The organism is Mesorhizobium sp. ANAO-SY3R2 (assembly GCF_042466635.1).
GTDB lineage: Bacteria > Pseudomonadota > Alphaproteobacteria > Rhizobiales > Rhizobiaceae > Aminobacter.
This window is the reverse complement of the sequence record NZ_CP159955.1, coordinates 1,131,095-1,186,754: the sequence shown is the minus strand read 5'-3', so window position 1 is coordinate 1,186,754 and position 55,660 is coordinate 1,131,095. Positions and strand designations below refer to the sequence as shown.

At 63.6% G+C, this 55,660-nt stretch carries 57 protein-coding genes, 1 other RNA gene and 1 pseudogene (1 of these 59 only partly in view); 18 read left to right on the top strand and 41 right to left on the bottom strand.

From position 1 onward, the window contains the following. The 3 genes and pseudogenes from thyA to ABSY17_RS10440 form a co-directional block, all read right to left on the bottom strand. On the bottom strand, window positions 1–733 hold the 5' portion of the coding sequence (gene thyA, locus ABSY17_RS10450; RefSeq protein ID WP_378950023.1) for a thymidylate synthase. 188 nt of this gene lie to the left of the window's left edge; only the first 733 of its 921 coding nucleotides appear in the window; it begins with the start codon at window positions 731–733; the stop codon falls past the left edge of the window. A gap of 183 nt (window positions 734–916) precedes the next feature. Further along, a pseudogene (locus ABSY17_RS10445) lies at window positions 917–1,444 on the bottom strand (thymidylate synthase); the annotation flags it as partial. 179 nt (window positions 1,445–1,623) lie between these two features. Beyond that, window positions 1,624–1,935, bottom strand: a complete 312-nt coding sequence (locus tag ABSY17_RS10440) for a DUF2853 family protein (protein WP_378950021.1) — start codon at window positions 1,933–1,935, stop codon at window positions 1,624–1,626. 181 nt (window positions 1,936–2,116) lie between these two features. Between ABSY17_RS10440 and ssrA the strand changes: the two genes are divergently transcribed. After that, window positions 2,117–2,478, top strand: a transfer-messenger RNA (tmRNA) gene (ssrA, locus tag ABSY17_RS10435). A gap of 116 nt (window positions 2,479–2,594) precedes the next feature. Then, window positions 2,595–3,140 (top strand): AAA family ATPase, encoded by a 546-nt coding sequence (locus ABSY17_RS10430; protein ID WP_378950019.1) that lies wholly within the window; start codon window positions 2,595–2,597, stop codon window positions 3,138–3,140. A gap of 22 nt (window positions 3,141–3,162) precedes the next feature. Here ABSY17_RS10430 and ABSY17_RS10425 read toward each other — a convergent pair whose 3' ends face one another. Together ABSY17_RS10425 and ABSY17_RS10420 are read right to left on the bottom strand one after the other, a co-directional pair. After that, window positions 3,163–4,176 carry a GGDEF domain-containing protein gene (locus tag ABSY17_RS10425; protein WP_378950017.1) on the bottom strand — a complete coding sequence of 338 codons (1,014 nt, stop codon included), beginning with the start codon at window positions 4,174–4,176 and terminating at the stop codon, window positions 3,163–3,165. Window positions 4,177–4,503: 327 nt separating this feature from the next. Next, a complete protein-coding gene (locus ABSY17_RS10420) occupies window positions 4,504–5,709 on the bottom strand; it encodes a multidrug effflux MFS transporter (RefSeq protein WP_378950015.1) in 1,206 nt (401 codons plus the stop codon). 163 nt (window positions 5,710–5,872) lie between these two features. Between ABSY17_RS10420 and ABSY17_RS10415 the strand changes: the two genes are divergently transcribed. From ABSY17_RS10415 to ABSY17_RS10390, 6 genes are all read left to right on the top strand, one after another. After that, entirely contained in the window at window positions 5,873–6,532 is a 660-nt protein-coding gene (locus ABSY17_RS10415; RefSeq protein ID WP_378950013.1) for a TetR/AcrR family transcriptional regulator, read from the top strand. Between the two features lie 91 nt (window positions 6,533–6,623). Next, window positions 6,624–7,151, top strand: a complete 528-nt coding sequence (locus tag ABSY17_RS10410; RefSeq protein ID WP_378950011.1) for an SspB family protein — start codon at window positions 6,624–6,626, stop codon at window positions 7,149–7,151. Between the two features lie 17 nt (window positions 7,152–7,168). Beyond that, window positions 7,169–7,366 carry a DUF4169 family protein gene (locus ABSY17_RS10405; protein ID WP_378950009.1) on the top strand — a complete coding sequence of 66 codons (198 nt, stop codon included), beginning with the start codon at window positions 7,169–7,171 and terminating at the stop codon, window positions 7,364–7,366. Beyond that, complete coding sequence (locus tag ABSY17_RS10400) at window positions 7,363–7,599, top strand: ribbon-helix-helix domain-containing protein (protein WP_378950007.1); 237 nt, start codon at window positions 7,363–7,365, stop codon at window positions 7,597–7,599. Before ABSY17_RS10405 ends, ABSY17_RS10400 begins: the two co-directional genes overlap by 4 nt. A 103-nt stretch (window positions 7,600–7,702) precedes the next feature. Next, window positions 7,703–7,966 carry a BrnT family toxin gene (locus tag ABSY17_RS10395; RefSeq protein ID WP_378950005.1) on the top strand — a complete coding sequence of 88 codons (264 nt, stop codon included), beginning with the start codon at window positions 7,703–7,705 and terminating at the stop codon, window positions 7,964–7,966. Further along, window positions 7,963–8,277, top strand: a complete 315-nt coding sequence (locus ABSY17_RS10390; protein WP_378950004.1) for a BrnA antitoxin family protein — start codon at window positions 7,963–7,965, stop codon at window positions 8,275–8,277. Before ABSY17_RS10395 ends, ABSY17_RS10390 begins: the two co-directional genes overlap by 4 nt. A gap of 33 nt (window positions 8,278–8,310) precedes the next feature. On the opposite strand, the gene ABSY17_RS10385 is transcribed toward ABSY17_RS10390, so the two are convergent. From ABSY17_RS10385 to ABSY17_RS10370, 4 genes are all read right to left on the bottom strand, one after another. Next, window positions 8,311–12,183, bottom strand: a complete 3,873-nt coding sequence (locus ABSY17_RS10385) for an AsmA family protein (RefSeq protein WP_378950002.1) — start codon at window positions 12,181–12,183, stop codon at window positions 8,311–8,313. 180 nt (window positions 12,184–12,363) lie between these two features. Next, window positions 12,364–12,894 (bottom strand): hypothetical protein, encoded by a 531-nt coding sequence (locus ABSY17_RS10380; protein WP_378950000.1) that lies wholly within the window; start codon window positions 12,892–12,894, stop codon window positions 12,364–12,366. Between the two features lie 90 nt (window positions 12,895–12,984). Further along, window positions 12,985–13,440 (bottom strand): GNAT family N-acetyltransferase, encoded by a 456-nt coding sequence (locus ABSY17_RS10375; RefSeq protein ID WP_378949999.1) that lies wholly within the window; start codon window positions 13,438–13,440, stop codon window positions 12,985–12,987. Between the two features lie 174 nt (window positions 13,441–13,614). Next, entirely contained in the window at window positions 13,615–15,030 is a 1,416-nt protein-coding gene (locus ABSY17_RS10370; protein ID WP_378949997.1) for an FAD-binding oxidoreductase, read from the bottom strand. A 111-nt stretch (window positions 15,031–15,141) separates the two neighbouring features. Between ABSY17_RS10370 and ABSY17_RS10365 the strand changes: the two genes are divergently transcribed. Both ABSY17_RS10365 and ABSY17_RS10360 read left to right on the top strand, forming a co-directional pair. Continuing rightward, complete coding sequence (locus ABSY17_RS10365; RefSeq protein WP_378949996.1) at window positions 15,142–15,621, top strand: thioesterase family protein; 480 nt, start codon at window positions 15,142–15,144, stop codon at window positions 15,619–15,621. 147 nt (window positions 15,622–15,768) lie between these two features. Further along, a complete protein-coding gene (locus tag ABSY17_RS10360; RefSeq protein WP_378949994.1) occupies window positions 15,769–15,966 on the top strand; it encodes a hypothetical protein in 198 nt (65 codons plus the stop codon). Between the two features lie 48 nt (window positions 15,967–16,014). On the opposite strand, the gene ABSY17_RS10355 is transcribed toward ABSY17_RS10360, so the two are convergent. Further along, window positions 16,015–16,896 (bottom strand): dienelactone hydrolase family protein, encoded by an 882-nt coding sequence (locus ABSY17_RS10355; RefSeq protein ID WP_378949992.1) that lies wholly within the window; start codon window positions 16,894–16,896, stop codon window positions 16,015–16,017. 325 nt (window positions 16,897–17,221) lie between these two features. Between ABSY17_RS10355 and ABSY17_RS10350 the strand changes: the two genes are divergently transcribed. The 3 genes from ABSY17_RS10350 to ABSY17_RS10340 all read left to right on the top strand — a co-directional run bounded on the left by ABSY17_RS10350 (window position 17,222) and on the right by ABSY17_RS10340 (window position 20,956). Next, window positions 17,222–17,890, top strand: a complete 669-nt coding sequence (locus ABSY17_RS10350) for a hypothetical protein (RefSeq protein ID WP_378949990.1) — start codon at window positions 17,222–17,224, stop codon at window positions 17,888–17,890. Window positions 17,891–17,901: 11 nt separating this feature from the next. Further along, window positions 17,902–18,330, top strand: a complete 429-nt coding sequence (locus tag ABSY17_RS10345; protein WP_378949988.1) for a hypothetical protein — start codon at window positions 17,902–17,904, stop codon at window positions 18,328–18,330. Between the two features lie 127 nt (window positions 18,331–18,457). Then, the gene (locus ABSY17_RS10340; protein WP_378949986.1) at window positions 18,458–20,956 is read left to right on the top strand and encodes an ATP-dependent helicase; all 2,499 of its coding nucleotides are present in this window, start codon (window positions 18,458–18,460) and stop codon (window positions 20,954–20,956) included. Between the two features lie 7 nt (window positions 20,957–20,963). Here the strand turns inward: ABSY17_RS10340 and ABSY17_RS10335 are convergent, their stop codons facing one another. Further along, window positions 20,964–21,230 carry a CopG family antitoxin gene (locus tag ABSY17_RS10335; protein WP_378949984.1) on the bottom strand — a complete coding sequence of 89 codons (267 nt, stop codon included), beginning with the start codon at window positions 21,228–21,230 and terminating at the stop codon, window positions 20,964–20,966. Window positions 21,231–21,413: 183 nt separating this feature from the next. Here ABSY17_RS10335 and ABSY17_RS10330 point away from each other — a divergent pair, with 183 nt between their 5' ends. Further along, window positions 21,414–21,611, top strand: coding sequence for a DUF1059 domain-containing protein (locus tag ABSY17_RS10330; protein WP_378949982.1), 198 nt, complete (start codon window positions 21,414–21,416; stop codon window positions 21,609–21,611). 51 nt (window positions 21,612–21,662) lie between these two features. On the opposite strand, the gene ABSY17_RS10325 is transcribed toward ABSY17_RS10330, so the two are convergent. The 5 genes from ABSY17_RS10325 to ABSY17_RS10305 form a co-directional block, all read right to left on the bottom strand. Then, window positions 21,663–21,959 carry a hypothetical protein gene (locus ABSY17_RS10325; RefSeq protein ID WP_378949980.1) on the bottom strand — a complete coding sequence of 99 codons (297 nt, stop codon included), beginning with the start codon at window positions 21,957–21,959 and terminating at the stop codon, window positions 21,663–21,665. 117 nt (window positions 21,960–22,076) lie between these two features. Beyond that, window positions 22,077–22,202: a hypothetical protein gene (locus ABSY17_RS10320; RefSeq protein ID WP_378949978.1), complete on the bottom strand. Its 126-nt coding sequence runs from the start codon at window positions 22,200–22,202 to the stop codon at window positions 22,077–22,079. Window positions 22,203–22,301: 99 nt separating this feature from the next. Beyond that, a complete protein-coding gene (locus ABSY17_RS10315) occupies window positions 22,302–22,649 on the bottom strand; it encodes a DUF488 domain-containing protein (protein ID WP_378949976.1) in 348 nt (115 codons plus the stop codon). Window positions 22,650–22,709: 60 nt separating this feature from the next. After that, a complete protein-coding gene (locus tag ABSY17_RS10310) occupies window positions 22,710–23,351 on the bottom strand; it encodes a DapH/DapD/GlmU-related protein (RefSeq protein WP_378949974.1) in 642 nt (213 codons plus the stop codon). 46 nt (window positions 23,352–23,397) lie between these two features. Next, entirely contained in the window at window positions 23,398–23,886 is a 489-nt protein-coding gene (locus tag ABSY17_RS10305; RefSeq protein ID WP_378949973.1) for a CreA family protein, read from the bottom strand. A gap of 160 nt (window positions 23,887–24,046) precedes the next feature. Between ABSY17_RS10305 and ABSY17_RS10300 the strand changes: the two genes are divergently transcribed. The 4 genes from ABSY17_RS10300 (at window position 24,047) to ABSY17_RS10285 (ending at window position 27,661) form a co-directional block, all read left to right on the top strand. Then, a complete protein-coding gene (locus ABSY17_RS10300) occupies window positions 24,047–24,208 on the top strand; it encodes a hypothetical protein (RefSeq protein WP_378949971.1) in 162 nt (53 codons plus the stop codon). A 34-nt stretch (window positions 24,209–24,242) separates the two neighbouring features. Beyond that, window positions 24,243–24,821, top strand: coding sequence for an SCO family protein (locus ABSY17_RS10295; protein WP_378952569.1), 579 nt, complete (start codon window positions 24,243–24,245; stop codon window positions 24,819–24,821). A gap of 23 nt (window positions 24,822–24,844) precedes the next feature. Further along, window positions 24,845–25,717, top strand: coding sequence for a 50S ribosomal protein L11 methyltransferase (locus ABSY17_RS10290; RefSeq protein ID WP_378949969.1), 873 nt, complete (start codon window positions 24,845–24,847; stop codon window positions 25,715–25,717). Between the two features lie 114 nt (window positions 25,718–25,831). Beyond that, window positions 25,832–27,661 (top strand): aminopeptidase P family protein, encoded by a 1,830-nt coding sequence (locus ABSY17_RS10285; protein WP_378949968.1) that lies wholly within the window; start codon window positions 25,832–25,834, stop codon window positions 27,659–27,661. Window positions 27,662–27,882: 221 nt separating this feature from the next. Here ABSY17_RS10285 and ABSY17_RS10280 read toward each other — a convergent pair whose 3' ends face one another. The 25 genes from ABSY17_RS10280 to mraZ form a co-directional block, all read right to left on the bottom strand. Continuing rightward, window positions 27,883–28,179 carry an AzlD family protein gene (locus tag ABSY17_RS10280; protein ID WP_378949966.1) on the bottom strand — a complete coding sequence of 99 codons (297 nt, stop codon included), beginning with the start codon at window positions 28,177–28,179 and terminating at the stop codon, window positions 27,883–27,885. Then, entirely contained in the window at window positions 28,176–28,910 is a 735-nt protein-coding gene (locus tag ABSY17_RS10275; RefSeq protein WP_378949964.1) for an AzlC family ABC transporter permease, read from the bottom strand. Before ABSY17_RS10275 ends, ABSY17_RS10280 begins: the two co-directional genes overlap by 4 nt. A gap of 104 nt (window positions 28,911–29,014) precedes the next feature. Beyond that, a complete protein-coding gene (locus ABSY17_RS10270) occupies window positions 29,015–29,605 on the bottom strand; it encodes a 3'-5' exonuclease (RefSeq protein ID WP_378949962.1) in 591 nt (196 codons plus the stop codon). Between the two features lie 8 nt (window positions 29,606–29,613). After that, window positions 29,614–31,770, bottom strand: a complete 2,157-nt coding sequence (gene ligA, locus ABSY17_RS10265) for an NAD-dependent DNA ligase LigA (protein WP_378949960.1) — start codon at window positions 31,768–31,770, stop codon at window positions 29,614–29,616. Between the two features lie 165 nt (window positions 31,771–31,935). After that, window positions 31,936–32,265 carry a HigA family addiction module antitoxin gene (locus ABSY17_RS10260; protein WP_378949958.1) on the bottom strand — a complete coding sequence of 110 codons (330 nt, stop codon included), beginning with the start codon at window positions 32,263–32,265 and terminating at the stop codon, window positions 31,936–31,938. A gap of 9 nt (window positions 32,266–32,274) precedes the next feature. Next, a complete protein-coding gene (locus ABSY17_RS10255; protein WP_378949956.1) occupies window positions 32,275–32,550 on the bottom strand; it encodes a type II toxin-antitoxin system RelE/ParE family toxin in 276 nt (91 codons plus the stop codon). Window positions 32,551–32,629: 79 nt separating this feature from the next. After that, complete coding sequence (gene recN, locus ABSY17_RS10250; RefSeq protein ID WP_378949954.1) at window positions 32,630–34,309, bottom strand: DNA repair protein RecN; 1,680 nt, start codon at window positions 34,307–34,309, stop codon at window positions 32,630–32,632. Window positions 34,310–34,318: 9 nt separating this feature from the next. After that, entirely contained in the window at window positions 34,319–35,188 is an 870-nt protein-coding gene (locus ABSY17_RS10245) for an outer membrane protein assembly factor BamD (RefSeq protein WP_378949952.1), read from the bottom strand. A 184-nt stretch (window positions 35,189–35,372) separates the two neighbouring features. After that, entirely contained in the window at window positions 35,373–36,308 is a 936-nt protein-coding gene (lpxC, locus tag ABSY17_RS10240; protein WP_378949950.1) for a UDP-3-O-acyl-N-acetylglucosamine deacetylase, read from the bottom strand. A 278-nt stretch (window positions 36,309–36,586) separates the two neighbouring features. Continuing rightward, a complete protein-coding gene (ftsZ, locus tag ABSY17_RS10235) occupies window positions 36,587–38,281 on the bottom strand; it encodes a cell division protein FtsZ (RefSeq protein ID WP_378949949.1) in 1,695 nt (564 codons plus the stop codon). A gap of 71 nt (window positions 38,282–38,352) precedes the next feature. After that, window positions 38,353–39,663, bottom strand: coding sequence for a cell division protein FtsA (gene ftsA / locus ABSY17_RS10230; RefSeq protein ID WP_378949947.1), 1,311 nt, complete (start codon window positions 39,661–39,663; stop codon window positions 38,353–38,355). Continuing rightward, on the bottom strand, window positions 39,660–40,601 hold the full coding sequence (locus ABSY17_RS10225; RefSeq protein ID WP_378949945.1) for a cell division protein FtsQ/DivIB: 942 nt from the start codon (window positions 40,599–40,601) through the stop codon (window positions 39,660–39,662). Before ABSY17_RS10225 ends, ftsA begins: the two co-directional genes overlap by 4 nt. After that, entirely contained in the window at window positions 40,589–41,515 is a 927-nt protein-coding gene (locus ABSY17_RS10220; protein WP_378949943.1) for a D-alanine--D-alanine ligase, read from the bottom strand. Before ABSY17_RS10220 ends, ABSY17_RS10225 begins: the two co-directional genes overlap by 13 nt. A 413-nt stretch (window positions 41,516–41,928) precedes the next feature. Further along, on the bottom strand, window positions 41,929–42,897 hold the full coding sequence (murB, locus tag ABSY17_RS10215) for a UDP-N-acetylmuramate dehydrogenase (protein WP_378949941.1): 969 nt from the start codon (window positions 42,895–42,897) through the stop codon (window positions 41,929–41,931). After that, window positions 42,894–44,300 carry a UDP-N-acetylmuramate--L-alanine ligase gene (gene murC / locus ABSY17_RS10210; RefSeq protein ID WP_378949939.1) on the bottom strand — a complete coding sequence of 469 codons (1,407 nt, stop codon included), beginning with the start codon at window positions 44,298–44,300 and terminating at the stop codon, window positions 42,894–42,896. Before murC ends, murB begins: the two co-directional genes overlap by 4 nt. Then, on the bottom strand, window positions 44,297–45,424 hold the full coding sequence (gene murG, locus ABSY17_RS10205; protein ID WP_378949937.1) for an undecaprenyldiphospho-muramoylpentapeptide beta-N-acetylglucosaminyltransferase: 1,128 nt from the start codon (window positions 45,422–45,424) through the stop codon (window positions 44,297–44,299). Before murG ends, murC begins: the two co-directional genes overlap by 4 nt. A gap of 1 nt (window position 45,425) precedes the next feature. Next, window positions 45,426–46,580 (bottom strand): putative lipid II flippase FtsW, encoded by a 1,155-nt coding sequence (ftsW, locus tag ABSY17_RS10200; protein ID WP_378949935.1) that lies wholly within the window; start codon window positions 46,578–46,580, stop codon window positions 45,426–45,428. Beyond that, window positions 46,580–47,983 carry a UDP-N-acetylmuramoyl-L-alanine--D-glutamate ligase gene (gene murD / locus ABSY17_RS10195; RefSeq protein ID WP_378949933.1) on the bottom strand — a complete coding sequence of 468 codons (1,404 nt, stop codon included), beginning with the start codon at window positions 47,981–47,983 and terminating at the stop codon, window positions 46,580–46,582. Before murD ends, ftsW begins: the two co-directional genes overlap by 1 nt. A gap of 7 nt (window positions 47,984–47,990) precedes the next feature. Beyond that, a complete protein-coding gene (gene mraY / locus ABSY17_RS10190) occupies window positions 47,991–49,073 on the bottom strand; it encodes a phospho-N-acetylmuramoyl-pentapeptide-transferase (RefSeq protein ID WP_378949931.1) in 1,083 nt (360 codons plus the stop codon). An 18-nt stretch (window positions 49,074–49,091) separates the two neighbouring features. Continuing rightward, entirely contained in the window at window positions 49,092–50,525 is a 1,434-nt protein-coding gene (locus ABSY17_RS10185) for a UDP-N-acetylmuramoylalanyl-D-glutamyl-2,6-diaminopimelate--D-alanyl-D-alanine ligase (RefSeq protein WP_378949929.1), read from the bottom strand. Then, window positions 50,522–51,976, bottom strand: coding sequence for a UDP-N-acetylmuramoyl-L-alanyl-D-glutamate--2,6-diaminopimelate ligase (locus tag ABSY17_RS10180; protein WP_378949927.1), 1,455 nt, complete (start codon window positions 51,974–51,976; stop codon window positions 50,522–50,524). The genes ABSY17_RS10185 and ABSY17_RS10180 overlap by 4 nt, the downstream gene beginning before the upstream one ends. A gap of 52 nt (window positions 51,977–52,028) precedes the next feature. Beyond that, entirely contained in the window at window positions 52,029–53,747 is a 1,719-nt protein-coding gene (locus tag ABSY17_RS10175; protein ID WP_378949925.1) for a peptidoglycan D,D-transpeptidase FtsI family protein, read from the bottom strand. Further along, a complete protein-coding gene (locus ABSY17_RS10170; protein ID WP_378949923.1) occupies window positions 53,744–54,115 on the bottom strand; it encodes a hypothetical protein in 372 nt (123 codons plus the stop codon). The genes ABSY17_RS10175 and ABSY17_RS10170 overlap by 4 nt, the downstream gene beginning before the upstream one ends. A gap of 4 nt (window positions 54,116–54,119) precedes the next feature. Continuing rightward, window positions 54,120–55,136 (bottom strand): 16S rRNA (cytosine(1402)-N(4))-methyltransferase RsmH, encoded by a 1,017-nt coding sequence (gene rsmH, locus ABSY17_RS10165; RefSeq protein WP_378949921.1) that lies wholly within the window; start codon window positions 55,134–55,136, stop codon window positions 54,120–54,122. Beyond that, window positions 55,133–55,591 (bottom strand): division/cell wall cluster transcriptional repressor MraZ, encoded by a 459-nt coding sequence (mraZ, locus tag ABSY17_RS10160; protein WP_378949919.1) that lies wholly within the window; start codon window positions 55,589–55,591, stop codon window positions 55,133–55,135. The genes rsmH and mraZ overlap by 4 nt, the downstream gene beginning before the upstream one ends. Between the last annotated feature and the right edge of the window lie 69 nt (window positions 55,592–55,660).

The window sequence follows — 55,660 nt, the reverse complement described above, 5'->3', positions numbered from 1 at the left end:
CCATCCAGATCAGTTCCCCAGGAACCATGTCAACCTGTTGCGCAATCATTGCAAGTAGAGCCGCCTGCTGACAACTGTTGAATGGAACCCCAAGCCCACAATCTGCCGACCTTTGAAGGCAAAGCATTGAGATTATTTGCTTTTTCTCCCCAAACTCTTCTCGCTCGGAAACGTAAAACTGATAGGTCATGTGGCACGGAGGCAGCGCCATCTGATCCAGTTCACCAACATTCCACGCGTGAAAGAGCATTCGACGGCTGGCAGGGTTAGTCTTCAAGGTCTGGATGAGCGTCGCGATCTGATCGTGCTCCTTGCCGTTGGCATCGACCCATCGTCTCCACTGCTTGCCATATACAGGCCCCAGGTCACCCCACCGTTGCGCGAACTCGTCGTCGGCCAGCACCTTTGCCTCGAAATCGTCCTGTGAAATATTCTCGCCTGTGGCCTTTCGATACTTGTCGAGCGGCCAATCGGTCCAAATGCGGACGTTCTCACGAAGCAATGATTGTATGTTCGTTTGCCCGGTCAGGAACCAAAGCATCTCTTTGACCGCAGTCTTCCAATACACGCGCTTCGTCGTGAAGACCGGGAAGGTTCCGTCGGACAAATCGAAGCGCATCATCGCGCCGAACATTGATTGGGTACCAACGCCAGTGCGATCGATACGGCGACTGCCTTTTTCGAGGAGATGCTCGATGAGATCAAGGTATTGGTATTCTGGATGACGAAGCATTTTCCGAGGTCCGCTGGTTCTAACAACACTGTGGCGACGGCGGCCAAGCCAAGCAAGTCGCCGACTGGGTCGCGAGTTTGGACAGTGTCACACTGACGATGGTACCGGTACCATTGAGAATGAGGATAAAACTCTTCTAGTCCAACTACTTAGTATCGACGGTATACGCTTGACGTCGGAAAAGAATGCCACGCCGAGGAAAATGTCGGCGGAGCGCTGGTAGAGCTGGCACGACAGCCTGCCGTCGGCGACATAGAACTGGAACAGGCAGTGACACGGCGGCAGCGCCATGGCGTCCACCTCCTCCGGGTTCCAGGCGGACACAATCAGCCGTCGCGAGTTCGGGTTCTTCCTGATCTGCACCAGAAGGTTGGCGATCTGGTCGATTTCGCCGCCGTCGCGCGTCGGCCACGAGCGCCACTGCTTGCCATAGACCGGTCCGAGATCGCCGTTCTCGTCGGCCCACTCGTCCCAGATCGTCACACCATTATCGTTGAGGTACTTGATGTTGGTGTCACCGGCCAGGAACCACAGGAGTTCGTGTATGATCGACTTCAGGTGCAGCTTCTTGGTGGTGGTGACGGGAAAGCCCTGCGCCAGGTCGAAGCGCATCTGGTAGCCGAAGACCGAACGCGTGCCGGTGCCCGTGCGGTCACCCCGGTCGGTGCCGTTTTCCAGGACATGGCTGAGAAGTTCGAGATATTGGCGCATCGGTCGGGCTCGATTCGGAAATTTCCGCGATCATACCGGACCCGGCGGAGCGGGGGAAATTAAAGCTCGCCCTTTCCCCAGCAGCGACGCGGGGCGCCGGCATTCACATCGGCGCTCCTGTCACGGTCTCACCTACGGCAAAGCTGCGGCGCGGCAAATCTCAGGCTGCCGACGCAGCGTTACAGCGCGCCGAGCATTCCGAGTTCCTTCGCCACCAGATAGTAGAAGGTGACGCGGTTCTTGGTGTGGTCGGCTGCCATCTCCTTGCAGACCTTTTCCAGCACGCTGTCGGCTGTCTTGTCATCGTCGACGCCCAGCTTCTTGGCGATCCACCCGGCCTTCACCCGGTCGAGTTCCTTGGGGTCGGTGCAAGAAACCAGCGCCGAATCGCGGTTGCGGAGCGCGATGCCCAGATGCTTGACGATCTTGCTGACGACCTCGTCGGTGGCGCCGGCATCGTATTTCTTCACGTCTGCAAGATAGTCGGTCATGTGAACTCCCCTCGTCGAAATTGACGCAATCTCCCGCGTAGGCAGCCGACACTGAGCAGTGCACGTGCAGTGAAGACTGCCCAACTCCCGGAGCTTGGTTTCGCGCAGGACGCGAGTCAACCCTACATCAGGCAACCGCCCGACAAATCTGTTGCGGATGGCGTGCTCGACGTGCCGTTCCGGGCTTTTCTTTTCCGCCGCGCGTCCCTATATTCGCTCCGTCAGCTTGTCTGACTATGGCGATAAACTGCCGATGAAATAAGCCATTCGGACCCGGGGGCGGTACCCGGCGCCTCCACCAAAAGCTGCCGTGCAGTAGAGCGACGGTTTTTGCTGGGGGCGAAATAGGATCGACGAGGGTGTAAAGATCGGACTTTTGCTCGGCATTGTACCACCGTTATCGGGCTAAACTTGTAGTTGCCAACGACAACTATGCGGAAGCACGTCTCGCTGCTTAATGCGGTGCGATAGCTTCAAATCAAGTCCTAGCGGTTCGCACTTCTAGGCGGGGTTCGGAGGTACCTGGCAACAGAAACCTCCACTTCTCCCCCTCCCCGACATTCGACATCGCTCCGCGCGCAACTTGCCTATGGCAGCTTCAAGCTGGCATCGCCTGCCTGCGCATGGTCGGCCCGCGCCCTCATGTCCGGATGGATTCCATGCCCCAGATTTCCAACCACTTCTTCGTGCTGACCGGTGGCCCCGGTTCGGGCAAGACGACATTGATCTCAGCCCTTGCCGCCGCCGGCCACGCCGTCTCAGTCGAGGCCGGACGCGGCATCATCAGGGATCAAGTGGCCATTTCGGGAACTGCCTTGCCCTGGCGCGATCCAGCACTCTTTGCCGAGCTCATGCTGTCGTGGGAGATGCGCTCGCACGCCATCGCGTCGGCAGCAACAGGTCCGGTCTGGTTCGACCGCGGCGTACCCGACGTGATCGGCTACCTGCGCCTCGTTGGCCTGCCGGTGCCGGCCCATGTCGAGAAGGCCGCCGAGGAATTCCGCTACAACCCAATGGTTTTCGTCCTGCCGCACTGGCCCGAAATCTTCACCCAGGAAAGCGAACGCAAGCAGGACGAAGCCGAGGCCAGGCGCACCCATGCCAGCATGGTCGAGACTTATACGGGCTGCGGCTATGATTGCATCGAAGTGCCAAGGGCGTCCGTCGATGAACGGCTACAATTTGTGCTGGAGCACTCGCGGTAGCCAAGCGACAGGCAGCACCCGGTCAGGCCGCACTTGGCAGTTGCAGACCCTCGGCAAAGGTGCGGTTACGGCCGGCGCGCTTGGCCGCATAGAGGATCTTGTCGGCGCGAGCGATAGCGTCGAACAGTCCTTCGCCAGGGAGAAATTGCGAAATTCCGAAGCTGCAGGTCACCGAAAGATCCTCCGGAAGCCCTTCAAAGCGCTTGTCTGCAAGCTCGCGCCGCAGGCACTCGGTCACCTTGAAGGCGGAACCGATCGAAACGTCATTCATCACGATGACGAATTCCTCGCCGCCGATTCGGGCCGCGACATCAGCGCCCTCCAGCACCTTCCTGATGGTTCCGGCAAAGGTCAACAGCACCAGGTCGCCCGCCGCATGTCCAAAGCGGTCGTTGATGCCCTTGAACCGGTCGATGTCGCAGGCAACGATGCAAACCGGCTTCGGCCGCCCAGTCGCTAGAAGCGGCGGCTCCCGCCCCTGCAGGCCGCGCCGGTTGAGCAACCCAGTCAGTGCATCCGTATCGCGCTCGGCCTTCAACGCCAGCATCATGTCGAAACCGGCCACGGCCAGAAGGCAAATGCCCATGGCCACGCCGAACACCGACATTCCGATCTGCGCCCAGATCCAGAACGGTGATTCAAAGAAACTTTCGACGTTGTCGGCCGGGATCGAGCCTGCAGTCAGCAGCGTCCGGCCGAGTAATGCCAGCCCGAGACCGCACAGCAACCAGACCATGGCCCGGTCCCCGATATTGCCGTGCAACAGGTCCCTGAGCCTCCAGGCACCGCCAAGGACAATGCCGCCCATCCCGATATTGAGAATATAGGCCCGTACCCGAAGGTTGTCGTCAAGATAGTAGAAATAGCAAAGCAAGCCGACGATGACCGCCAGCCAGGCCGCGTGATGCCAGACCGGCACCAGCCTCGACGAACGCGCATGCATGCCGTCAACCAGGAAGAGCGGTCCGGCGACATAGAGGATTGCAGAAACGATAGTGCTCTTGCCAATGTCCGGCGGCCACAGTGCAAATTGCACGACCGTAGCCATCCCGACGCACAAGAATGCGAGCGAGAACAACAACATCTGCTGGCGTCGGCGATCCAGCACCCAAATGCACAGGAACGTCGTCGCAAAGAGAAGCAGCAGGAAAGAGGGTACGAACTTCAGAATTTCGGGCGCCCCTGGCGTCGTCTTTCTAGTTCCAATGGTCTTGGTGAAGACTTACCAGCCACAGGTAAATAAGACGATATCAAAGCCGGGTGAAGTTGACCTCGACGTTACGGCCCGGTCGCGTAAATCACACGCCCAATCGAAGAGCGCTGACAACTGCGGGGCCAGACGAATGCCCGGCCCCGCCTAGTCTCATTCCGCAGGCGCTTCCACCTTCCCGCTCCGACGGCCGAGCGTCAATTGGGCGAGCGTGAATGCAATCACGGCCGAGATGGTTATGCCCGCAACCATCGGCAGCGGCGTGCCGTCGAAGAACACGCCCGCGACCGCCATGGCCACGGCGCCAATGGCCAAGTGCAGCGTCCCCATCAGCGCCGACGCCGTACCGGCGATCCTGCCATGCTCTTCCATTGCCAGCACCGAGGTCGTCGGGATGACAAGGCCGAGGAAGCCAAAACCGACGAACAGCACGGACGCCAGCACGTATAGCTGGTCGACGCCGGAGGCAAAAATGGCCAACAACACGACCATGGTCGTGACGTAGCCGGTCGCCGCCACACGCACTACCCGCCGCAGCCCGAAGCGTTCCGTAAGCAACCCCGTCAACTGCGCCATGCCGATAAAGGCAACTGCATTGACCGAGAAAAACAGGCTGTAGACCGATGGCGACAGGCCATAGTGATCGATCAGGATGAACGACGAGTTGGCCAGATAGATGAAAAAGCCGGCGACGCCGAAACCGCCAATCGAGACCAGCCCGAGGAAGTGGCGGTCGCCAAGCAGGAAACGATAGCCCGACAGCGCGCTACGCACCGAACTTTCGGCGCGCTGTGCTGCGGGCCGCGTTTCCTTGAGCGCGGTCGACACCAGCACCATGGCAACCACGGCCGCACCCGTCACGACCCAGAACACTGCGCGCCAGCCAAAGCCGTCGATCACCAGGCTTCCGGTCAGCGGAGCAAGGATCGGCGACACGCTGAACACCAGCATCAGCAGAGACATCAGCCGGGCGGCTTCCGCGCCGGTGTGCAGGTCGCGCACGATGGCGCGCGGCACCACCATACCGGCCGACGCGCCAAGGCCCTGGATGACGCGGAAAGCAATCAGCCATTCGATTGTTGGCGCAAGGGCCGCGCCGACCCCGCCGACGGCAAACAGCGCCAATCCGACAAACAGCGGCGTCTTTCGCCCGACCATGTCGGAGATCGGCCCGACGACGATCTGCGCCAGCCCCGTGGCGAGGAAGAACACCAGCAGGCTCATCTGCACGGCGGCGGTGCCGGCATTGAGGTCCGCGCCGATCGAAGGCAGGGCGGGAAGGTACATGTCGATGGCAAACGGGCCGATGGCTGACAAAAGGCCGAGCACGACCGCTACGCGGAGGAATTGTGGTGTCATGGTGTGGATCTTTCGGTCTGGTTCCGGTCGCGCAGAAGCGACTCGCAAACCCAAGGGCGTTCCACAATCCGCGCTTGCGGCTCCCCCGACCGGAGCATCAGATTGAGTACATATTTTTAGACAGACTTGTCCAAATCGTCAATCAGGCGTATATGGAAAATCCATGACACCTGCCAACGCTCCTGACATTTCAGTCGCCCGCAGCCACAGCGCCAAGCGCCTTTCGATCATTGACGCGGCCGCTCGCGTCTTCTGCCGCGAGGGTTTCGCCGGCGCCAATATCGACCTCATCGCCGCCGAAGCGGGCGTTTCCAGGCAGACGATCTACAACCATCACGGCGACAAGGAAAACCTGCTCGTCGCCGTCGTGCGGGAAGTCACCGAGCGCATCAATGCCGAAGTCTTCGACACGCTCGCCACCTTCCCCGACAAGCCGGTCGATCTCGAAGCGGACCTCACTGCATTCGCGGTTCGGCTCAACCAGAACTGCCTGTGCAACCGCGACGGCAAGTTCCTGCGCAAGCTCCTGCAGACCGAAGGCGAGCGCTATCCGGAACTCTTCGCCGGCTGGCGCGAGCATGGGCCGGCAAAGACGTGGGCGGCCCTTGCGGCGCGCTTTGCCCGGCTGGCGCATGCCGGCTGGCTCGACATCGACGATCCAGACGTCGCCGCACGGCAGTTCCTGGCGCTGGTAAATGCCGACCTGCAGATGGCAATGATCTTCGGTGACAACCTTTCCGAAGAGCAGTTGCACACTGCAGCCGCCAATGCCGTGCGCACCTTCCTGCGCGCTTTCGGCAGGGCTCGTGCGATCGCAGGCTAACCAACCTGCAGTACGGCGCTATATCCGGTTTACGCCGGCCTCAAGCTTGATTACAGGTAAGGCGACGATTCAAACGGACCCGCACGTACTTATGGCCGAAGACCAGATCCGCTACGATATTCTCGCCCAGGAGGCATTGCGCGGCGTGATGCGCAAGGTTCTGGCGGAAGTCGCGCGCACGGGCCTGCCGGGCAACCATCATTTCTTCATCACCTTCATGACCGGCGCCCCCGGCGTGCGCATTTCCAGCCGCCTGCGCGAGCGCTATCCGGAACAGATGACCATTGTCATCCAGTTCCAGTATTGGGACCTCAAGGTGACGGAGACCGGCTTCGAGGTCGGGCTGTCGTTCTCCGACATCCCGGAAAAGCTCGAAATCCCCTTCTCCGCCGTCCGCGGCTTCTACGACCCGTCGGTCAATTTCGAACTCGAGTTCGAGGTCAAGGCCGAGGCGGTCGAACCGGAGGAAGTTCCTGCCGAGCCGGTCGCGGTGGTCAAGCCCGAACGCAAGTCGGAGTCCAAGAAGAAAGCGGCAGCACCCGAGAAGGAAACGCCGGACGAACAGGCCCCGAACAAGGGCGCCGATGTCGTTTCCCTCGACGCTTTCCGCAAGAAGTGATCGTCGGCGAGGTCGCCATGGCCGACATCGTCAATCTCCGCCAGTTCAAGAAGCAGAAGGCGCGTAGCGACCGCGAGTCGCTGGCTGAGCAGAACCGCGCGCTGCATGGCCGCACCAAGGCCGAAAAGCAGCGCGACCGCGCCTCGGCCGAGCACGCCGAAAAATTCGTCGACAGCCATCGCCGCGAACGCGATCCGGAAAAGTCCGGCCAGTGAGTCTGGTCGAGAAGCGCTCGGTGACCATCCGCGGCCACCGCACCAGCTATTCGCTCGAAAAACCCTTCTATGACGACCTTGTCACCATCGCCGCGGCGCGCGGCATGACGCTTGCTGCACTGGTCGCCGATGTCGACGCTAACCGTCCGCGCGAAGCCAACCTGTCCTCGGCGCTCCGGCTGTACGTGCTGGACCAGGCAAAGCGCGGCGGAACCAATGTGGATAAGGGCTGACGCTGCAATTTAAGAGAGCACATAACCGCGACAGACAACTTGCCTTGCCGATTTTTCGTAATACACTCCGACTTGATCGCAACCATTAAACGTAATACATTTAATGAAGATCATTTGGGACGAACCCAAGCGGCAGGCCAATATAGAAAAGCACGGGCTCGATTTTGCCGATGTCGTGTTTTTCAATTGGGAATCAGCAGTGATCGAGCCCGCCCGTCCGGACAGTACCGGCCGTCGGCGAATGAAGGCAGTCGGCTATTTCGACAACGGAATCGCAGTGGTGATCTTCGCCACGTTGGGCACTGAAGCGATGTCGATCGTCAGTATTCGGCCGGCTAGTACACGGGAACGAAAGGTTCTGCGATGAATGGCACGAAACTGAAAACGAAGTTCGAGTCCGGTCGCGGCTACACCAAGGAAGACTGGGACGCGGTAGAAAGTCCGGAACTGACCGACGATGAACTGGCGCGGATGAGACCCGCTCGCGAGGTCTTGCCGCCGGAATTCTTCGAGGGGATCGAGGAGGCTCGTCGCGCTCGCGGCCGTCCCTCAATTGCAGCACCCAAGCAAGTCGTTTCGATCCGCCTCGACCCTGATGTGATCGCCAAGTTCAAGGCCACCGGCAAGGGCTGGCAGAGCCGCATCAACGAGATCCTGAAGAAAGCCAAGCTCGGCTGAGGCAACCAACCAGCTGGTGCTGGCGTACTCCTGCTACCCGCCTCCAAACGACTTGAAGAGTTCCTCCAGGGTTTGGGGATCCACCTTCTTTTTCACCGGTGCGCCTACGGGCGGCACGGCGTCTTCTGCCAAGGGCTCGGGCGCCTGCTGGGGGCGCGCGTCGGGCAAGGGCGCGCGCTCTATTTCGGCGGGGGGCCTGGCAAGATTTGCCTCCGCCTCGCGCTTCGCCTTTGCCTCGGCCGCGAGGCGTGCCTGTTCCTCGGCAGCTCGCGCTTCCCTTTCCGCCTTGGCTTTCGCCGCAACTTCGGCGGCGCGCGCTTCTTCCTCGGCCTTCAGGCGTGCGGCTTCGGCCTGCGCCTTCGCTTCCGCTTCGGCCCTGATCCGCGCCTCCTCAGCCAGCCGGGCTTCCTCGGCAATGCGTTCGCGCTCGGCCTGCAACGCCGCGAAGTGGCGCGCCTCGCGCCGCAGACGCTGCTTTTCCAGAAGCACCGCCTGCATCGCCTCTACTCGGGCCTGTTCCTTCTCCAGCGCGCGCTGCGTCAGGTATTGCGCCATCGGGCCGCTATCGAACAGGCGGACCGTTGCGCCCGGCTCGCCTTCGAGCTGGAACAGCAGCATCGGTTCGGAGCCGACGAGCTCCTCCTTGCCAGGCGCGTAGGCGATGCTGCCGTTTGCCGCCACGACGCCGGAACTGAGGTCGCCGCGCAGCTCGGCCGTCAGGACCGCCGTGGGAGACTTCAGTGTCAGCGGCGGCGTCCGCAGGATGCCACCGGCCATGGTGAAGGCAACCTCCGCCTTGTCCGCCCCGAAGCGGCCCTCACCGGCGATTTCAGGCGCGAATTCGGCAACTCGCGCCGCATCGATGTCGCGACCGAGCGCATCGGCCTTTGCAAGCAGAGGCCCGAATGCGTCGGGATTGAAGCCATCCACAGTCAGCCCGTCGACCGCCGCCGTGCCCGAGCCGGACAACGAGGCGACCAGCCCTTCGACCGATTTGCCGCTTCCCGTAAGGGCGGCCGAAAACCTGCCCTTGCCGCCCAAGCTGGCAGCATTGGGGATCGCCGAAACGTCCGCACTGTCGAGCCTTATCTGACTGGTCAGCAGCGCCGTACCGTCGGTATTTTTGAGCTCGACCAGCCCATCGAGCGTGCCGCCGAAGATTTTGGCGTTGATGTTTGAAAGCCTGAGCGACTGGCTGTCGAGCTGCATCCTCAGCGCCGCATCGTTGGCCGTGCCGAGCGGCTCGGCTGCAAGAGTGCCGGCAGTGATTTCGAGGTCGGCGCTGAACGGTGCGGCCGATTTCGGGGCAAAAGGCGCCGCAGCCCAGGTCCCGCCCTCCCCGTCCAGCGCGTCGGCGCCGAGCAACATCTGCGCGACCGGCCTGAGGTCGAGTTCATCGAGCGTCAGCGCGCCGCCGAGATGTGGTTTGCCCTCGACCAGTTCCCCGGTGAGGTTGCCGACCACCTTCCCCTCGTTGATGGCGCCGTCGAACTGGTCCAGCGCCAGCCGCCCGCCGGCGAAGCTGGCGTCCGCAGCGAAATCCAGCGCCATGCCAATGCCCATGCCAGGCATCGACATGCCCGTCGTCATCAGCCACGGCTCGATGTCCGCGGCTTGCAGCGTTGCCCGTCCGTGCAGGCTGGGCGCCCCGCTGCTTAGCGCAAGCGTGCCGGCAAAGCCCGCCGAGGCGTCCTCGCCCTTCATGCTCGCCGTGACTTCGAGCCCGTCTTGCAGGGCACCGCTGGCCGCAAGTGCCAGTTCACCCGGCCCGGTCACGCCCAGCGGCAGCACCGGCACCCCCGCCAGCGCCAGCAGGCTGGTGGCGTCGTCATTGCGGGCGGTCAGATCGAGCTTCACTTTCGCGCTGTCGAAGCTGCCGGCCATGGCCTCGCCAGAGAGCGTGGCGGAAAGGTCCGAGCCACCTGCCTTGCCTTGCGCGCTGAGCGCCAGTCCGGTCGAGCCGTCGCCGTTTTCGACCGCGCTGGCCACAAGATCGATCCGCGCATCCGTCAACAGGTCCGGATATGCGGCAGTGCGTTCCGCAAGGCCAGCCAACAACCGGTTGCCGGGAAATTGCCTGGCGGCAAGCGATACAAGCGGTGCCAGGTCCACCGCCACCACGGATGCGTCGAGATTGCCGGTCGGCGCGGCCGGAAAACCCTTGACCCGACCGGTGGCGCTCAGCGACGCGCCGGCGAGGCCGCCGAGCGAAAGCCGGTCGATTTCCAGCACGCCTTCGCGCAGCCGCAGCGCGGTATCGACGGTGTCGGCGTTGAGCCCGGCGAAATTCACCGGGCCTGCCTTCACCTGGATATCCAGATCGGTATCTTCGAAGCGGTTCGCGCCCTTTTCGGTGACGAACAGCGAAGCGAAGGCGCGCACGCCCTCGACGTCGAGTTCGCCGCCGTCGAGCTTCATCGTCACCGAAGCGCGCGCGTCGCCGGGCTGGAGGCTGTCGAGTTCGCCGGTGAATTTCGCCTTGCCGAGAATAAGTTCGATATCTTCGAACCTCTGCTGCTCGCGCGTCAGCGTCACCTTTGCCTTGAAGCCCGCTGCCGGCAGCCGGCGCACGGCCTCGTCGACATCCTTGGCCACCCATGCGGCGAAGCCCGAGGGCTGGCCCACCGCCAACAGCAATTGCCCGTCAAATGCCGTGCCGCCTTCGGTACGCAGGAAACCGTCGGCCTCGAGCCGTGTGCGCCCCGGCAGTGTCGCCGCGACCGATTTCAGGTTCCAGCCTCCGTCGGCCGGCTCAGCCGAAAGCCTGACGTCGCGCACCGTGGTGTCGCCGGCGACGATCGCCGGCAGATCGACATCGACAGTTCCTGGGATCGTCGGCCGCGGCAACTCCGCCAACACCTTCTCCAGCGCCGTCAGGCGCTCCGAAACCGACACGCCCGTCCCGGCAGTCTCGCCGCCGGTCGCCTCGTCGAAGCGGACTTGCGCGCCGTTGGCGGTGACTATGAAGCGTGGTGCCGCGCCCAGATCCACTTCGGCCTTGCCGTCGGCCGTGTAGGGATCGTCGAGCGGCCCGGTCTCGAAGCGGAACTCCTCGACGCCCAGCCTGGCATGGTCGAGCGTGAACTTGCCCTTCAGGCGAAATCCTGGATCTGCCGGTTTCCCCTGTGCCTGGGCCGCGCCTCCCTGCGGCTTGGATGCTGGCTCAGCCCGGTTCTCGGCGACCGTAAAGCCGCCAGCATACAGGCCCTGCCCCGTGTGCATGCTGACATTGCCATCGGTTTCCAGCACGAAGCCGTATTTCTCAGGGGCAGCACGGACGCGGAGCCGCATCTGGCCGTTCGGGTCGACCGAACCCGTGGAGGCGGACAGCTGCGTCGGCATTCCGTCGACGCTCAGCGAGCCGTCGACCCGCCACGGCCCGGCCAGCGACTTGGCCGAAACCGCGGTGTTGATCTCCGACAGCACATGTTCGCGCCCGCTCGCGGCATGGCGCAGCCGCACCTTGCCGTCGGTGATGGTCAGCTTCTCGATGGCAATCTGCCTTGCATCGAATGGTGCGTTGGGGCGCATTGCCCAATCGACCGTGCCGTCGGCGGCAACGTCGATCGTCGCCACCGGCCGCACCAGCCGCATGTCGAAGATGAAGAACTCGCCGCGCAGGAACGGCGCGAGCTCGGCATCCATCGAAAATGTCTCGACGGTCATCGCCGGTTCCGTGCCACCACCGCCACCGACGCTCACATCGGAGAAGGTTACGGAAGGAAACGGCAGGATGCGTGCGGTGACATCGCCCTCGACCGTCACCTGACGGCCAAGGATGGCGCTCGCCTCGCGCTCGAAATCGGACTTGTAGCCCGACCAGTCGACAAAATACGGACCCACCAGCGCCGCACACAGCGCCAGCACGAACAGTCCACCGAATATCACGAACAGGCGTGCGAGCATTGCCTCGGGGAAAATCTGTTAAAGCGTTCCAAGCGACTAAACGCAGGAGCATGGTCATTTGGTGGCATGTTGGGCCGGGCGTGCAGGCACGTCAACGCCGCTGCCGCCGTTGTCCCGTGAAATGCACCGCCCTGACGCATCGGTCCGAAGATCTTCGTGCCGCCGTGGACACGCTGCGCTCTAAGCCGGCCTTGCGTCGCGTTTGGCCTGCGCCACGGCAGCCGCCTTGCGCAGGCGGCCTCGTTCCATCGGCCGCACCAGGCTCTTGGCTTTGCCACTTTCCACCGCCCGCATGCCCAGATGTGCCTGGCGCGTGTTGAAATCGGCACTGCGCGCCGGCTTCTTTTTCTTGGTCATCGCAAGGGCATGGCGCGCATTCTCGACCAGTTCGATCCGCGCGGCCAGCTGCCGCCGGCGTTCGACCTCGCCGTTCAGCCGCCGCATGCTCATCGCCAGGACTTCCAGCTTGGCCTTGCTGCCGGCGTCCATCTTCGACGGCCTCGTTCCCTTCGGCGTGGCCTTGCCGCGCATTTCGCGCCGCCTGCGGTGCGCTTCCGTCTGCGCCTTGTCGCGCCTTTCGCGTACCGTTTTCACCAGTTTCTGGAGTTCTGCGTCGGAGAGATTCTGCACCTCCGGATGGTGGGATTTCTCTACCAGTTCGCGCTCGTCATCGCTCAGCGCCCGAGCCTCGTGCTTACGCGACATCGCCATGTGGTCGTCCTCGCTTGCCGTTGTGCTCGCCCCGTCAGGCGGGACGAGCGGATTCTCCGGCCAAATGCCGACCGGGTCAAGCAGGCGGGTCTACCCCGCCCGGCGCATCCGGATCACCTCGAGCGGTCTGCCCTCGTCATCCTGGGAGTGCCGCAAGACCTCGACAAAGCCGCCGCGCTGGTAGAAGCCCACCGCCGCCTTGTTGGCGGCGTAGACCTCGACCTCGAGCGCGCCCTTGATACCTGCCGCATGCAGCACAAGCGCCTTGCCGAGACCATGACCGTGGGCTGCCGGAGCGACGAACAGCCCACCGATGAAGCTGTCGATCAGGCCTATGAAGGCTACCGACTTCCCGTCGAGTTCCGCGACCCAGTTCTCTGCTTGCGGCAAATAGATGTCCCGCACCTTGGCCTGTTGGTCGAGCAAATCGGACTCGGACAGAAATGGGTGGCCGACGCGTGAGGCGTCCAGCCAGATTTCGGTCAGGCGGTTGCGATCCGTCATGTCGGAATAGGCGCGAATCTTCACGCCGTGAGCGCGTTTCATGGAATTGTCCTTGGAATATGCGTTCAGAGAAAGGCGCATAGGCGCCCGTTCAGCCTTTCGGCCGTCATCGGCACTTGGGCCGACGCTTCAGCTTGTGAAGTCTCTGCGCATAAGTCTCCCGGTTGGACGGCGCCGAACTAGCAGCACCGCCCCTGCCCGTCAACGCCGCCGCGTCTACTCGGCCAAAGGCAGGATCTTGCCCGGATTGAGGATGTCGTGCGGATCGAGCGCTGCCTTGATCGCCCGCATCACCTCGACCCCATGGCCGTGCTCGCGGCTCATCAGCCCCATCTTGCCCTGGCCGATGCCATGCTCGCCGGTGGAAGTGCCATCCATCGAGATTGCCCGCTCCGCCAGTCGCTTGACGAATTCCTCCGCCTTGCCGATGTCGGCCGGGTCGTTCGGGTCCATCAGCACCAGCGTGTGGAAATTGCCGTCGCCGACATGGCCGACGATGGGGGCCACCAGCCCCATCCGCTCGATGTCGGCCTCGGTCTCGGCGATGCATTCGGCCAGCCGCGAGATCGGCACGCAGACATCGGTCGACAGCGCCCGCGCGCCGGGACGCAGCGTCTGCGACGCCCAATAGGCGTCGTGCCGCGCCTTCCACAGCTTCGCCCGCTCCTCCGCCACCTTGGTCCACAGGAACGGCCCGCCGCCGAACTCGGCGGCGATCTCGCCAAAGCTCTCGGCCTGCTCGGCCACGCCCGCCTCGGAGCCATGGAATTCGAGGAACAGGCACGGGCTCTCGGGATAGTCGAGCTTGGAATAGTTCTTCATCGCCCGCATCTGCAGCGCGTTGACCAGTTCGATCCGCGCAACCGGGATGCCCATCTGGATCGTGGTGATCACCGCCCGGCAGGCCGCCTCGACCGTCGGGAACGGGCAGACGCCACCCGAAATCGCCTGCGGAATGCCCTGCAGCCTGAGCGTCACCTCGGTGATGATGCCGAGCGTCCCCTCGGAGCCGACCAGCAGCCGCGTCAGGTCATAGCCGGCCGAGCTTTTGCGCGCCCGGCTGGCCGTCACCACCTCCGAGCCGTCGGCCATCACCGCGCGTAGCGATAGAACGTTCTCGCGCATGGTGCCGTAGCGCACCGCATTGGTGCCCGAGGCACGCGTGGCAGCCATGCCGCCGAGGCTGGCATTGGCGCCCGGATCGATCGGGAAGAACAGGCCGGTGTCGCGCAGATAGGTGTTCAGCGCCTCGCGCGTCACGCCCGCCTGAACCGTACAGTCGAGATCGTCGGCATTGACCGAAACAACCTTGTCCATGCGCGAGGTGTCGAGCGAAATACCGCCTGCGGGCGCATTGACATGGCCTTCCAGCGACGTGCCCGTGCCGAAGGCGATGACCGGCACGCGATGTTCGGCGCAGACCCGCACCACCTCCTGGACGTCGGCGGTGCTTTCGGCAAACACCACGCCATCAGGCGCCTGGTTGGGCAGGTAGGTCGTGGTGTGGCCATGCTGCTCGCGGATCGCCTGGCCGGTCTGGAAGCGCTCGCCGAACGTCTGCTTGAGGATGCCGAGCACAGCCGCGATTCCGGCCTCGTCGCGGGCCATCGCCTTAAGGTCGCTGAGCGCCATCATTTCCTCCAGAATTGGAACAGCTTGGCGCATTGCCCGCGCCCTAGGCTTGGGTAATCTGCCAGTCACCGTGGTTTGTCCAGCGCCACCAAAGCCTAAGAGGTTTACGCCATGCCAGTGCCGTTCGTGTCCAGCGTCATGGAAATCGAAAAAGACTGGATCGACTACAACGGCCATCTCAACATGGCCTACTACAATGTGCTGTTCGACCGCTGCTGCGACGAAGCGCTAGACCTGCTCGGCATGGGCGCGACCTACGCCCGCGACCGCAAGCTCACCATCTACACCGCCGAGGTGCATGTCTGCTATGTGCGCGAACTGCATCTCGGCCACCGTGTTACGGCGAGCTTCCAGTTGCTCGACCATGACGACAAGCGCCTGCGCGTCTACCAGGAACTGCGCCATGTCGATGGCTGGCTCGCGGCGACGTCGGAAAGCCTGGCACTCCACGTCGACATGAGCGGCCCGAAGGTCGCCGCCTTCCCGTCCGACATCATGGCCAATGTCGAGGCAATGCGCGCGGCCCACGCGTCGCTGCCGATGCCTGAGCGCGCCGGCCGCGCCATCGGCATCCGGCGCAGGCCGGCATAGTGGCGCCAAGGCCACAGGCGGTTAACCTTACCTGTTCATAACCTCCATCGCAGCCGGCGGTTCGTTGATCGCCTGCCTCCTCGCCCCGAAAATCCACCCAGCGAAATTGAGTCGCGGCGGTGGGCACCGGGCGGTTTGAGGCAAGGCATGCACACTGACATCGAAGCGACGGCCAACAAGCTCGCCTGCGATCCACGCATCAGCGACTATGATTTCTGGCGTTCGCTGCGCAATCTCAACAACGAGATCTTCGTGATCGCCAACAACAAGAGGCCGATCCCCATCGAGATGCTGCGCTGGCGCGTCATCCTGCGTCAGGCGCGCTCCAAGCGCGGAGTGGCGTGACCGGGGTGGGCGCTGCATCTGCTTTACGCCCTGCCCCGCCTTGCGGGTTCATCTCAGGTTTTTCTTGAGGAAGGCGATGGTGCGGCCCCAGGCCAGGTCTGCCGCTGATTTGCTGTAACGAGCTTCCGACGTGTCGTTGTTGAAGGCGTGCTGGGCGCCTTCATAGACGAAGATCTCGAAACTCTTGCCCGCCTTTTCCAGCGCCGCCCTGTAGGCGTCGATGCCGGCATTGATGCGCTCGTCCTGCCCGGCATAATGCAACAGCAGCGCGGCATTGATCCTGGCGATCGCCGCCTCGTCCTTCGGTTGTCCACCATAGTAGGCGACGCCGGCCTTGAGGTCCGGCGCGTTGGCGGCAAGCGTATTGACCGTGCCACCGCCCCAGCAAAAGCCGACCGCACCGACATTACCGTTCGACAGTTCGTGCCCCTTGAGAAAAGCCACCGTTGCCACGCCATTGGCGATCGTCTGGGCCGGATCCAACTGGCCGAACATCTCGCGTGCCTTGTCCTCGTCCGACGGTGTCCCGCCCATTGGCGACAGGTAATCGGGCGCCAGCACGAGGAAGCCCTCCAGTGCGATGCGCCGCGCCACATCGCGGATATGCGGATTGAGCCCCCGGTTCTCGTGGATGACGATCACCGCTGGCAACTTGCCCGACTGACCGGCAGGGTGGACGAGATAGCCTTTCATCTCGCCAGCGCCGCCGGGATAGGTGATGTCTTCGCCCTTCAGCCGGGCATCACCCTCAGGGACGATTGCCGCCTGTGCCTGGTTCGCCGCCAGCAGCGGAGCGATGGCCGCTGCGGCCACGCCGGAGCCGGCCAGTCTGCTCAATTTCTCCATGAAACCGCGGCGATCGAGCGTCAGGTGCGTGTATTCGTCATAAGCGTCGATCATAGCCTGGGTGATGACGGGATGGCCGGTCATGTTCTCTCTTCCAGAAACACTACCGAACCCTACGGTTGTATGAAGCTCAGTCAAATCAACCATACGTGAGATCGCGACAGGATCGCTAACGCCTGCCAAATAGTTTAGTCACCGCTAAATTAAATTTTTGTCATGTGACTTCGCTGCGCCAGTGCCGCCACAATGCCGTCGACACTGGCCTTGCTGGCTTCGCCATGCTCGCAGCGTCGTCGCCGAGTCCTTCGGCGTCCCACTGCGCATTCCGTTGCCTCCATGAGCGCGTTTCCGAACGGAACGAGCGGTTCGTTCCGAGGGGCGTAGCTGTGTCCGCAAGGAGGACGAGACGATGAGCTTTTCCAGACTTGTTACCGCATGCGCTTTCGGCCTGACGAGCGCAGCCTTCGTGGCGCTTGCCACGCCCGGCTATGCCGCCAGCACATCGACCACCAAGGCCTGCAGCCAACAGTATCAGGCCGCCAAAAAAGCCAACACGCTCCACGGCGAGAAGTGGCCAGAATTCCTGTCCAAATGCAGTGCAGCGATGAAGGATGGAACGTCCCCGACCGACAAGAGCAAGACCGGCGCCATGGCACCGGCAAACACCAATACCAAGACCAAGAAGTCCGCGGCCGTCTCAGGCACAACAGCCGGCCACCAGACCACCCAGCAGATCTGCAGCGAGCAGTACCAGGCGGCCAAGAAGGCCAACACGCTCGGCGGCCAGAAATGGCCGGATTTCCTCTCCAGCTGCAGCGCCAGCATCAAAAACGACAAGTCCGATCAGGCGATGGTTCCGCCGGATCCGACCACGACCGCATCGACCTCCAAGTCGACGATGCCGGCAACCGGCCCTGGCGGCAAGCCGCTGACGCCGGGCGAGCAAGCCTTCCGTCAGCGCATCCACGAGTGCTCGACCGAATGGCAGAGCGAGAAGAAGGCGGGCACGCTGCCTGCCGGCGCCAAGTGGCCCCAGTTCTGGAGCCAGTGCAATACCAGGCTGAAGGCCGGAGGTTGAGGGAAGCGCTGATGAACGCACAAGACATCGTCAACACCGTCTCGACTCAACTGAAACTTGATCCAGCAACAGCCGAAAAGGCGGTGGGCACCATCTTTTCGGTGCTGGAGCATGAATCGGGCGGCGTCGCCAGCGCCGGCCTTTTCACCAGGATTCCCGGCGCCGACGACCTCGCCCATAGCTACGACGTCATGGCCGGCGCAGGCAGTGGCGGCGGCCATGACGGCTCGCTGGGTTCACTGCTTGGCGCTTCGCTTGGAGAAAAGACCGGCGCGATTGTCAACGGCATCACGCAACTGCGCTCGCTCGGCCTCGACATGGCCCAGATCGAGCAGGCCGGCGAGACACTCATGCGGGAAGCCCAGGACGCCGCCGGCCCCCAGACGGTCAGCGGTCTGGTCGACGCAGTACCTGCCCTGAAAGGGCATTTCGGGCTCTGACACTGGCCGCAAGAGTCATGAAAACACCCGCGCCGAGGCTTGGGCGCGGGTGCAGAAACGGCTTTAGCCTATGCTGCGGCCATTCATGTTCTGGCCTTTCTGGCCCGAATCACTACATTCGGGACAAATGTCAGATTTCCCGGACGATATGCCGTTCTTCGACGAGCCCGGCGGAATTGCGCCCCGCCCCGCTGGCGCGCCCGCGCCCGGCGGCATTGCCGCGCGCGCCATGGCCGCGCGCCAAAGCTCTGCCGCGCCTGATTATCTCAACGGGCTCAACCCCGAGCAGCGCCAGGCGGTCGAGACCACAGAGGGTCCTGTTCTGGTGCTTGCCGGTGCCGGCACCGGCAAGACGCGCGTGCTCACCACCCGCATCGCCCATATCCTCAGCCAAGGCCGCGCCTACCCAAGCCAAATTCTTGCCGTCACCTTCACCAACAAGGCCGCGCGCGAGATGAAAAGCCGCATCGGCCTGCTCGTTGGCGAAGCCATTGAGGGCATGCCTTGGCTCGGCACCTTCCACTCGATCGGCGTGAAGATGCTGCGCCGCCATGCCGAACTCGCCGGGCTGCGCTCCGACTTCACCATTTTGGACACCGACGATGTCATCCGCCTGATCAAGCAACTGATCCAGGCCGAAGGGCTCGACGACAAGCGTTGGCCGGCGCGCCAGTTCGCCATGATGATCGACGGCTGGAAGAACAAGGGCCTCGGGCCCGCCGAGATTCCCGAGGGCGACGCCCGCTCCTTCGCCAACGGCAAGGGCCGCGAGCTCTACAAGGCCTATCAGGACCGGCTGAAGACGCTGAACGCATGCGATTTCGGCGACCTTCTGTGCCACCCGATCCGCATCTTCCGCGCCTATCCGGATGTGCTGAAAGAGTACCACAAGCGCTTCAAATATATCCTCGTCGACGAGTACCAGGACACCAACACCGCCCAATACATGTGGCTGCGGCTGCTGGCGCAGGAAACCGGCGCGCCTGGCCAGAAGAACGTCTGCTGCGTCGGCGACGACGACCAGTCGATCTATGGCTGGCGCGGCGCCGAGGTCGACAACATCCTGCGCTTCGACAAGGATTTTCCCGGCGCAACCGTCATCCGGCTCGAGCGCAACTACCGCTCGACGGCCCATATCCTGGGCGCCGCCGCCCATCTCATCCGCCACAATGAGGGGCGCCTCGGCAAGACGCTGTTCACCGAGCACGCCGACCCCGAGGACGCCAAGGTCATCGTCCATGCGGCATGGGACTCCGAGGAGGAAGCCCGCGCCGTAGGCGAGACCATCGAGCAGTTGCAGCGCCAGAAGCACAATCTCAACGACATGGCAATCCTCGTCCGCGCCTCGTTCCAGATGCGCGAGTTCGAAGACCGCTTCGTCACCCTCGGCCTCAACTACCGCGTCGTCGGCGGCCCGCGCTTCTACGAGCGCCAGGAAATCCGCGATGCCATGGCCTATTTCCGTGTAGTCGCCCAACCGGCCGACGACCTCGCCTTCGAGCGCATCGTCAACGTACCGAAGCGCGGCCTCGGCGAAGCCGCCATCCGCCAGGTCCACGACACCGCGCGCGCCATGGGCATCCCCATGCTCGAGGCGGCGCGAAACCTCGCCGAAAGCGACGAGCTGAAGCCCAAGCCGCGCGCCGCCCTGCGCGAGGTCGCGGCCAATTTCGAACGCTGGCAGAAGGCGCTCGAAAACACCTCCCACACCGAACTCGCCGAGACCATTCTCGAAGAGAGCGGCTACACCGACATGTGGAAGAACGACCGCTCGGCTGAAGCGCCGGGCCGGCTCGAAAACCTGAAAGAGCTCATCCGCTCGATGGAGGAATACGAGTCTTTGCGCTCGTTCCTCGAACATGTCGCGCTCGTCATGGACGCCGAGCAGGACGAACAGCTCGACGCCGTCAACATCATGACGCTGCACTCGGCCAAGGGCCTGGAGTTCGAGACCGTCTTCCTGCCCGGTTGGGAGGAAGGCCTGTTCCCGCACCAGCGCGCCCTCGACGAGGGTGGCCGCTCGGGCCTCGAGGAGGAGCGCCGCCTCGCCTATGTCGGCCTCACCCGCGCCAAGAAGAACCTGCATCTGTGGTTCGTGTCCAACCGCCGCATACATGGCCTGTGGCAGTCGACCATCCCCTCGCGCTTCCTCGACGAGTTGCCCGAGGCGCATGTCGAGGTCGCCGACGCCGGCAATTCCTACGGCGGCTACGGTGGCGGCCGCCAGAACCCCTATGGCGCCTCGCGCTTCGACAGCGTCGGCGAAAAGTCCTTCTCCAACACCTACGCCACGCCGGGCTGGCAGCGCGCGAAGCAAAATCGGAACGAAGCCACCGACCGCAACTGGGGCTCGCGCTCCGGCCATTCGGTCGAGCGCATCGGCTATGGCGAGACCGATTCAGGCTATGGCGCCGGTCGCGGCTCGGTGAAGGGCCGCATGATCGAGGGCGAGCTGGTCGCCAAGTCCGTCGCCACGGAGCCCTCGCGCTTCAAGGTCGGCGACCGCGTCTTCCACCAGAAGTTCGGCAACGGCAACGTCGCGGTGGTCGACGGCAACAAGCTGACCATCGACTTCGACAAGGCCGGCCAGAAGAAGGTGCTGGATGGGTTCGTGAACCCGGTGTGAGGGCCCCTCACCCCTCCACATATTTGTACAGGATCGAGTTGACCAGTGTCTGGTAGGGCATCCCCTCTTCCGCGGCGCGCGCCTTGAGCCGCGCGAGGTCGCGCTCGGGGATCGAGATCGAGATACGCTGCCGCTTGCCGTCGAGAACACCCTTGGCCGCCTCCCGCCAAAATGCGCGGCGCGCTTCGACGTCACCGGCCGAAACCCACTCGCCACGCTCGGCACTGCCGACCAGTTCACGCTCTTCGGCGACTGTGATCTTCTTGCCGTCCATGTCAGCCTCCAAGATAGTCCCTTGTCGCCTTGCGACTGGGAAACAGGGTCTTGAGGAATATTTTCTCGCCGTCCGTCACGAACGGCATGACCTTTGCAGGCTCGGGCCCTTACATTATCCGTTGTCGCGCCCCCTCCCCAGGAATAAAATTAGTAATACCTAATATATAGTCACAGGGAGGCGATGACGATGCGCCACTATATCGACTGCCGTGAATACCCCAGCGAAATGAAGTGCACGGTCGCGATTGCGGCCGATAGCGAGGACGAGCTGATCAATGCCGCCGTCCAGCACGCCGTCGCGGTCCATAGCGCCAAGGACACCCCGGCCTTCCGCGCCGAACTCAAGAAGGTGATCCACGACGGCACGCCGCCCAACTGAGGGTGCAAATGCGGCGTGCGCGACCATCGCCGCCTTGGTCATGCACGGACATCAGGATTGGCTGGTGCTTTGCCGCATCTGGCGGAGCCGCTCGGCTGCCGAAGCTGCGAGTTCTGCATATTGCTCTTCGAGAGCCTCGGCGGCGACCAGAACTTCTGGCTCGAAGTCATTGGCCTCGAGCACCTCTCGCAGTTGCTCGACGAATTCGGCCTGCTGCTCGAGCGCGGCGAACAGCTTCTTGACCTGATCGCGGCTGATATCGGGATTGGCAAGCGTCGCCGGGACCTCGCGCGCCATTTGCGCACCGGTCTCGGCCTGCTCCCTGAGGATCTCCAGCCAATCGCTCACGCCTTGCCCACCCTTGCGGAAACAATCTTGTCCTTCGCACCCCCTGCTCGTCAACCACAGGAAGAGAAACGAGGTTAAGAGCATGCTATGGTTGTTTTCGGCATTCGCGATTTCATCTTAATCGCTGCCGTTAGCATTGAGCACCAAAATCGAGCGTTTGGAGAGCGCGCCGTCGGACACCGCCCAGACGACGACCAGGAAACAAACGACAAATGCCAGCAGCTGGCCTGCCGCATAGGCCACCTTGTTGGCGATCGTGGTGAAAAGCCGTTCGAATATCGAAGTGCCTCTCCAAAGGAAATACGTTACGCCCGCGCCAGGTTCCGTCCACAGGGGCCATGCTCACGCCGAAAGCACCTCCTTCAGCACCACCGCCTGGTTGTGCGCCTCGTCATGGGCCGAATAGACGAGCGTCAAAGCCCCCTTGGCTGCCCGGTCGCGCAACAGCTCGACCAGGGTCGGTTGTGCCTCCAGTTCTGTGCGATAGCGCGCCCGGAACTCGTCCCAGCGCTGCGGGTCATGGCCGAACCATTTCCTGAGCTCAGTCGAGGGCGCGACCTCCTTGAGCCAGAGATCGACCGCCGCCCTTTCCTTGGTGATGCCGCGCGGCCAGACGCGATCGACCAGCACGCGGAAGCCATCATCGCCATCATGCGGTTCATAGACGCGCTTGATCTTGATGGTGCCCATCTAATCCTCCGCCGTCAAAGCGTCGAGGATAGGCCTACCGGAAGGTCAGGGAAAGCCTGCCTAGTCCGGCCGGGCTTCCCAGCGGTCGAGGAACGCTTCGATCGAAAGGCTCTGCATGTCGGGTATGGCCTCGAACAATCGCTCGGCCGGCCAGTCCCACCAGGCAAGTGCCTCGATGCGGGCAGCGATCTCGGCGGGAAAGCGCATCTTCAGCCGCTTCGCCGGCACACCGGCAAAGACCTCGAACGCTCCGACGTCGCGCGTCACAACCGCATTGGCGCCGATCACCGCGCCGTTCCCGATGGTCACCCCCGGCATGATCACCGCGCCATGGCCGATCCATACGTCGTTGCCGATGGATACCGGCTTGCCCCGCCGGCGCTCGCGAAAATCGCCGTCAACTCCGAGATAGCGGAAATATTCGTTGGGTCGGTAGCTCACCTTGTGGGTGGTAAGGCGCTCCATCGGGTGCTCGAGCGCGTTGATGCGGGTGTTGGCCGCAATCGAACAGAATTTGCCGATGGTCGTGTAGATCGCCTCGCCATGGCGCTCGAAATAGGAATAGTCGCCGACGACGACCTCGCGCAGCACCACACGCTCGCCGATGGCCACATGGCGGCCGAGACGGCAGCCCTTCAGTTCGGCGGTAGGGTGGATGCGCGGTTCGTCATCCTTGAAGCGAAGGTCGGCAGGCGTGTCCATCAAGCGGCTTTACGCCGGCCTGACTGCGCCCGCAAGCGCATCGTCCCTACTGCGGCTTACCCTTCGACCACACCACCTCCTGGCCATAGAGCGGGACCGTCGTCATCGACATCTTGGCCGAGCCCTGCTGCACCTGGCGCGAATGCGCGAGATAGATCAGCGTCTGGTTCTTCTTGTCGTAGATGCGGTTCACAACCTGCTTCTTCCAGATCAGGCTGATGCCCTGCTTGAACACCTCCTCGCCGCCCTCGCTGAAGCTGATGTCGCCGATGGTGATCGGCCCGGTCTGCTTGCACGAAATGGCGCTATCGGAAGGATCTTCGAACCAGTTGCCCTTCTGCAATCGGTCGATCACGCCACGGCTGAAATAGGAGACGTGGCAGGTCACGCCCTCGACCTTGGGATCCTTGATCGCCTCGACGACGATGTCATTGCCCAGCCAGTCGACGCCGACCTCGCCGACCTGCTGGGCGATGGCGGGAGCCGTGGCGCCGAGCGCGAGGATGGTGACAAGGGCAGAAAGGCGAAGCCGCATCAAAACCTCCTGAATTCCGGTTGCCACCCACACTTGGGCAGGCTGGCTGCCCGTTGCAAGACAATCCTCGGCCTCGGCCTCTCGAAATGGTGTTGAGCCGACCATTGGCGGCGTCAACATGTCCCTTTTGGCAACGCCCGCGGCGCGCTATGAAGTAGAGATGAAACAGGTCCAGCCCATATCGCTTGCGACGACTGCGTGGATCGCACTCGGCGCCACGGCGTTTGCGGCTGCGACCGGCCTCGCCTTCGCTTCCTGGCTCGACAAGGACGCTGGAATCTTCATGTCGCTCGTCGAGGCGGGCATGTCATGGTGCTTCTGACCTTGCCGGCCCCAAACCACGGAATCATTGATTGATAATGCGCTTCATACTCACTAGCATCCTGATCCTGATGGCCGCCGTCGTCGGCTTCATGACCTTCGACTGGTATCGCAGCCAGAACGGCGGCCAAGCCTTCGGCGCGCCGTTCACGCTTGTCGACCAGAAGGGTGCGGCGATCACCGAGGCAGCCTTCCGCGGCCAGCCGAGCGCGGTCTTCTTCGGCTTCACCCACTGCCCCGAGGTCTGCCCGACCACGCTGGTCGAACTTGACGGTTGGCTCAAGCAACTGGGCGACGACGGCAGGAACATCCGCGCCTATTTCGTCTCCATCGACCCCGAGCGCGACACGCCCGAGGTGATGAACACCTATGTCAGCAACGTCTCCGACCGCATCACCGGCATCACCGGCGAACCGGCGAAGATTGCGGCCATGGCCAAGTCCTTCGGCATCTATTCCAAGAAGGTCGAGACCGAGGGCGGCGACTACACCATGGACCATACGGCCTCAGTGCTTTTGCTCGACAGCAAGGGTGATTTCTTCGGCACCATCGCCTATGAGGAGAACCCCGAAGCAGCGCTCGCCAAGCTGAAGCGTCTCGCAGCCAAAGGCTGACCAACCCCTCGCCCGGACCCGACATGACCCAGACACGGCTACACATCATTACCGGCCGCGAAGCCGCAACCCGCATCTTCGCAGCCCTCGAAACTGCCTTCGAGGACGACGGCTGGCCGATTGCCGTGCTGGAGGTGGACGAGGACAACGACATCCAGGAGGTGTCGCTCTACACCGACGGCGATGTCGACGACATCGAGCGCCGCATGGCCGAGGTTCTGGCCGCAGAGGGACACACCGGCGCAATCGGCCGCGAGGTGCTGCCCGATATCGACTGGGTGGCAAAGTCCCTGGAAGGCTTGAAACCGGTACAGGCGGGCCGCTTCTTCGTGCATGGCGCCCATGACCGCAACGAACTCCGCCCCGGCCAGATCGCCATCGAGATCGAGGCCGGCCTCGCCTTCGGCACCGGTCACCACGGCACAACGGCCGGCTGCCTGGAAATGATCGAGAAGGTCGTGACGGCCGAGCAGCCCCGCAACGCGCTCGACCTCGGCACCGGCAGCGCCGTGCTCGCCATCGGCATCGCCAAGCTCGCGCCGATCCCGGTGCTTGCCACCGACATCGACCCGGTCGCAACGGAAGTCGCGGCAGCCAATGTGCGGCTCAATGATGCAAATGAGCATGTCGAGACGGTTACCGCAGACAGCTTCGATGATCCGATCTTTGCGGCGCGCGGACCGTTCGAGTTGATTGTCGCCAACATCCTGGCACAGCCGCTAATGCAGATGGCGCCGGAAATGGCAGCCCATCTCGCCCCCGGCGGCTCGCTGATCCTGTCGGGCATCCTCGACCGCCAGCACGACGCGGTGCTTGAGGCCTATACGGGCCAGAAATTCCGCCACGTCGAAACCTTCCACCGGGAAGGCTGGGTGACAATCCACCTCAAGAACTAGCGCCGCTACGCGCAAAGGCAGAGAACCATCGCCGCTGGCCCAAGCCGGCGGCGTTGCCAGCCCCTGCCTCCAGCGATAGTTTCGCTGACAATCAAGCTTTCCCGGGAAAGAACCATGTTCCAGTCCTTCGATTCCACCGGCGATCCCTCCGTAGGCAAACCGCGCGTTGCTCTTCTCAGGCAATGGCTTTCCGACAACGGGCTCGATGGCTTCATCGTGCCCCGTGCCGACGAGCACCAGGGCGAATATGTCGCCGCGCGCTCGGAGCGGCTGAAATGGCTGACCGGCTTTTCGGGATCGGCCGGCGTCGCCATCGTGTTGGCCGAAAGCGCCTATGTCTTCGTGGACGGCCGCTACACCTTGCAGGTGCGCGACCAGGTCGATCTCGGCATCTTCACCATCGAGAGCTTGGTCGACAATCCACCGTCCGTCTGGACCAAGGAAAATCTTGCCAAGGGCGCCCGGCTCGGCTTCGACCCGTGGCTGCACACCATGGCCGAGGTCAAGGCGCTTAGCGCCGCCGCCGAGAAGGCAGGCGCGGTGCTGGTTCCCCTCGCACAAAACCCCATCGACGCCATCTGGCAGGACCAGCCCGAAGCACCACTGGCGAAGGTGGAAATCCACCCCGAAACCTTTGCCGGCGAACTCGCCAAGGACAAGCTCAAGCGGCTTGCAGCGGCGATTGCCAAGGATGGCGCCACCCACGCCATCCTGACCGACCCGTCGTCGCTGGCCTGGAGCTTCAACATCCGTGGTGGCGACGTGCCCCATACGCCGCTGGCGCTCGGATTCGCCATCCTGGCCGCCGACGGTTCGCACACCGTCTTCCTCGACAAGCGCAAGCTCGGCCGCACCCAAGAGGCCTATCTCACCCAGCTCGCCGACATCAAGGCGCCCGCCGAGCTTGAAAGCGCTGTCGCAGCACTTGCGCAGTCCGGCGCGAAGATCGCGCTCGACCCCGTCCTTGCGGCCGACCGGCTGCGTGCGCTGATCGAGGACAATGGCGGCACGGTGGTCGCAGCCCCCGACCCGGCGCGCCTCCCCCGCGCCACCAAGAACAGCGCCGAGATCGCCGGCGCCCGCGCCGCGCACCGCCGCGATGGCGCTGCGGTGGCCAAGCTGCTGTGCTGGCTCGACCGTCAGGAGCCCGGCAAGGTCGACGAAATCGCTGTTGTCACCAAGCTGGAGGAATGCCGCCGCATAACCGGCGAAGAGACACAGATGCCGCTGCGCGACGTGTCCTTCGACACGATCTCGGGCGCCGGGCCCAATGGCGCGATCATGCACTACCGCGTGTCGAGGGCGACCAGCCGCGTGCTCGGCGACGGCGAGCTGTTCCTGCTCGATTCAGGGGCGCAGTATCAGGACGGGACCACCGACATCACCCGCACCGTGCCGGTCGGCAAGCCATCGGAGGAAATGCGCGAGCGCTTCACCCTGGTGCTGAAGGGCCTGATCGCCATTTCGACGGCGCGCTTTCCTGCGGGTGCACGTGGCTGCGACATCGACGTGCTCGCCCGCATCGCCCTGTGGAAGCGCGGGCTCGACTTCGCCCATGGCACCGGCCACGGCGTCGGCTCCTATCTCGCGGTGCACGAAGGCCCGCAGCGCATCGCCAAGACTGGCATGGAAAAGCTGCTCGCCGGCATGATCCTGTCCAACGAGCCAGGCTACTACAAGCCGGGCCACTACGGCATTCGTCTCGAAAACCTGATCCTGGTGACACGGCCGGACGACCTGCCCAGCGGGGACATTGCCATGCACGGTTTCGAGACGCTGACCCTCGCTCCTTTCGACCAGCGCCTCTTGCGCACCGACCTTCTGACCCGCGACGAACTCGACTGGCTGAACGCCTACCATGCACGCGTGCTCGTCGAGATCGGACCGATGCTCGACGGTGAAACGCTGGCATGGCTGGAAAAAGCGACCAAGCCGATCCGCTGAGGCGCTCTTGGCCCGTTACCATCCGGGGTTGGCGGGTTGATCGCCCTGCAGCGGGTCCTGTCGTGCGTCCTTCGACAGGCTCAGGATGAGGACTGCTTGCGCCATCGCATTCTTGTCGAGGCTCTCGAGAGAAGCGCACCGCACCAATGCCCCTCATCCTGAGCCTGTCGAAGGACGCACGACACCACAACAGCGATACAGCGCCAGCGCGGCGGCCCGCCTCAGCCGATGAGATGCCTGAGCGCGATCAGTACCGCGGCTCCGGCGAGGAACATGGTCATCAGACCGCCGCGCAGCGAGACGATCGCCACTGCGGCAAGCGCTGCCAGTTCTGCCGGCCCGGCCGACAGAGCGGCAGGCGCCACAAGCGTAGTCAACACCGCCGCCGGCACCGCATTCAGTCCGGCCTCGACACGCGGATGGATGCGCTCGAAACGCGAGATGACCAGGTGGCCGCCAATGCGCGTCAGATAGGTCGCAACAGCGCCTGCAATGATGATCCAGAGCGTCGTGCTCACGACACCACCTCCACCGTCTCGTCGTCCTTGGCCGCATCTTCGGCACGCAGCGGAAGTGCTGCCGCAAGCAGAACACCCGCCAGAGCACCGATCGAAACATGCCATGGCGACCCGACGAACTTGTAGGCGATCATCGATGCCGCAGCGCTGACGACGACGATCGGCAGCCAGCGCGGGCGTTGGCGGAAGCCCATGACCATGCCGAGGAAATAGATCGGCAGCAGGAAATCGAGGCCGATGGCGTGGGTATCGGGGATCAGGCGGCCGAACAAGGCGCCCAACGCGCTCTCGGCGACCCAGAACACATAGATCGGTATCGCCATGCCCATGTACCAAGCAAAGGTCACCTCCCCGCCTGCCTCGCCCTTGCGCTCGGCTTCGGCATATTGCGGATCGACGAGGAAGAAGTAGGCGACCACCTGCTTCAACAGTGGCCAGTGATCGAAGTACTGGCCGACGGCCGCTGAATAGAGCACATGGCGGAAATTGACGGCGAAGATCGACAGCACGATGAGCCAGGGCGCAACATGCTGGCCGAACAGCTCGATGCCGACCAGCTGACTGGCGCCGCCATAGATCGTGGCGCTCATCAAGGTCGCCTCGCCGACGCTGAAACCATTGTCGACGGCCAGGGCACCGAACAGCACGGCGAAGGGCGCGGATGCGATGACCACCGGCACGCTCAGCCGCACGCCCTGCCAGATTTCAGCCCGGCGCTTGCTGCTCGACATGGTGCCTCCACTTTTTGGAAGGCCTGCATATGTCAGCCGGCTCGGCCTGTCACATCAATTCGCTTGAGCCACGATTCAGCTGCGGTGATGAGCGGTTCCAAAAGTCAGGCGCGCTTCATCGAGCACGGCGAATAGCCGCCGGCATGGATCCGGCCCAGCGTCATGTCGAGCCTGATCGGCAATTCGCGCATCGCAGACACGTTGAAATGTCGCGCCACAGCCAGCGCGACCTCGCCGCAGGCGTGCGCGTCCTCGGCCGCATTGTGGTGGGTGAAAGAGAAGTTGATGTGGCGCGACACCTCGTTGAGGCGGTGCGACGCCAGATGGCTCCACACCTTCTGCGCCATCTTGAGGGTGCAGGCATAATCGATACCAGGACTGGCGACACCGTAGAGCGCATAGGTCGCCCGGATGACGCTCATGTCGAAAGAGGCGTTGTGGGCGATGACCAGCGCGTCGCCGAGATCGTCCTCGAACTCTTCCATGACCTCGGGAAATTCGGCGGCGTCTTCTACGTCTTCGGGGCGGATTCCGTGAATGGCGATGTTGAAGCGCGAAAAGCGCATGTCCTTCGGCCGGATGAGCCGCTCCTCCACGCGGACGACGGCACCATCCTCGATCCAGGCCAGGCCGACCGAGCACGGGCTGCTGCGCTGCTCGTTGGCCGTTTCAAAGTCGATGGCAATTGCACGCATGAATTCAGTCAGCCCGCCTGATTGACCCGCTCGAACCACTGGTCTTCGGAGATGACCTCGATACCCAGCTCGGTTGCGGTCTTGAGCTTCGAGCCAGCGCCGGGGCCTGCCACCACCAGATCGGTCTTCTTCGACACCGAGCCCGCGACCTTGGCGCCTAGTTTCTCGGCCATCGCCTTGGCCTCGTCGCGCGACATCTTCTCGAGCGAGCCGGTGAAGACCACCGTCTTGCCGGACACGGGTGACGAGACGTCGCCGATGCGTTCTTCGTCCAGCGGCGTCACCTCGGCCAGGAGCGCGTCGACCACCTGCCTGTTGTGCTCCTCGGCGAAGAACTCGACCACGGCCTCCGCTACGATCGCACCGATACCGCTCACTGCGGTCAGTTCCTGCCAAGCGGCGTTACCCTTGTCGCCCTTGCCTTCGGGGATGACAGCTTCGCTGCCCGCCTTCCTGAAGGCATCAAAGCTGATGTAGTGGCGCGCCAGCCGCTTGGCGTTGGTCTCGCCGATGTGGCGGATTCCGAGCGCGAACAGGAAGCGGGAGAGTTCCACCTGGCGGCGATCGTCAATAGCCGCAAACAGCTTGCGCGCTGAAGTCACACCGAAGCCTTCGATGTTCTCCAGCTTGGTGAGCGAGCCCTCCTGACGGCGCCTGAGCGTGAAAATGTCAGCAGGCGAACGCACGCGCAGCGCCGGATCCTCGGCGTGGAAGAAGAACTCGATCTGCTTTTCGCCCAAGCCGTCGATGTCGAAGGCATTGCGCGAGACGAAATGGCGAAGCCGTTCGACCGCCTGCGCCGGGCAGATCAGGCCGCCGGTGCAACGGCGCACCACCTCGCCCTCCTCACGCACGGCATGACTGTCGCAGGCCGGGCAGCGGATCGGGAAGACGTAGGGCGTCGCATCCGCCGGGCGCTTTTCCATGACGACGTCGAGGATTTGCGGGATGACATCGCCGGCGCGCTGCACGATCACCGTGTCGCCGATGCGGATGTCGTGCTCCTCGTCGCGGATCGCCTGGCCGCTGTTGCCGATGCCCTTGATGTAGTCCTCGTTGTGCAGCGTGGCATTGGTGACCACCACGCCGCCCACCGTTACAGGCTCAAGCCGCGCCACTGGCGTCAGCGCGCCGGTACGGCCGACCTGAATGTCGATGCCGGTGAGGATGGTCGTCGCCTTCTCGGCCGGGAATTTGTGGGCGATGGCCCAGCGCGGGCTGCGCGAGATGAAGCCGAGACGCTGCTGCAGGTCGAGCCGGTCGACCTTGTAGACGACGCCGTCGATGTCATAACCCAGCGACGCGCGATCAGCCTCGATGAGATGATACTGCGACAAAAGCCCTTCCACGCTGTCGAAAAGCTTCATCAGCGGATTGGTCCTGAAGCCGTAGCTTCTGAAGGCGGCGACCATGCCCATCTGCGTATCGGCGGGCATTTCACTGATCTCGCCCCAGGCATAGGCGAAGAAGCGCAGCGGCCGGCTGGCGGTGATCGATGCGTCGAGCTGGCGCAGGGAACCGGCTGCCGCGTTGCGCGGATTGGCGAAGAGCGGCTTGCCCGCCTCGGCGTTGCGGCGATTGATCTCGGCGAAGTCGGCATGGCTCATATAGACCTCGCCACGCACTTCGAGCACGTCGGGGAAGTCGCCCGACAGCACGTTCGGGATATCGGCCACGGTGCGCGCATTGGGGGTGACGTTTTCGCCTACCTGCCCGTCGCCGCGCGTGGCCGCCGATACCAGCCGACCACGCTCGTAACGCAGCGACAGCGACAGCCCGTCGATCTTAGGTTCCGCGGTGATGGCGATCGGCGTGTCCGCCCCCAGCCTAAGGAAGCGCCTGATGCGGCCGACGAATTCGACCACATCGTCGTCGGCAAAGGCGTTGTCGAGCGACAGCATCGGCACCGCATGGGTGATCTTGCCGAACTTCGCGGAAACCTCGGCCCCTACCCGCTTGGATGGCGAATCCTCGCGGATGAGATGCGGGAAGCGCTGCTCGATGGCGAGGTTGCGCCGGCGCATGGCATCATATGCAGCATCTGTGATCGTCGGCGCGTCTTCAGCATAGTAGCGCCGGTCATGCTCGGCGAGTTCCTCAGCCAGCCGCGCAAGTTCGGCCGCGGCTTCCGCCTCGCTCAGCGATTCGACTGATTTCTCGGACATGATGCGGCTCCGGCTAAATTGCCGGGCCACCATAGTGCAGGATGCGGCTCCTAGGGAGCCGCCCCGACCGAATTCCACGTCAATTCAGCGGGATCGCAAACGCTCCTGACAATCTGCCTAGCCCTACAGTGGTCCGGGCTCAGGGGCGGGCGGGTCGATTTCGCCTCAAGAATGCGGCTGCTTCAGCTCCGATTTTGGCACATAGCGCGATATCTGGATTTCGCCTTCACGCTTGCGGGCTTCAGCAATATCGTAGGTGTTCTGCATGCGCATAAGCGTTTCCATACTGACACCGAACGCCTTTTCGATGCGCAAGCCCATCTCAGGTGACAACGACGAGCGGCCGTTGATGAACGTAGACAAAGCCGCACGGGTAACGCCAAGCGCTTCCGCCGCCGCAGTCACCGACAACTCCATCGGCTCGATGATCTCGGTTCGGACAAAACTCCCTGGATGAGGCGGGCTCTTCAGCCTGAAACCCTGTGTTTCGCTCATAGCCACCTCCTAATGGTAGTCCTCATAGTCGAGGTCGACGATCTCAACGTCGGTCTTGTCTATGAGAAAGGTCAAACGCCAGTTTCGAGTGACGGATAGGCTCCAGGTGCCCTTGCGCTCGCCACCGAGTTGATGCGCCTTCCAGCTTGGGACAGAGCGCAGTTCCTCTTCCCGCTCCATGTCTTGCAGGAAGCCAAGGATGTTGCGGATCTTGTCGACAAATTGTGGCGGAAGCCCGCTCGCATCGTCGGCTTCGAAAAGTCGGCGCAAGCCCTTGTGCTTCACGCTTCGGATTCTCATGCCGTTCAAGATAGGTCAAAGGACTCGAAGTGTAAAGCGACACGCTACACTTGACATCACACCCTCAGGACGCAGCGGCCACCGTATTCTCCCGCAGCAGCCGCTCGGCGGCAGCGCGCGCCTCTTCGGTGATGGTGGCGCCCGAGAGCATGCGGGCGATCTCTTCCTGGCGCGCGGTCCGGTCCATCTCGTGGATGCCGGTGGCGACGCGGTCGGTGTTGCCCTGCTTGGAGATCAGGAAATGCGTGGCAGCGCGTGCGGCAACCTGCGGCGCATGGGTGACCGAAAGCACCTGCACACGGCTGGAAAGCCGCGCCAGCCGCTGGCCGATGGCGTCGGCTACGGCACCGCCGACGCCGGTATCGATCTCATCAAAGACGAGAGTCGGAGCCGAACCGCGGTCGGCCAGCGCCACCTTCAACGCCAGAAGAAAGCGCGACAGCTCGCCGCCGGACGCCACCTTCATCATCGGACCGGGACGTGTTCCCGGATTGGTACGCACCCAGAACTCGACCTGGTCGATGCCTTCCAGCATGCGATTGTCGGCTTCGCTCGAGATCTCGACGATGAATTGCGCCCGCTCGAGCTTCAGTTCGGGCAACTCAGCCATGACCGTCTTGCGCAGCCCCTCGGCCGCCGTCTTGCGCAGTTCGGAGAGGTTGTTGGCAATGCGGTCATAGGTGTCGCGCGTGGCGCGTGCCTGCTGTTCGAGCCCCTGAAGCCGCTCTTCACCCGCATCGAGGTCGGCAAGGTCGGCGACCATGGTGTCGCGCAGCTTGGCGAGATCGTCGACGGCGACATTGTGCTTGCGCGCGGCCGCACGCAGTGCAAACAGCCGCTCCTCCGCCTTTTCAAGGCGCTGGGGGTCATATTCGGTAGCCCGGAGCGCCGCATCGACGCCCGATTGCGTCGCATCGAGCGAGATCATTGCCTCGTCGAGCGACTTCACCACCTCGTCGAGCAGGCCAGGCACCTCGGCTGCCTTGCGCTGCAGGCGGCGCAGCAGGCTCGCCAGTTGCGGCAGCGGCGAGGACGAGCCGGACAGCACGTCCTGCGCATCCTGGATTTCGGAAGCGATCTTTTCGACGCGCATCATCGAGGCGCGCAGTTCGGCAAGCTCGCTCTCCTCCCCCGGCTGCGGATCGAGCTTGGAAAGCTCGGTCACCGAAGCACGCAGATACTCGGCCTCGCGGGCGGCAGCCTCGACGCGGGCGCGGTGACGGGAAAGCTCCTGCTCGGCCGTGCGCCACAGTTTCCAGGCATCAGCAGTGGCACGCGCCTCACCGACATGCCCGCCGAACGAATCGAGCACCTCGCGATGCGCGCCGCCGTCGACAAGAGCGCGGTCGTCATGCTGACCGTGGATCTCGACCAACGCACGGCCGATGTCGCGCATCAAGGTCACGCTGGAGGGCTGGTCGTTGACGAAGACGCGGGTGCGGCCGTCGGCTGTCTGCACCCGGCGCAGAATCACGTCGCCGTCATCCTCGATGGCATTGTCGGCAAGCAGCGCGCGTACCGGGTGGTTGCGCGGCACGTCGAAGACGGCCGTCACCTGCCCCTGGGTCGCGCCATGGCGCACCAGCGAGGCGTCGCCGCGCGCACCGAGCGCGAGCGACAACGCATCGAGAAGAATGGATTTTCCGGCACCAGTCTCGCCAGTCAGCACCGAAAGACCCGGCAAGAAGTCGATGTCCAGCCGTTCAATCAGGACGATATCGCGGATCGACAGGCGCGAGAGCATCGAGTGCGATCAGGCGCCGGTAAACAGCTTCCCGGCCTTGGATATCCACGAGCCGGCATTCTCGCGCGGCTGCAAGCCGTTCGTCTGCAGAAGCTTGTAGGAATCCTTGTACCACTGGCTGTCAGGATAGTTCTGGCCAAGCACGGCGGCCGCCGTCTGCGCTTCTGATGTCAGGCCCATTGCGTAATAGGTCTCGACCAGACGCGCCAGCGCCTCCTCTACGTGACGCGTGTTCGAGTAGTTCTCGACCACGTTGCGGAAGCGCTTGGCCGAAGCGATGAACTCGCGGCGCTCGAGATAGTAACGGCCGATCTGCATTTCCTTGCCGGCGAGCTGGTCGCGGGCGAAGCGGATCTTGACGTTGGCGTCGTCGACATATTCCGACGCGGGCCAGCGCTGGACCACTTCCTGCATCGCCTCGATGGTGCGGCGTGCTTCCTTCTGATCCTGGGTCACGTCGCGGATCTGGCGGAAGTAGCTGAGGCCGATGATGTATTGCGCGTAGGCCGCGTCATCGGTCGAGGGATAGAGCGCGAGATAGCGCTTGGCCGAGTTGATCGCCTCTTCATAGGCGCCCTGGCGATAGCTGGCGAAAGCGCCCATCACCATCGACTTGCGCGCATACTCCGAATAGGGGTGCTGGCGGTCGACGGCCTCGAACTTGCGGCTGGCCTCCTTGAGGCGGCCGGCATTGAGGTTGGCGAGGCCCTGATTGTAGAGCACGTCAGCCGGTTCGGTCTGTTCGACATAGGTCGCCAGATCGACATCGGCCTCGCCCGACATGCAACCGGAAAGTGCGATTGCCGGAACGATGAGCGAAAGCGCCACAGCAAGAGGCTTCACGCGCAATTTCGACCGATCGGCTCGTATCAATGACATCAAGAGTTCCGCCCCTTTGGCGCCGTTTCGCTTTTAGGCAAATGGCCATAGACCACAACTGGCCGTGCCGGGCAACGCTATCGGCAGTCATTCGCGCAATTTTGTGGCGCATGAAGATGCCCGGCATTTTGCCGGGCGAGTGGTGCAACAACATCACACCACCCTTGCCGCACATTGCAGCTGATCAGAGCATCCAGGGCGCGTGAACCGCCGCACTGACGGCCGTGAGTTCGGCGGAGCGGCCGCGCTCGCGACGCGTGGTCTCGACGATTTCGAAGGCCGAGCGATCCTGCAGCAGCCGCCGCAGGGCAGCTGCATTCAGCCTGTGACCACCGCGGTAGGAGCGGAAGCAACCGATGAAGCGCGCGCCGGCCAGCGCCAGGTCACCCATGGCATCCAGCGTCTTGTGGCGAACGAACTCGTTCGAGAAACGCAGGCCTTCCATGTTGATGATGTGATCGTCGTCGCCGATGACCACGGAATTCTCCAGCGACGAGCCGAGCGCATAACCGGCCGCCCACAGGCGTTCTACGTCCTTCATGAAACCGAAGGTGCGGGCGCGGGAGATATCGCGGCGGAACGTTTCGTCACTGATGTCGGCGGCAAAGGACTGGCGGCCGATCGCCGGGCTTTCGAAGTCGATCTCGACCTCGAAGCGCGTACCGGCATAGGGACGGAACTCGGCCCACGACGCGCCGCTTTCGATACGCACCGGCTTGAGCACGCGGATGTAACGGCGCTTGACGTCCTGCACTTCGATGCCGACCTGATCGACGGCTTCAATGAACTGGGCAGCACTACCGTCGAGAATCGGCACTTCGGTGCCTTCGATTTCGATCAAGAGATTGTCGATGCCCAAGCCGAACAGGGCGGCCATCAGATGCTCGATCGTCGCGACATGGAGGCCGGCCGGATCGCCGAGCAAGGTGCAAAGATCGGTTGCACCCACTTCTGACACAATTGCGCGGAACTCTCTGTCGGCAACTTGGAAGACGACGCCCGTGTCGGCGTCAGCCGGAACGAAATGGATCGACACAGGCTTGCCACTATGTACGCCTATCCCTGACAGGCTCACACGTGATTTGAGTGTTGTCTGATAGTCCTGCAAGTCGATCCCCATGTGCCCGTCCGTTTCAGGTCCGCTTCCGACGTCAAGCGCACGGATCTCATCCGTGGCTGCGGGCGGTGTCTCATCCCCAAACACACACCCGAGCAACCTTAATCGGCGCGAAGATAGTCTTCCGGGTGTAAGACTCCAAATCACGGTTTCTTACTCTGTGTAACTGCGAGACCCCATCGAATCGCCCCGCCAACCCCATGATTTGCATATGCTTTTCATGACAAAAGGCGGGCGTCGAGACGCCCGCCTTTCAATCAGTGTTACCGCTCTTTCACAGCTCAATTTGCCTGGCGGCGCAAGAAGGCGGGAATCTCCAGCTGATCGTCATCCTGAGTCCTCGCCTGGGGCGCCAGGCGACCATGCTCGTCGAGCTGTCCGCGGCGCGGCGCGTAGAGCTGCGATTCCTGGCTCGCCATGCGGCGCTGCTCGGGGGCCGGCTGGCGCAGCTTCGGCTCGCGCGGCTGCGCGGGCTGCAGACGCGCCGGCTCTTCCTCGCGGCGGGTCAGACCGCTCGTCAGGCGCTTGAGCAGGCCCATAGGACCGCGATCCTCATGATCGACCGGCTGCGTCTTGGCTTCCACCTCGGCCTTCACCATCGGTGGGAAATCCTCGACGCGCGGCATGCGCTGCTGCACCGGAGCGGACTGAATCACCTCACGCTGGGGTGCCACCTGCTGCGGCTCCACCGGCTGGGGTGCCGGCTGATGAAACTGCTGCGGCTGCGGCTGGTATGCCTGCGGCTGCGGCTGAGCGGGCGGCGCCTGGAACAGCTTGCTCTGCGGGCGGAACTCTTCCGCGGGTGCGGCAGGACGCGGCTGGGCCATGACGGGTGCGCTGACTTCGGCAAGACGGATAGCCTCGGCGATCGGGTCATGGGCGCGCACTTCCATGCGCGGCTGCTCCTGCACGGCGATCTGCGGCTGTGCCGGGCGAATATCAGCCACCGGACGCGGAGCCGGCTTCGGCGCCTGACGGATGGTCAGCGGCGCGGAAGCCATGTCGGCCGCCGTCTTGTCGATGCCGGTGGCAACCACCGACACGCGGATGACGCCCTCGAGGTCTTCGTCGAAGGTGGCGCCGAGGATGATGTTGGCGTCCTGGTCGACTTCCTCGCGGATGCGGGTCGCGGCTTCGTCGACTTCGAACAGCGTCAGGTCGCGGCCACCGGTGATCGAGATCAGCAGGCCCTTCGCACCCTTCATCGAGGTCTCGTCCAGCAGCGGGTTGGCGATCGCAGCTTCCGCCGCGGCCATCGCACGGCCCTCGCCCGAGGCTTCGCCGGTGCCCATCATCGCCTTGCCCATCTCGCGCATCACCGAGCGGACGTCGGCGAAGTCGAGGTTGATCAGGCCTTCCTTAACCATCAGGTCGGTGATGCAGGCGACGCCCGAATAGAGCACCTGGTCGGCCATGGCGAAGGCGTCCGCGAAGGTCGTCTTGTCATTGGCGAGACGGAACAAGTTCTGATTCGGGATGACGATCAGGGTATCGACGCACTTCTGCAGCTCTTCGATGCCCATGTCGGCCGTCTTCATGCGGCGCTGGCCCTCGAAGTGGAACGGCTTGGTGACGACGCCGACGGTCAGGATGCCCTTTTCGCGTGCCGCGCGGGCAACGACCGGGGCAGCACCCGTGCCGGTGCCGCCGCCCATGCCGGCGGTGACAAAGCACATGTGGGTGTTCGACAGGTGATCGATGATCTCGTCGATGCACTCCTCGGCGGCGGCGCGACCGACTTCCGGCTGCGAACCCGCGCCGAGGCCTTCGGTGACATGCGCGCCGAGCTGGATGAGGCGCTCGGCCTTCGACATGGTCAGCGCCTGAGCGTCGGTGTTGGCCACCACGAACTCGACGCCGCGCAGGCCGGCCGTGATCATGTTGTTGACGGCGTTGCCGCCGCCGCCACCGACGCCGAACACGGTGATGCGTGGCTTCAGCTCAGTGATGTCCGGCTTCTGCAGATTGATCGTCATTGTCCTCGTCCTTTTTGCCTTTCGAGCCGCTTCGCCGTCGCGGCCGTCTAAGGGGTTGCCCCCGTCAATTCCTAGAAACTGTCTCTCAACCACTGACTCATGCGATGCAGTTTTCCGCCCGTTCCGGTTGCCCGGTAGCGGGAAATACCATTCGCCGAATGGCTCTCGATGCCAGCCATTTGCGGATAGATGAGAAGCCCGACCGCGGTCGCGAAGGCAGGCCCCTTTGCCGCCTCGGGCAGGCCAGCGACGCCGAGCGGCCGGCCAATGCGTACATTGCGACCGAGAATGCGGCGCGCAGCTTCCGGCAGGCCCACCAGTTGACTGGCGCCGCCCGTCAGCACGACGCGCTTGCCGATCGCATTGCCGTAACCAGACTTGTTGAGCCGATCGCGCAGGAGTTCGAGCGTCTCGTCGATGCGCGCGCGAATGATGCGCGTCATCACCGAACGAGGGATCTGCAGCGGTACTTCGTTTTCGTCGACGCCGATGGGCTGGATGCTGATCAGGTCGCGATCGTCGGCGCTGCCGGGCAACGCCGAGCCGTGCATGACCTTCAGCCGCTCGGCATCGTCGAGACGCGTCGACAGGCCCTTGGCAAGATCCATGGTGACGTGGTTGCCGCCGACCGGAATGGCGTCGGCATGAACGAAGCGCCCCTCGGAGAAGACCGACAAGGTGGTCGTGCCGCCGCCCATGTCGATGCAGGCCGCACCCATTTCCAGTTCGTCATCGACCAATGCCGCGAGGCCGCTGGCGTAGGGCGTCGCAACCATATGCTCCACCGACAGGTGCGAGCGATTGATGCAGAGTTCGAGATTGCGCAGCGGCGCGGAATCGCCGGTCAGCACATGCATGTCGACGCCGAGCATATCGCCGACCATGCCGCGCGGGTCGCGCACGCCGCGTTCGGCATCCAGCGAAAAGGCGACGGGCAGCGAATGAATGACCTCGCGCTCAGCCTTGAGCGCCTGCTTGGCACCTGCCGACAACACGCGCTTGACGTCGGCTTCCTCGACCTCGTGGCCGCCAAGATTGATCGTCGCCGTAAAGGCCTCGCTCTTGATGCGACCGGCCGACAGATTGACGATCAACGAGTCGGCCGTCAGCCCGGCCATGCGCTCGGCTGCATCCACGGCAAGCCGGATGGCATGTTCGGCGCGGTCGAGATCAACGACCACGCCGGACTTCACGCCCTGCGATTTCTGATGACCGATGCCGATGACCTGGGCCTGGTGCGTGCGCCCCTTGAGCAACTGGCTGCCTTCGGTGGGCTTGAGCTTGGCCACCACGCAGCAGACCTTGTTCGAGCCGACATCGAGCACCGTGAGGATGCCCGAGCGGCGCGACGCAGGATCTTTTTGTCCGCCCAGCCAGCTCATGTTCTCTTCTCCGTCGTCGCCTTGACGACCTTTGGCTTCGCGCTGAGCTCGGCCTGGCGACGCTCCATCGCCTCCGGCGTCAGCTGCACCACCAGCCTGTCGGTGAACCGCATATCCACTGTCGAGATATCACGACCCAAAAGCGCATCCTGGCGATCGAGCGCGACAAGCTCGGCAAGTGCCAAATCGACGTGATTCTCCGGCAACTTGACCGTAATGCCGTTGTCGAGACGCAGGTCCCACCGCCGCTCGCCGATGCGAACATAGCCTTTCACCCGCGAAGCCAGCTCCGGATAGGCGCTTACCTTGGCGACGAAATCGGCAGCGCGCTGGCCAGCATCGAAGCCGACGACCAGCGGCAGGACCGCCTGGCGCCCACCGACGAATGGCGCGATCACGCGACCGGACTTCTCCACGACGCTGAGCTCATTGCCGTGCTGCCAGATGGCGAAGGCCTCGCGCTCTTCGACGCGAACTTCAATCGTATTCGGATAGACCTTGCGCACGGCAGCTTCGCGCACCCAGGGCAGGCTGGCGATGCGCACACGCGCCTGATCGGGATCGAAGCCGACCAACGACGTCCAGCCATCGAGTTCCAGCTTGTCGAGGATGTCGATTTCGGACGTCTCGCGATTGCCCGAAACCTTGATCTGATCGACAGCAAAACCACTGCGGGCAGTCACACCCTGCACCATCGCCGGGAAGTGACCGCCAAGATAGGCGCCATACAGGGAGCTTGCAGCAAGGAAGGCCGCCGTCAGCATCGACGCAGCATAGGGCGGCGGCGTGAATTGGCCGCGCCCGAAGCGCGACAGGACACGCACAGGCTTGCGCAGGAACCGCGGCAGCACAAAGCCATCCGCAGACAGGGACAGCCCGAAGATACCCGGCTTTGCGCCGCGCACTCCCCTGCCATATCCCGACCTCAACGCAAGCACGAAGCGTCCTCCACCATCCAACTCAACAATTCACCAAACGAATGCCCCGCCTGCGCGGCAATCTCAGGCACCAGCGACGTCGGCGTCATGCCGGGTTGCGTATTGACCTCCAGCCAGACGACCTCGCCATTCTCCGAATAGCGGTCGTCGTAACGGAAGTCAGACCGGGAGACACCCCGACAGCCAATCGCTTGGTGAGCCTTGAGCGCCAGTGTTTGTATTTTTTGGTAAATATTCGGTGAAACTTTCGCGGGGCATTCGTGCTTTGAGCCGCCGGCGACATATTTTGAATCATAATCGTAGAAGGCGTGCCCCGTCGGAATGATCTCGCAGACGCCGAGCGCGACATCACCCATCACAGCACAGGTCAGCTCGCGCCCATAGACGTAGCGCTCAACCATGACGGTGTCGCCATAGCGCCACTCGGACGACGAGATCACCTGCGGTGGATGCGACTGATCCTCCTTGACGATCACCACGCCAAAGCTTGACCCCTCGGTCACCGGCTTAACCACATAGGGAGGCTTCATCGGATGCTGATTGCCGATCGAAAAACGATCCAAAACCCTGGATTCGGCAACCGGAACACCGACCGCTTTCGCGATCTTCTTCGCCTGCTCCTTGTTCATCGCAAGCGCAGAGGCCAGCACGCCCGAATGCGTGTAGGGAATACCAAGATATTCGAGAATACCCTGGATGGTACCATCCTCGCCGAACGGACCATGCAGCGCATTGAAAGCGACATCCGGCCTGAGATCGGAAAGGACTGCGCCGACATCACGGCCGACATCGACGCGCGTAACCTTGTAGCCAACCTGTTCGAGCGTGTCGGCGCAGGCATTTCCGGACGAAAGGGACACGGGCCGCTCGGACGAGAATCCACCCATCAAGACAGCAACGTGCTTCGACTTCATCCCCGAAAATCCCCTCTCAACCCCAAACACAACACCTTGTTTCCAAAGACGGAATCACTGCCCTCCGGAAGTTGACCCTCCGGATGAAAACGCGGGTTACGCGTCACGCGACTCAAATCAGGAAACGCTTTAGGGCAGAGAATCAGAGACTTGATTCCGTGGCAAGTGCCGATTGGAAATCGTTGCGATTTCATGACGGCATGTGCTTCCGCAAGCCCGCGAAACGACCGCCGGAAACGCATAAATCGGGCCGCAAACAGTCCGTCACGCGGAAGTCGAAGACGTCGCGAAAAATTGTCGCTGCAAATTGGCTTTGCTTGCGCGCGGTCGGCAGCGCCGAGCGCACGCAATGCTTGAAAGGCGGGGCGAAGTCTTAACGAATCCTTAACGCACCCGCAGGGACGCGCTGTGCGCTAAAGCAGCTGCCCAAGAAATTCCTGCACTTCGTGTCCGGGCTTGAAGCGTCCGATGCGCTTGATTTCCCACTGCAGGCGAATGCCGGAATTCTCCAGCACGCGGCTGCGCACGGTCTCGCCGAGATATTCCAGATCGTAGCCGGTGGCGTTGCCGGTGTTGATCATGAAATTGCAGTGCATCGGCGACATCTGCGCCCCACCGATCATCAGGCCGCGGCAGCCAGCCTTGTCGATTTCCTTCCAGGCCGAGGTGCCCTCGGGGTTCTTGAAGGTCGAGCCGCCGGTCTTCTCGCGGATCGGCTGAACCGTCTCGCGATGGTGCTGAACCTCGTCCATCGCCTTCCGGATGGCATCCTTGTCCTCGGCATAGCCCTCGAAGGTGGCCGAGGTGAAGATCAGGTCTGCCGCCGCAGCCGAGTGACGGTAAGCGTAGCCCATGTCGGCGTTCGACAGCACATGCAGGTTGCCGGCGCGGTCGAGCGCCCGAACCTCGATGACGCGCTCGCGCGTCTCGACGCCGTTGGCGCCCGCATTCATGCGCAATGCCCCGCCAATGGCGCCGGGAATACCGTGGTAGAAATGGAAGCCGCCGATGCCTTGTTCATGGGCGAGCGCTGCCACGCGCTTGTCGGGCGTCGCCGCCCCTGCCCTGATCCGCGTCTCGGAAATCGCCTCGGCCTCGCCAAAGCCCTTGGCCGAAAGGCGCACGACGAAGCCAGGAATGCCTCCTTCGCGCACCAAAAGGTTGGAGCCGATGCCGACGACCATGACCGGGATCTCCTGCGGCACAGCCTTCAGGAACGCCGCCAGATCTTCCTCGTCGGCCGGCTGGAACAGCGCGTCGGCAATGCCGCCGGCGCGGAACCAGGTGATCTTCTCCATCTCGGCATTTGCCGTGATGCGCCCGCGCAATGCGGAAAGCCGGTCGCCTAGCTTTGCGATCAGTGCCGCGCCGCCGCCCGTCACGCCCCGCCTCCCGAGAGTTCTCCGGGAAGTGCATAGGCCCACTGGGTGATGTTGCCGGCGCCAAGGAAGACGACGAAGTCGCCTGGCTTTGCCAGATCGCGGACAGCAGGCGCAATCGCCGAGGGTCCCTCGACATAGCGCGCGTCGCGGTGGCCACCGGCACGGATGCGCGACGTCAGCGTCTCGGAGTTCACCCCGTCGATGGCATCCTCGCCCGCGGCATAAACCGGCGCAACCATGACCGTATCGGCGTCGTTGAAGCAGGCGGAGAAATCATCGAACAGATCGCGCAAGCGCGTGAAACGGTGCGGCTGGGCGATGGCGATGACGCGGCCCTTGGTGGCCTCGCGCGCCGCACTGAGCACCGCCTTGATCTCAACCGGATGGTGGCCGTAGTCGTCGAACACCTCGACGCCGTTCCACGAACCGGTATGAGTGAAGCGCCGCTTGACGCCGCCGAACGACGACAGTCCGCGCTTGACCGCCTCCGCGCCGATGCCAAGCTCGGTCGCGACCGCGATGGCTGCGGTGGCATTGGAAACGTTGTGGCGGCCAGGCATCGGCAGGCGCAGGCCTTCGATGACAGTCGAGGACGCCGATTTGCGGTTACGGATGACGACGTCGAAGATCGAGACCGCGCCCTCCATGCGATGGTTGGTGTAGCGCACGTCAGCCTGGGCGTTCTCGCCATAGGTGATGACGCGGCGGTCCTCGATACGGCTGACCAGCGCCTGCACTTCCGGATGATCGGTGCACATGACGCCGAAGCCGTAGAACGGCACATTCTCGACGAACTGGCGGAACGCTTCGCGCACCTTGTCGAAGGTGCCGTAGTGATCGAGATGCTCAGGATCGATATTGGTGATCACCGCGATATCGGCCGGAAGCTTCAGGAAGGTGCCGTCGCTCTCGTCGGCCTCCACCACCATCCACTCGCCCTCGCCCATGCGCGCGTTGGTGCCGTAGGCATTGATGATGCCGCCATTAATGACGGTCGGGTCGAGCCCGCCGGCGTCGAGCAGCGTCGCCACCATCGAGGTCGTGGTCGTCTTGCCGTGGGTTCCGCCGATGGCAACCGCATTGCGGAAGCGCATGAGTTCGGCCAGCATTTCGGCGCGGCGGACGATCGGCAGAAGCTTTTCGCGCGCAGTCTTCAGTTCCGGGTTGGACTTCTTGATCGCGGTCGAGACGACGACAACCTCGGCGTCACCGAGATTTTCGGCCCGGTGGCCAACGAAGCACTCGATGCCCTTCTCGCGCAGGCGCTGCACATTGGCGCTCTCGGACTGGTCGGAGCCCTGCACCTTGTAGCCGAGATTGTGCAGCACTTCGGCGATGCCGCTCATGCCGATGCCGCCAATGCCGATGAAATGCACGAGGCCAATCGTCTGCGGCATCTTCATGCCCGCACCCCCTTCTTGAATTCCGCAACGGGTATTTTCGACGCAATAGCCTCTGCGAGGTCGGCAAGCAACCTTGTGGCGTCCGCTTTGCCGACTGACTTTGCGGCAGATGCCATGCCGGAAAGCCGCTGCGGATCGCTCATCGCGCCGGCCAACAGGTCGGCGATGAGTTGTGGCGACAACGTCGCCTGCGTATGCACTTCCGCTCCGCCAGCCTCTGCCAACCTTGCGGCGTTGGCAGCCTGGTCGTGGTCGAGCGCGTGCGGATATGGCACCAGGAATGCCGGCCGGCCGATCACCGCGATCTCGGAAACGGTCGAGGCACCTGAGCGCGAAATCACCAGATGGGCGGCGGCCATGCGCTCAGCCATGTCATTGAAGAACGGCGAGACATCAGCTTCGATGCCGAGCTTGGCATAGGCAGCCTTCACCCGCTCGGCATCCTCCTTGCGCGCCTGCTGGGTCACGCGCAGGCGCCTGCGCTGGGCTTCCTCCAACAGCGCAATCGCGGCCGGAACCGCATCGGAGAAGAACTGCGCGCCCTGGCTGCCGCCGAACACCAGAAGACTGAACCTGTCCGAACCCGTTGAAGCGGCATAGGGCGATTTCGCCGCCTCGATGACGGCGGGCCGCACCGGATTGCCGGTGACCACGATCTTTGCAGCGTTGCTGCCGACATTCTCCGACAGGAAGCCGCCGGCGATCGCGTCGACCTTGCCGCCCAACGCCCTGTTGGCTCGGCCCATCACCGCGTTCTGTTCATGCACCATGGCCGGCACGCCGCGGCGAGTCGCAGCATAGAGCGGCGGCAGCGTCGGATAGCCGCCAAAACCGATCACGACCGCGGGCTTGACCTTGGCGATCACCTGCGAAGCCTCGCGCACGCCGCGCCAGATGCGCCAGAACGCGCGCAGCAGCGAAACCGGGTTCTTCGAGCCGATGGTCGCCGACGAGATCGGATGGATGGCTGCCGCCGGAAACTTGCCGGCGAAACGCTCGGCGCGGTCGTCGGTGGCAAGATGCACCTGCCAGCCGCGCGCGGTCAGTTCGTGCGCCAGCGCCTCGGCCGGAAAGAGATGGCCGCCGGTTCCGCCGGCGGCAAGCATGACAGTTCCCTTGGCCATGTTATTCGGCCGCAACTGCGTGCCGCGGCATGGCGGCGAAACCGGAGGTTCTGAGCTTCTCGGGCTTCCTGCGCGTCAACGCCAGCACCATGCCCATGGAGATGGCAATCGCGATCAGCGACGAGCCGCCATAGGAGATGAACGGCAGCGTCATGCCCTTGGCCGGCATCAACTGCAGGTTCACGCCCATGTTGATGACAGACTGGAAGCCGAAGACGACGACGAGTCCGGCCACCGCATAGCGGGTGAAATCATCGTGCTCGCGCAGTGCAGTGCGCAAGCCGCGCAGCACGATGAAGGCGAATATCGCCATGATGATGAGGCACAGCATGATGCCAAACTCCTCGCCGGCGACGGAGAAGACAAAGTCGGCGTGGCTGTCGGGGATGACGCGCTTGACCGTGCCCTCGCCTGGCCCGACGCCGAACCAGCCGCCGTTGATGATGGCGTCACGGCCCATGTCGACTTGGAACGTGTCGCCCTCGCCGGTCATGAAGCGATCGATACGGCCGGCGACGTGGGGAAAGATCGTGTAGGCAGCGAACAGGCCACCGACTGCGCTGAAGCCGAGCACGATGATCCAGAACCATGACATGCCGGCCATGAAGAACATCACCCCCCATGTACCCAGCGTCAGCATGGTCTGCCCAAGGTCGGGCTGCGCCATCAGCAACGCCACTACCAGCCCGAGCAGGATCATGGCGAACAGGTTGCCCGGAATGTCCGGCTGACGTTCATGTTCGGCAAACAGCCAGGCGCAGATGACGACGAAGGCAGGCTTGAGGAATTCCGACGGCTGGATCGAAAGACCTGCCAGCGACACCCAGCGCCGCGCGCCCTTTACCTCGACGCCGACGAACAGCACCGCCACCATCATCACCAGCATGATACAGAGCATGATCAGGGCCATGCGCCGGATCTGCCGGGCATCGAGGAATGAAACCCCGATCATCACCACAAGTGCGGGGATGGTGAAGATGATCTGCCTGGTGGCGAAGTGGAAACTGCCGAGGCCGATGCGCTCGGCCACCGCCGGGCTCGCGGCGAATGAAAGCACGATGCCGAGCCCCATCAGCGACAGAAACGCTGCCAGGAACCAGCGATCGACCGTCCACCACCACAGGGCAACGGGACTTCTGTCGAGACGGCTGATCATTATCTTGCCCCTCCGATAGCGCTGACGCCATCAATAGCATCGACAGCTTGCCTGAAGGCTTCGCCGCGAATCTCGAAATTCTTGAACTGGTCGAAGCTGGCGCAGGCCGGCGACAGCAGCACCACCACCTCGCCACCGGCGTCGTCCCTTGCCGCATCCCACGCCGCACGCTCGACTGCTGCAGCCAGCGTGCCGGCAATCTCGTAAGGTGCGGCTTCGCCAAGCGTTGCAGCAAACGCCGGAGCAGCCTCGCCGATCAGGTAGGCGCGCGCAATGCGCGGGAACAGCCCACGCAGCGGCTCGATACCGCCCTCCTTGGGCAGGCCGCCGGCGATCCAGTAGATGCGCGGGAAGCTCGACAGTGCCGGTGCCGCCGCATCCGCATTGGTCGCCTTGGAATCGTTGATGAACAGGACGTGATCCTTGCGGCCCACCTGCTCCATGCGATGAGCAAGCCCGGGGAAGCTCTCCAGCCCTGCCTGGATCTCACCGAGATCGAGGCCCACCTTGAGGCAGGCGACGACGGCGGCAAGCGCGTTCTGGGCGTTATGCTGGCCGCGCAGCGAGCCGATGCCTTCGAGGAAGGCGATGCGGCTATAGCGACCGTCGACCGCTTCCATCAGGTTGGTGCCGTCGGCGAAATAGCCGTCGGTCAGCGGCAGTCGCTTGGAGATGCGCACGACGTCCTTGCCGGCGCGCTCGAGCCGGTCGGCGATCTGGGCGCAATAGATGTCGTCGACGCCGATGATGGCGGTGTCGCTGCCGGCGACCAGCCGCTCCTTGATGGCGGCGTAGTGCTGCATCGTGCCGTGGCGGTCGAGATGGTCAGGCGTGAGATTGAGCAGGACACCTGCCGTCGGGTTGACGGAGGGTGCGAGGTCGATCTGGTAGGACGAACACTCGACGACATAGTTCCGGTCGGGCTGCGGCGGATCGAGCGTCATCACCGCACGGCCGATATTGCCGCCCATCTGCGTGTCGCGGCCGGCCGATTTCAGGATATGCGCCGTCAGCGCCGTCGTCGTCGACTTGCCGTTGGTGCCGGTAATGGCGATGAACGGCGCCGTAGGTGCTGCGGCGATCCGCTCGCGCGCAAACAGTTCGACGTCGCCGATGATCTCGACGCCAGCACCGCGAGCAAGCTCCACCGTCCAGTGCGGCTTGGGATGCGTCAGCGGTACGCCCGGCGACAGCACGAAGGACGAGATGCCGGCCCAGTCGGCGCCGTGCAGGTCGCCCGTGGGGATGCCGCCGCTGAACGCCCGCGCCACGCTCTCGGGATTGTCGTCCCAGGCAAGCACTTCCGCCCCGCCTTCGATGAGGGCACGCGCCGTTGCAATACCCGAGCCGCCGAGCCCGAACAGAGCAACGCGCTTTCCCCTGAATGACGTGGCAGGAATCATGGACACCTCAGCGCAGTTTAAGGGTGGAAAGACCGATCAGCGCCAGGATGACGGCGATGATCCAGAAGCGGATGACGACCTGGCTCTCTGTCCAGCCCAGCTTCTCGAAATGATGATGGATAGGCGCCATCAGGAAGACGCGGCGGCCGGTCATCTTGAAGAAGCCGACCTGGATGATCACCGACAGCGCTTCCATGACGAACAGGCCGCCGATGATCGCCATGACGATCTCGTGCTTGGTAGCGACCGCGACCGTGCCGATCAGGCCGCCCAGCGCCAGCGAGCCGGTGTCGCCCATGAAAATGGCCGCCGGAGGCGCGTTGAACCACAGGAAGCCGAGCCCTGCGCCAATGACCGCGCCGAGGATCACGGCAAGCTCACCGGTGCCGGGAACGAAATGGATCTGCAGATATTCGGCGAAGACCGCGTTACCCGAGAGATAGGCGATGACGCCGAAGGACGCCGCTGCAATCATGATCGGCACGATGGCAAGGCCGTCGAGCCCGTCGGTCAGGTTCACCGCATTGCCGGCGCCGACGATGACGAAGCAGGCGAAGGGGATGAAGAACCAGCCGAGATTGAGCAGGAAATCCTTGATGAAGGGGAAGGTCAGCGACGACGAGAACGGCGCCTGGCCATTTTGCATGATGATCCATGCGGCGATTGCCGCGATCAGGAACTCGATGCCGAGTCGCGCCTTGCCGGATAGCCCCAGATGGGACTGCTTCGTGACCTTGAGATAGTCGTCATAAAAACCGATGGCGCCGAAGCCGACGGTGACGAACAGCACTACCCAGACATAGACGGAGGCGATGTTGGCCCACAGCAGCGTCGAACCGATGATGCCGCACAGGATCATCAGGCCGCCCATCGTCGGCGTGCCTGCCTTCTTGAAATGGGTCTGCGGCCCGTCTGCGCGGATCGGCTGCCCCTTGCCCTGCCTGATGCGCAGGGCGTTGATGATCGCCGGTCCGAAGATGAACACGATCAACGCCGAGGTGATCAGCGCTCCGCCGGTGCGGAAGGTGATGTAGCGGAAAACGTTGAAGATCGAGACCTTGTCCGCAACGTCGACAAGCAAAGTTAGCATGCTTCCCCCGAGACCCCGTCAGGCCGGTATGGTGTTGCCGGCCTCAGCCGGAAATGTCTTGATCATCGCTTCGACCAGCCGCGAGAAGCCGATACCCTTCGACGACTTGATCATGATGGCGTCACCGGGCTGCACCACATCCAGCAGGACAGGCTTCAGTTCCTCGACGCCGGCGCGGTATTCTGACTTGACCCCTGCGGGCAGTGCATCGGCAAGTGCCTTCATTTCCGGCCCGGCGAGCAGCACCAGGTCGGTCCTGGTCGAGCCGATAAGCTCGGCAAGCGCGGAATGCAACTGCGCCGAATGCGCACCAAGTTCGAGCATGTCGCCAAGCACCGCGATGCGGCGCCCGCCATTCGGTACGGGCGTCGCATCGAGCAGTTCGATCGCCGCCTTCATCGAAGCTGGGTTGGCGTTGTAGCTTTCGTCGATCAAGGTGATCGGCCCGTTCGCAAGCTGGAGGATATGGCGCTTGCCGCGCCCGCTTTCGGCCGACATGGTGGCCAGCGCGGTTGCAACCGTCGGCACGTCGGCGCCGCACAGATGGGCCGCGCCAAGGACGGCGAGCGCATTCTGGACGATGTGCCGCCCCGGCGCGCCAAGGCGGGCCGCCACGTCGCGACCGCCGATGCGGGCGACGATCATCGAATGATCGGCCTCCAGCGTGCATTTCAGCAGCCGAAAATCCGCACGCGCATCTTCGCCGAAGCCCAGGATGTTTTCGACGCCGGCAGCATGGGCGAGCTTTTCAAGCAGATCGAAGCGGTCATCGTCGCGGTTGAGCAGCACCGCGCCATCAGGCTCGACGCCCTCGAAAATCTCGGCCTTGGCCCTGGCGATCTCGTCGAGGCTGCTGAAGAAGCCTAGATGCGCCGCCGCAATCAGCGTCACGATCGCGACGTGCGGGCGAACCATGCGCACCAGCGGGCTGATCTCGCCCGGATGGTTCATGCCGACTTCGAAGACGCCGTAATCGCAGTCTTCGGGCATGCGCGCTAGAGTCAGCGGCACCCCCCAATGGTTGTTGAAGGACGCCGCCGAGGCATGCACCTTGCCGACCGAGGTCAGAGCATGGCGCAGCGCCTCCTTGGTCGAGGTCTTCCCCACCGAGCCGGTGACCGCAATGATGCGCGCACGCGAACGCGCGCGCGCCGCGACGCCAAGCCTTTCGAGCGCGACAAGCACGTCGGGAACCACGATCATCGGTGCCATCAGGCGCCCGAGCGCCGGCAACTTGCCTTCCGCCACCACCAGCAACCCCGCCCCCGCCTTGACCGCGGCGGTCGCGAAGTCGTGGCCGTCCATCGCATCGCCCTTGATGGCGAAGAAGGCCTCGCCGGGCTTCAGGCTGCGGCTGTCGATGGAGATTCCGGTAATGCCTTCGGGCATCTGGCCGAGCGGCCGTCCGCCCGTTGCTTCGACAAGCGCCTCCGATGTCCACAAATAGCTCATGCCGCTCCCCCGGCGAGCGCGTTGAGGACTTCTTCGTGGTCGGAGAAGTGCAGTGTCTCGCCGCCCACCGTCTGGCCCACTTCGTGGCCCTTGCCGGCCACGATCAGCGTGTCGCCTTCGCGCAGCATCGCCACGGCCTCTTCGATGGCCTTGCGGCGGTCGCCGATCTCGATGGCGCCAGGGGCTGCCGCCATGATCGCCGCGCGAATGGTCGCGGGCACTTCTGATCGCGGATTGTCGTCAGTGACGATTGCAACATCGGCAAGCCGCGTCGCGATCTCGCCCATGATCGGGCGCTTGCCGCGGTCGCGGTCGCCGCCGCAGCCGAACACCACGATGACGCGGCCCGTGGTGAATGGGCGAACCGAAGCCAAAACGTTCTCCAGCGCGTCGGGCTTGTGGGCATAGTCGACATAGACAGGCGCACCGGACGCGGTGGTGCCGACGAGGTCGAGCCGCCCGGGCGCGCCCTTGAGATGTTCCAGCGCCGCCAGCGCCTTGGCGACATCAGTGCCGGTGGCAATGGCGAGGCCTGCGGCGACGAGCGAATTGGCAACCTGGAAATCGCCGGCCAGCGGCAGGTCGATTTCGTAGATCACCCCGCCGCATTCGATCTCGGCACGCTGCCTGTGTCGCTCATGCTCGACCCGCTTGAGGCTCAGGAACTGGCCGCCGCGGCCGACCGTCAACACGTCCATGCCGGCCGCACGCGCGGCATCGACCGTCGGCTCGGACCACGGATCGTCGGCGAAGATTACTGCCGGCGCGCCCTTCGGCAGCAAAGTATCGAACAGGCGCAGCTTGGCGCGGTGATAGTCCTCGACCGTGGGATGGTAGTCCATGTGGTCGCGGCCGAGGTTGGTGAAGCCGGCAGCGGCGAGCCGCACGCCGTCAAGGCGGCGTTGGTCGAGACCGTGGCTGGAGGCTTCCATCGACGCATGGGTGACACCGGCATCGGCCAGCTCAGTGAGCAGCTTGTGCAGCGCCACCGGGTCGGGCGTCGTCAACTGGCCGTATTCGTTGCGGCCCGGCGCCACCACGCCGGTGGTTCCGATGCTGGCGGCGGCAAAGCCCACCTGTTCCCAGATCTGGCGCGCGAAGGCGGCGACGGAGGTCTTGCCGCTGGTTCCGGTCACCGCGACCATGGTTGCAGGCTGGCGGCCGTAGAAACGGGCGGCGCTCAGCGCCAGGCTCCGGCGCGGATCGTCAACGGAGATAACCGGCACGCCGATCGCGCCAAGGTCAGCGCCGTCGGCAGCCACTACTGCCACCGCGCCGCGCTTGGCGGCGTCGCCGGCGTAAGCAGCTCCGTCGGCCTTGCTGCCGGCGACGGCAAAAAACACGGTTCCCGGCGTCACCTGCCGCGAATCCGAAGAAACCCCGCTCACCTCGACATCGCTGGACAGCAACCCATCGACAGGCAGGATACCGGCAAGGTCTGATAGTTTCATCGAGTTCCGATCGTCACAAACAAGCGGCGCGCCCATTGGCGCGCCAGCAGAATCAAGGGTAGGAAGCGAGCGTTGCGCCATTTTCATGGCTGAATTCTGGCTTGACGCCAAGCAGCGGTGCCGCACGGCGGATAATGTTGGCAACCATCGGTGCCGCATTGAAGCCGGCGGTCGCCCCCACTCCGGGATGTTCCGGTTTCGGTTCATCAACGATGGTCAGCACGATGTATTGTGGATCGTCCATCGGGAATGCCGCGACAAAGGCGTTGAAACGCTTGTCGGTCGAATAGCGACCATTGACGACCTTTTCGGCCGTGCCGGTCTTGCCGCCGACGCGATAGCCGGGGACCTGGGCGCGCGTGCCCGACCCGCCCGTGCCCTTCGTGGCGTTGAGCGTGTAGAGATAACGCATCGCCTCGCTGGTCGAGGGCTTGACCACCTGCGTGGCAACCGCTTCGGCTTCGGCCTCGCTACGCTTCAGGAAGGTCGGCGGCATCAGCTTGCCGCCATTGACCAGAGCGGCAGCACCGACCGCGGTCTGCAGCGGCGTCGTCGACATGCCGTGCCCGAACGAGATCGTGATCGAGTGCACTTTCTTCCAGACCTTCGGCTCGGTCGGACGCGCAACCTCCGGCAACTCGGTCTGCATACGGTCGAGCAGCCCCAGGCGCTGCAGGAACTCGCGGTGACCTTCGATGCCGACCACATCGGCCTCGCGTGCCGAGCCGATGTTCGACGAAAAGATGAACACCTCGGGAACGGTCAGCACCCTGCCCTTGCCGTGGAAATCGCGGATGGTCTGGCGGCCGATGGTGATTGGCCTCGTCGCATCGACGGTGCTGTTCAGCGACATCTTGCCGGAATCGAGCGCCATCGCCGTTGTAAAGCTCTTGATCGTCGAGCCCATTTCGAACAGGCCGGCCGACATGCGGTTCAGGCGATCCTTGTCCTGGGCATTGTAGGGGTTGTTCGGGTCGAAATCCGGCACCGAGCCCATGCCCAGGACTTCGCCGGTCTTGACGCTGAGCACGACCGCACCTGCCGCCACGGCGTGATACTTCTCAAGCGCCGTCACCAGTTCGTCGCGAACGATATGCTGGACGCGCAGGTCGATCGAAAGCTCGACCGGCTTGAGATCCTTGGCGATCGCCAGCCCCGAAGCCTGAAGATCGGCAAGACCCTGGTCGTCGATATATTTCTCGAGACCGGAAATGCCCTTGTTGTCGATATTGGTCAGCCCGACGATGTGCGAAGTCGTCTCGCCACCCGGATAGAAGCGCCGCTTTTCCATGCGGAAGCCTACGCCGGGAATGCCGAGCTGCAGTATCTCGGCCTGCTGCTTGGGCGTCAACTGGCGCTTGAGCCAGACAAAGCCGGTGCCGCTTTTCAGCTTGTTGTAGGTCTGCTCGACATTGATGTCGGGCAACACGGTGGACAGCTTCTCGACGGCCTCGTCGGCATCGACGATGCGGCGTGGCTCAGCAAACAGCGAAGCGGTCTTGATGTCGGTGGCCAGCACCTCGCCGTTGCGGTCGACGATATCAGGGCGCGACGCGGTGACCCTGGATTCAGGTCCACTCGAAACCTCAGGATCGAGCATGCCGAGATAGACGAGACGGCCGGCGATGGTCGCATAGATGCCGAAGAACACCGCCATGGTCATGACGACGCGGGTGCGCGTGCGGCCGCCAGTTGCCTTGCGCGCGCTGTCGACGACGATGGAGGTACCGCCCTCGCCCTTGCGGCGTTTCCTGCCAGGCAAGCCGATCATTGGGCAATTCCTCCCGTCACGGTGCGGTCCGGTGCTGCGTCGGCCATGCTGCCCGCTTCGCGGGTGATGTCTTCGATCGTCAGCTGACGAACCGGCAGATCCTTGAGGCTGACGATCTGGCGCGCGTCCACCGGCTCCAGTTGCAGTTCCGACTGGTAGGTCTGGGCAAGCTTCTGCAGCCGCGACGGCTGCGTCAGCAGGCTCCAGTCGGCCTTGAGCAGGTCGATCGTGTCTTCCTCGAAACGGATCTGCGCCTCGATCTTGCGCACCGCGTCGAGCTGGTTCTCCGCGTCATGCTTGGTCTGGTAGGTAAAGGCCGCGGCCCCAACCATCACGGCGATCAGCACGATGTCGCTGGTACGGAACATTGGCTCACCTTTCTCCCGAATGACTGACGTCGGGAAGCTTCGGCAGCCCGAAGATCGAAAAATCCTCATCGCGCGGCGCAGCCGTCGTGCGGACCGCCGCGCGCAGCTTGGCCGAGCGGGCACGCGGATTGGCGGCGGTCTCGGCATCGCTCGGCCCGACCGCACCGCCCGATTTCTGGAACGTCGTGGCGATCGTCTCAAGTTCAGGCATGTAGCGCGAACGTGACGGCGCGCTGGAGCGGTCGGCAATGAAACGCTTGACGATGCGATCCTCAAGCGAATGGAAGGTGACGACCACCAGCCGCCCACCGGGCTTCAGCGCACGCTCGGCCGCGAACAGGGCACGGGCCAATTCGCCGAGCTCGTCGTTGACGTAGATGCGCAAAGCCTGGAACACCCGGGTCGCCGGGTGGATCTTGTCCTTGGGGCTGCGGCCGATATGGGTTTCGATGGCATCCGCCAGATCCAGCGTACGCTCGAACGGCCGCTTCTCGCGACGGCTTTCGATCATGCGGGCAATGCGCCCGGCATGCCGCTCCTCGCCGAGGAAACCAAAGATGCGGGCAAGATCGCCGAGCTTGAAATGATTGACCACATCGGCGGCACTCGCGCCGGCCTGGGCCATGCGCATGTCGAGCGGACCGTCGGCACGGAACGAAAAGCCGCGCTCAGCCTGGTCGAGCTGCATCGAGGAGACGCCGATGTCGAGCACCACGCCGTCGACCTGATCGACATGCTCGTCGAGACTGGAGAACGGTGCCTGCACCAGACGCAGCCGCCCGCCGGATTGCGCTTCAAGCTCGCGCCCGGCGGCAATGGCGTCCGGATCGCGGTCTATGGCCACCACCGACGCGCCGGTGGCGAGGATCGCCCTGGTGTAACCGCCCGCGCCAAAAGTCCCGTCGACAATCACCTCGCCCGGTGCCGGCTTCAGCGCGGCAAGAACCTCGTCGAGAAGCACCGGAACGTGACGGGCCGATCCGCCGACTGCATTCTGGTCATCGCCATGAGCCGCCATCATTCCGGTCGCTCCAAAGGCTTTGCCCCCTGCCGTAGCTTCAACAGCCGGGCGCGCACTTCCGCGCCATGGGCACGCAGCCGCTCCGGCTCCCACATCTGAAAGAATTGGCCGCGCCCGACAAAGGCAACGTCCGTCGTGATCCCGGTATGCTCGCGCAGGAAATCCGTGACCGAAATCCGCCCATCCTGATCGAGCTTCAGGAAGGTGCTGTCGCCATGAATGAAAAACGACATGTCGTCCGCCGTCTGCAGGAACGGATCCTCTTGCGCGATGCGCTGTTCGTAGCGGTCGAGCAGGTCGAGCCCGCCGACATCCAGCGCCGGAACGTCGAGCGCACGTAGCGCATAGAGCTCCTGATAGCCACGCTTCTGCAATACGGCACGGAAATGCGCCGGAACGGAGACCCGCCCCTTCGCATCGATCCTGTTCACCGCATTTGACAGAAACCGATCCATCGGATGATCCGGCAGCTCTCGCCGCCGCGCCCCTCGTCGTCTTGTCGGCCACGCCCCAGTGGCACAGCC

Bases quoted from the DNA above. Each gene is read 5' to 3' on its own strand.
- ABSY17_RS10440 (WP_378950021.1), bottom strand. From the start codon at position 1,935: ATGACCGACTATCTTGCAGACGTGAAGAAATACGATGCCGGCGCCACC.
- ABSY17_RS10430 (WP_378950019.1), top strand. From the start codon at position 2,595: ATGCCCCAGATTTCCAACCACTTCTTCGTGCTGACCGGTGGCCCCGGT.
- ABSY17_RS10420 (WP_378950015.1), bottom strand. From the start codon at position 5,709: ATGACACCACAATTCCTCCGCGTAGCGGTCGTGCTCGGCCTTTTGTCA.
- ABSY17_RS10415 (WP_378950013.1), top strand. From the start codon at position 5,873: ATGACACCTGCCAACGCTCCTGACATTTCAGTCGCCCGCAGCCACAGC.
- ABSY17_RS10410 (WP_378950011.1), top strand. From the start codon at position 6,624: ATGGCCGAAGACCAGATCCGCTACGATATTCTCGCCCAGGAGGCATTG.
- ABSY17_RS10405 (WP_378950009.1), top strand. From the start codon at position 7,169: ATGGCCGACATCGTCAATCTCCGCCAGTTCAAGAAGCAGAAGGCGCGT.
- ABSY17_RS10395 (WP_378950005.1), top strand. From the start codon at position 7,703: ATGAAGATCATTTGGGACGAACCCAAGCGGCAGGCCAATATAGAAAAG.
- ABSY17_RS10390 (WP_378950004.1), top strand. From the start codon at position 7,963: ATGAATGGCACGAAACTGAAAACGAAGTTCGAGTCCGGTCGCGGCTAC.
- ABSY17_RS10385 (WP_378950002.1), bottom strand. From the start codon at position 12,183: ATGCTCGCACGCCTGTTCGTGATATTCGGTGGACTGTTCGTGCTGGCG.
- ABSY17_RS10380 (WP_378950000.1), bottom strand. From the start codon at position 12,894: ATGGCGATGTCGCGTAAGCACGAGGCTCGGGCGCTGAGCGATGACGAG.
- ABSY17_RS10375 (WP_378949999.1), bottom strand. From the start codon at position 13,440: ATGAAACGCGCTCACGGCGTGAAGATTCGCGCCTATTCCGACATGACG.
- ABSY17_RS10370 (WP_378949997.1), bottom strand. From the start codon at position 15,030: ATGGCGCTCAGCGACCTTAAGGCGATGGCCCGCGACGAGGCCGGAATC.
- ABSY17_RS10365 (WP_378949996.1), top strand. From the start codon at position 15,142: ATGCCAGTGCCGTTCGTGTCCAGCGTCATGGAAATCGAAAAAGACTGG.
- ABSY17_RS10360 (WP_378949994.1), top strand. From the start codon at position 15,769: ATGCACACTGACATCGAAGCGACGGCCAACAAGCTCGCCTGCGATCCA.
- ABSY17_RS10355 (WP_378949992.1), bottom strand. From the start codon at position 16,896: ATGACCGGCCATCCCGTCATCACCCAGGCTATGATCGACGCTTATGAC.
- ABSY17_RS10350 (WP_378949990.1), top strand. From the start codon at position 17,222: ATGAGCTTTTCCAGACTTGTTACCGCATGCGCTTTCGGCCTGACGAGC.
- ABSY17_RS10345 (WP_378949988.1), top strand. From the start codon at position 17,902: ATGAACGCACAAGACATCGTCAACACCGTCTCGACTCAACTGAAACTT.
- ABSY17_RS10340 (WP_378949986.1), top strand. From the start codon at position 18,458: ATGTCAGATTTCCCGGACGATATGCCGTTCTTCGACGAGCCCGGCGGA.
- ABSY17_RS10335 (WP_378949984.1), bottom strand. From the start codon at position 21,230: ATGGACGGCAAGAAGATCACAGTCGCCGAAGAGCGTGAACTGGTCGGC.
- ABSY17_RS10330 (WP_378949982.1), top strand. From the start codon at position 21,414: ATGACGATGCGCCACTATATCGACTGCCGTGAATACCCCAGCGAAATG.
- ABSY17_RS10315 (WP_378949976.1), bottom strand. From the start codon at position 22,649: ATGGGCACCATCAAGATCAAGCGCGTCTATGAACCGCATGATGGCGAT.
- ABSY17_RS10310 (WP_378949974.1), bottom strand. From the start codon at position 23,351: ATGGACACGCCTGCCGACCTTCGCTTCAAGGATGACGAACCGCGCATC.
- ABSY17_RS10305 (WP_378949973.1), bottom strand. From the start codon at position 23,886: ATGCGGCTTCGCCTTTCTGCCCTTGTCACCATCCTCGCGCTCGGCGCC.
- ABSY17_RS10300 (WP_378949971.1), top strand. From the start codon at position 24,047: ATGAAACAGGTCCAGCCCATATCGCTTGCGACGACTGCGTGGATCGCA.
- ABSY17_RS10290 (WP_378949969.1), top strand. From the start codon at position 24,845: ATGACCCAGACACGGCTACACATCATTACCGGCCGCGAAGCCGCAACC.
- ABSY17_RS10285 (WP_378949968.1), top strand. From the start codon at position 25,832: ATGTTCCAGTCCTTCGATTCCACCGGCGATCCCTCCGTAGGCAAACCG.
- ABSY17_RS10275 (WP_378949964.1), bottom strand. From the start codon at position 28,910: ATGTCGAGCAGCAAGCGCCGGGCTGAAATCTGGCAGGGCGTGCGGCTG.
- ABSY17_RS10270 (WP_378949962.1), bottom strand. From the start codon at position 29,605: ATGCGTGCAATTGCCATCGACTTTGAAACGGCCAACGAGCAGCGCAGC.
- ligA (WP_378949960.1), bottom strand. From the start codon at position 31,770: ATGTCCGAGAAATCAGTCGAATCGCTGAGCGAGGCGGAAGCCGCGGCC.
- ABSY17_RS10260 (WP_378949958.1), bottom strand. From the start codon at position 32,265: ATGAGCGAAACACAGGGTTTCAGGCTGAAGAGCCCGCCTCATCCAGGG.
- recN (WP_378949954.1), bottom strand. From the start codon at position 34,309: ATGCTCTCGCGCCTGTCGATCCGCGATATCGTCCTGATTGAACGGCTG.
- ABSY17_RS10245 (WP_378949952.1), bottom strand. From the start codon at position 35,188: ATGTCATTGATACGAGCCGATCGGTCGAAATTGCGCGTGAAGCCTCTT.
- lpxC (WP_378949950.1), bottom strand. From the start codon at position 36,308: ATGGGGATCGACTTGCAGGACTATCAGACAACACTCAAATCACGTGTG.
- ftsZ (WP_378949949.1), bottom strand. From the start codon at position 38,281: ATGACGATCAATCTGCAGAAGCCGGACATCACTGAGCTGAAGCCACGC.
- ftsA (WP_378949947.1), bottom strand. From the start codon at position 39,663: ATGAGCTGGCTGGGCGGACAAAAAGATCCTGCGTCGCGCCGCTCGGGC.
- ABSY17_RS10220 (WP_378949943.1), bottom strand. From the start codon at position 41,515: ATGAAGTCGAAGCACGTTGCTGTCTTGATGGGTGGATTCTCGTCCGAG.
- murC (WP_378949939.1), bottom strand. From the start codon at position 44,300: ATGAAGATGCCGCAGACGATTGGCCTCGTGCATTTCATCGGCATTGGC.
- murG (WP_378949937.1), bottom strand. From the start codon at position 45,424: ATGGCCAAGGGAACTGTCATGCTTGCCGCCGGCGGAACCGGCGGCCAT.
- ftsW (WP_378949935.1), bottom strand. From the start codon at position 46,580: ATGATCAGCCGTCTCGACAGAAGTCCCGTTGCCCTGTGGTGGTGGACG.
- murD (WP_378949933.1), bottom strand. From the start codon at position 47,983: ATGATTCCTGCCACGTCATTCAGGGGAAAGCGCGTTGCTCTGTTCGGG.
- mraY (WP_378949931.1), bottom strand. From the start codon at position 49,073: ATGCTAACTTTGCTTGTCGACGTTGCGGACAAGGTCTCGATCTTCAAC.
- ABSY17_RS10185 (WP_378949929.1), bottom strand. From the start codon at position 50,525: ATGAGCTATTTGTGGACATCGGAGGCGCTTGTCGAAGCAACGGGCGGA.
- ABSY17_RS10180 (WP_378949927.1), bottom strand. From the start codon at position 51,976: ATGAAACTATCAGACCTTGCCGGTATCCTGCCTGTCGATGGGTTGCTG.
- ABSY17_RS10175 (WP_378949925.1), bottom strand. From the start codon at position 53,747: ATGATCGGCTTGCCTGGCAGGAAACGCCGCAAGGGCGAGGGCGGTACC.
- ABSY17_RS10170 (WP_378949923.1), bottom strand. From the start codon at position 54,115: ATGTTCCGTACCAGCGACATCGTGCTGATCGCCGTGATGGTTGGGGCC.
- rsmH (WP_378949921.1), bottom strand. From the start codon at position 55,136: ATGATGGCGGCTCATGGCGATGACCAGAATGCAGTCGGCGGATCGGCC.
- mraZ (WP_378949919.1), bottom strand. From the start codon at position 55,591: ATGGATCGGTTTCTGTCAAATGCGGTGAACAGGATCGATGCGAAGGGG.